This window comes from Polyangium sorediatum, assembly GCF_029946465.1.
Classification (GTDB): domain Bacteria; phylum Myxococcota_A; class Polyangia; order Polyangiales; family Polyangiaceae; genus Polyangium; species Polyangium fumosum.
Map to the genome: position 1 here is coordinate 1 of NZ_JARZHI010000039.1, position 57,671 is coordinate 57,671.

47 protein-coding genes and 1 pseudogene (1 of these 48 running past the window's edge) are annotated in these 57,671 nt (G+C 69.3%); 28 read left to right on the forward strand and 20 right to left on the reverse strand.

Annotation, left to right across the window (positions count from 1 at the left end):
* On the forward strand, positions 1 to 139 hold a 139-nt coding region (locus QHF89_RS32115; RefSeq protein ID WP_136971326.1), incomplete at its 5' end, for a transposase domain-containing protein.
* 99 nt (positions 140 to 238) lie between these two features.
* On the opposite strand, the gene QHF89_RS32120 is transcribed toward QHF89_RS32115, so the two are convergent.
* From QHF89_RS32120 to QHF89_RS32135, 4 genes are all read right to left on the reverse strand, one after another.
* On the reverse strand, positions 239 to 409 hold the full coding sequence (locus QHF89_RS32120; protein ID WP_284721183.1) for a hypothetical protein: 171 nt from the start codon (positions 407 to 409) through the stop codon (positions 239 to 241).
* A gap of 3 nt (positions 410 to 412) precedes the next feature.
* On the reverse strand, positions 413 to 580 hold the full coding sequence (locus QHF89_RS32125; RefSeq protein WP_284721184.1) for a hypothetical protein: 168 nt from the start codon (positions 578 to 580) through the stop codon (positions 413 to 415).
* Between the two features lie 184 nt (positions 581 to 764).
* A complete protein-coding gene (locus tag QHF89_RS32130; protein ID WP_136971328.1) occupies positions 765 to 7,301 on the reverse strand; it encodes an SIR2 family protein in 6,537 nt (2,178 codons plus the stop codon).
* An 84-nt stretch (positions 7,302 to 7,385) separates the two neighbouring features.
* Positions 7,386 to 7,733, reverse strand: coding sequence for a DUF6968 family protein (locus QHF89_RS32135; protein WP_136971329.1), 348 nt, complete (start codon positions 7,731 to 7,733; stop codon positions 7,386 to 7,388).
* A gap of 775 nt (positions 7,734 to 8,508) precedes the next feature.
* Here QHF89_RS32135 and QHF89_RS32140 point away from each other — a divergent pair.
* The gene (locus tag QHF89_RS32140) at positions 8,509 to 9,000 is read left to right on the forward strand and encodes a hypothetical protein (RefSeq protein ID WP_136971330.1); all 492 of its coding nucleotides are present in this window, start codon (positions 8,509 to 8,511) and stop codon (positions 8,998 to 9,000) included.
* Positions 9,001 to 9,051: 51 nt separating this feature from the next.
* Here the strand turns inward: QHF89_RS32140 and QHF89_RS32145 are convergent.
* A pseudogene (locus tag QHF89_RS32145) lies at positions 9,052 to 9,417 on the reverse strand (acetyl-CoA carboxylase biotin carboxylase subunit); the annotation flags it as partial.
* 82 nt (positions 9,418 to 9,499) lie between these two features.
* Between QHF89_RS32145 and QHF89_RS32150 the strand changes: the two are divergent.
* Positions 9,500 to 10,264: a bacteriophage T4 gp5 trimerisation domain-containing protein gene (locus QHF89_RS32150; RefSeq protein ID WP_284721185.1), complete on the forward strand. Its 765-nt coding sequence runs from the start codon at positions 9,500 to 9,502 to the stop codon at positions 10,262 to 10,264.
* A 28-nt stretch (positions 10,265 to 10,292) separates the two neighbouring features.
* Here the strand turns inward: QHF89_RS32150 and QHF89_RS32155 are convergent, their stop codons facing one another.
* Positions 10,293 to 10,784, reverse strand: a complete 492-nt coding sequence (locus QHF89_RS32155; RefSeq protein WP_136971333.1) for a hypothetical protein — start codon at positions 10,782 to 10,784, stop codon at positions 10,293 to 10,295.
* 289 nt (positions 10,785 to 11,073) lie between these two features.
* Here QHF89_RS32155 and QHF89_RS32160 point away from each other — a divergent pair, with 289 nt between their 5' ends.
* Entirely contained in the window at positions 11,074 to 11,526 is a 453-nt protein-coding gene (locus tag QHF89_RS32160) for a hypothetical protein (protein ID WP_136971334.1), read from the forward strand.
* 52 nt (positions 11,527 to 11,578) lie between these two features.
* Here the strand turns inward: QHF89_RS32160 and accC are convergent, their stop codons facing one another.
* Positions 11,579 to 13,129 (reverse strand): acetyl-CoA carboxylase biotin carboxylase subunit, encoded by a 1,551-nt coding sequence (accC, locus tag QHF89_RS32165; RefSeq protein WP_136971335.1) that lies wholly within the window; start codon positions 13,127 to 13,129, stop codon positions 11,579 to 11,581.
* Positions 13,130 to 13,509: 380 nt separating this feature from the next.
* On the opposite strand from accC, the gene xseA reads away from it, so the two are divergent.
* Genes xseA through QHF89_RS32180 form a run of 3 tightly spaced genes read left to right on the forward strand, consistent with a single transcriptional unit; the run spans position 13,510 to position 17,901 of the window.
* On the forward strand, positions 13,510 to 14,976 hold the full coding sequence (gene xseA, locus QHF89_RS32170; RefSeq protein ID WP_284721187.1) for an exodeoxyribonuclease VII large subunit: 1,467 nt from the start codon (positions 13,510 to 13,512) through the stop codon (positions 14,974 to 14,976).
* Entirely contained in the window at positions 14,969 to 15,901 is a 933-nt protein-coding gene (locus QHF89_RS32175) for a shikimate dehydrogenase family protein (protein ID WP_136971336.1), read from the forward strand. Before xseA ends, QHF89_RS32175 begins: the two co-directional genes overlap by 8 nt.
* The gene (locus QHF89_RS32180) at positions 15,898 to 17,901 is read left to right on the forward strand and encodes an amylo-alpha-1,6-glucosidase (protein WP_136971337.1); all 2,004 of its coding nucleotides are present in this window, start codon (positions 15,898 to 15,900) and stop codon (positions 17,899 to 17,901) included. Before QHF89_RS32175 ends, QHF89_RS32180 begins: the two co-directional genes overlap by 4 nt.
* On the opposite strand, the gene QHF89_RS32185 is transcribed toward QHF89_RS32180, so the two are convergent.
* On the reverse strand, positions 17,855 to 18,781 hold the full coding sequence (locus QHF89_RS32185; RefSeq protein WP_136971338.1) for a glycosyltransferase family 2 protein: 927 nt from the start codon (positions 18,779 to 18,781) through the stop codon (positions 17,855 to 17,857). The two genes, QHF89_RS32180 and QHF89_RS32185, sit on opposite strands and share 47 nt — an antisense overlap.
* A gap of 13 nt (positions 18,782 to 18,794) precedes the next feature.
* A complete protein-coding gene (locus QHF89_RS32190) occupies positions 18,795 to 19,535 on the reverse strand; it encodes a class I SAM-dependent methyltransferase (protein ID WP_284721188.1) in 741 nt (246 codons plus the stop codon).
* Positions 19,536 to 19,642: 107 nt separating this feature from the next.
* Between QHF89_RS32190 and QHF89_RS32195 the strand changes: the two genes are divergently transcribed.
* The 7 genes from QHF89_RS32195 to QHF89_RS32225 are packed head-to-tail and all read left to right on the forward strand — an operon-like array spanning position 19,643 to position 27,680.
* Positions 19,643 to 20,488 carry a class I SAM-dependent methyltransferase gene (locus QHF89_RS32195; RefSeq protein WP_136971340.1) on the forward strand — a complete coding sequence of 282 codons (846 nt, stop codon included), beginning with the start codon at positions 19,643 to 19,645 and terminating at the stop codon, positions 20,486 to 20,488.
* Positions 20,485 to 21,435 carry an NAD-dependent epimerase/dehydratase family protein gene (locus tag QHF89_RS32200; protein WP_284721189.1) on the forward strand — a complete coding sequence of 317 codons (951 nt, stop codon included), beginning with the start codon at positions 20,485 to 20,487 and terminating at the stop codon, positions 21,433 to 21,435. The genes QHF89_RS32195 and QHF89_RS32200 overlap by 4 nt, the downstream gene beginning before the upstream one ends.
* On the forward strand, positions 21,432 to 22,613 hold the full coding sequence (locus tag QHF89_RS32205; RefSeq protein ID WP_136971342.1) for a glycosyltransferase: 1,182 nt from the start codon (positions 21,432 to 21,434) through the stop codon (positions 22,611 to 22,613). The genes QHF89_RS32200 and QHF89_RS32205 overlap by 4 nt, the downstream gene beginning before the upstream one ends.
* 12 nt (positions 22,614 to 22,625) lie before the next feature.
* Positions 22,626 to 23,414: a glucose-1-phosphate cytidylyltransferase gene (gene rfbF, locus QHF89_RS32210; RefSeq protein WP_284721190.1), complete on the forward strand. Its 789-nt coding sequence runs from the start codon at positions 22,626 to 22,628 to the stop codon at positions 23,412 to 23,414.
* The gene (locus QHF89_RS32215) at positions 23,399 to 24,436 is read left to right on the forward strand and encodes a GDP-mannose 4,6-dehydratase (protein WP_284721191.1); all 1,038 of its coding nucleotides are present in this window, start codon (positions 23,399 to 23,401) and stop codon (positions 24,434 to 24,436) included. Before rfbF ends, QHF89_RS32215 begins: the two co-directional genes overlap by 16 nt.
* Complete coding sequence (locus QHF89_RS32220) at positions 24,433 to 25,965, forward strand: MOP flippase family protein (protein WP_136971343.1); 1,533 nt, start codon at positions 24,433 to 24,435, stop codon at positions 25,963 to 25,965. Before QHF89_RS32215 ends, QHF89_RS32220 begins: the two co-directional genes overlap by 4 nt.
* Positions 25,965 to 27,680 (forward strand): asparagine synthase-related protein, encoded by a 1,716-nt coding sequence (locus tag QHF89_RS32225; protein ID WP_136971344.1) that lies wholly within the window; start codon positions 25,965 to 25,967, stop codon positions 27,678 to 27,680. The genes QHF89_RS32220 and QHF89_RS32225 overlap by 1 nt, the downstream gene beginning before the upstream one ends.
* Before the next feature lie 6 nt (positions 27,681 to 27,686).
* Here the strand turns inward: QHF89_RS32225 and QHF89_RS32230 are convergent, their stop codons facing one another.
* Positions 27,687 to 28,259 (reverse strand): class I SAM-dependent methyltransferase, encoded by a 573-nt coding sequence (locus tag QHF89_RS32230; protein ID WP_136971345.1) that lies wholly within the window; start codon positions 28,257 to 28,259, stop codon positions 27,687 to 27,689.
* A 77-nt stretch (positions 28,260 to 28,336) separates the two neighbouring features.
* Here QHF89_RS32230 and QHF89_RS32235 point away from each other — a divergent pair, with 77 nt between their 5' ends.
* On the forward strand, positions 28,337 to 30,160 hold the full coding sequence (locus QHF89_RS32235; RefSeq protein ID WP_136971346.1) for an asparagine synthetase B family protein: 1,824 nt from the start codon (positions 28,337 to 28,339) through the stop codon (positions 30,158 to 30,160).
* A gap of 6 nt (positions 30,161 to 30,166) precedes the next feature.
* Here the strand turns inward: QHF89_RS32235 and QHF89_RS32240 are convergent, their stop codons facing one another.
* From QHF89_RS32240 to QHF89_RS32255, 4 genes are read right to left on the reverse strand one after another with little or no spacing between them, the layout of a single operon-like run.
* Positions 30,167 to 31,144 (reverse strand): glycosyltransferase family 2 protein, encoded by a 978-nt coding sequence (locus QHF89_RS32240; protein WP_136929289.1) that lies wholly within the window; start codon positions 31,142 to 31,144, stop codon positions 30,167 to 30,169.
* Positions 31,145 to 31,147: 3 nt separating this feature from the next.
* Positions 31,148 to 31,990, reverse strand: a complete 843-nt coding sequence (locus tag QHF89_RS32245; protein ID WP_136971347.1) for a class I SAM-dependent methyltransferase — start codon at positions 31,988 to 31,990, stop codon at positions 31,148 to 31,150.
* 52 nt (positions 31,991 to 32,042) lie between these two features.
* On the reverse strand, positions 32,043 to 33,431 hold the full coding sequence (locus tag QHF89_RS32250; protein ID WP_136971348.1) for a CCA tRNA nucleotidyltransferase: 1,389 nt from the start codon (positions 33,429 to 33,431) through the stop codon (positions 32,043 to 32,045).
* Positions 33,432 to 33,471: 40 nt separating this feature from the next.
* Positions 33,472 to 35,550: a serine/threonine-protein kinase gene (locus tag QHF89_RS32255; RefSeq protein WP_136971349.1), complete on the reverse strand. Its 2,079-nt coding sequence runs from the start codon at positions 35,548 to 35,550 to the stop codon at positions 33,472 to 33,474.
* 226 nt (positions 35,551 to 35,776) lie between these two features.
* Between QHF89_RS32255 and QHF89_RS32260 the strand changes: the two genes are divergently transcribed.
* Entirely contained in the window at positions 35,777 to 37,492 is a 1,716-nt protein-coding gene (locus QHF89_RS32260; RefSeq protein ID WP_136971350.1) for an ABC transporter permease, read from the forward strand.
* Here QHF89_RS32260 and QHF89_RS32265 read toward each other — a convergent pair.
* The 4 genes from QHF89_RS32265 to QHF89_RS32280 form a co-directional block, all read right to left on the reverse strand.
* The gene (locus QHF89_RS32265) at positions 37,483 to 40,233 is read right to left on the reverse strand and encodes a PAS domain-containing sensor histidine kinase (protein WP_284721192.1); all 2,751 of its coding nucleotides are present in this window, start codon (positions 40,231 to 40,233) and stop codon (positions 37,483 to 37,485) included. The two genes, QHF89_RS32260 and QHF89_RS32265, sit on opposite strands and share 10 nt — an antisense overlap.
* A 204-nt stretch (positions 40,234 to 40,437) precedes the next feature.
* The gene (locus QHF89_RS32270; RefSeq protein WP_136971352.1) at positions 40,438 to 42,222 is read right to left on the reverse strand and encodes a 4Fe-4S binding protein; all 1,785 of its coding nucleotides are present in this window, start codon (positions 42,220 to 42,222) and stop codon (positions 40,438 to 40,440) included.
* Positions 42,223 to 42,224: 2 nt separating this feature from the next.
* Positions 42,225 to 43,196, reverse strand: coding sequence for a DUF362 domain-containing protein (locus tag QHF89_RS32275; RefSeq protein WP_284721193.1), 972 nt, complete (start codon positions 43,194 to 43,196; stop codon positions 42,225 to 42,227).
* A 114-nt stretch (positions 43,197 to 43,310) separates the two neighbouring features.
* Positions 43,311 to 45,056 carry a serine/threonine protein kinase gene (locus QHF89_RS32280; protein WP_136971353.1) on the reverse strand — a complete coding sequence of 582 codons (1,746 nt, stop codon included), beginning with the start codon at positions 45,054 to 45,056 and terminating at the stop codon, positions 43,311 to 43,313.
* Between the two features lie 217 nt (positions 45,057 to 45,273).
* On the opposite strand from QHF89_RS32280, the gene QHF89_RS32285 reads away from it, so the two are divergent.
* The 9 genes from QHF89_RS32285 (at position 45,274) to QHF89_RS32325 (ending at position 52,321) form a co-directional block, all read left to right on the forward strand.
* Entirely contained in the window at positions 45,274 to 45,687 is a 414-nt protein-coding gene (locus QHF89_RS32285) for a universal stress protein (RefSeq protein WP_232379529.1), read from the forward strand.
* Between the two features lie 19 nt (positions 45,688 to 45,706).
* On the forward strand, positions 45,707 to 46,279 hold the full coding sequence (locus tag QHF89_RS32290; RefSeq protein WP_136971354.1) for a CDP-alcohol phosphatidyltransferase family protein: 573 nt from the start codon (positions 45,707 to 45,709) through the stop codon (positions 46,277 to 46,279).
* 83 nt (positions 46,280 to 46,362) lie between these two features.
* Complete coding sequence (locus QHF89_RS32295) at positions 46,363 to 47,301, forward strand: DUF4349 domain-containing protein (RefSeq protein WP_284721194.1); 939 nt, start codon at positions 46,363 to 46,365, stop codon at positions 47,299 to 47,301.
* Positions 47,302 to 47,312: 11 nt separating this feature from the next.
* Positions 47,313 to 47,777, forward strand: a complete 465-nt coding sequence (locus tag QHF89_RS32300) for a serine/threonine protein kinase (RefSeq protein ID WP_232379531.1) — start codon at positions 47,313 to 47,315, stop codon at positions 47,775 to 47,777.
* Positions 47,778 to 47,864: 87 nt separating this feature from the next.
* Positions 47,865 to 48,539 carry a hypothetical protein gene (locus tag QHF89_RS32305; protein WP_136971355.1) on the forward strand — a complete coding sequence of 225 codons (675 nt, stop codon included), beginning with the start codon at positions 47,865 to 47,867 and terminating at the stop codon, positions 48,537 to 48,539.
* Positions 48,539 to 49,699: a hypothetical protein gene (locus QHF89_RS32310; protein WP_136971356.1), complete on the forward strand. Its 1,161-nt coding sequence runs from the start codon at positions 48,539 to 48,541 to the stop codon at positions 49,697 to 49,699. The genes QHF89_RS32305 and QHF89_RS32310 overlap by 1 nt, the downstream gene beginning before the upstream one ends.
* Positions 49,700 to 49,741: 42 nt before the next feature.
* Positions 49,742 to 50,602, forward strand: a complete 861-nt coding sequence (locus tag QHF89_RS32315; RefSeq protein WP_136929300.1) for a hypothetical protein — start codon at positions 49,742 to 49,744, stop codon at positions 50,600 to 50,602.
* Between the two features lie 14 nt (positions 50,603 to 50,616).
* A complete protein-coding gene (locus tag QHF89_RS32320; RefSeq protein ID WP_136971357.1) occupies positions 50,617 to 51,936 on the forward strand; it encodes a M28 family peptidase in 1,320 nt (439 codons plus the stop codon).
* Between the two features lie 118 nt (positions 51,937 to 52,054).
* Complete coding sequence (locus QHF89_RS32325) at positions 52,055 to 52,321, forward strand: NifU family protein (RefSeq protein ID WP_136929302.1); 267 nt, start codon at positions 52,055 to 52,057, stop codon at positions 52,319 to 52,321.
* A gap of 120 nt (positions 52,322 to 52,441) precedes the next feature.
* On the opposite strand, the gene QHF89_RS32330 is transcribed toward QHF89_RS32325, so the two are convergent.
* Positions 52,442 to 53,278, reverse strand: a complete 837-nt coding sequence (locus QHF89_RS32330) for a hypothetical protein (protein ID WP_136971358.1) — start codon at positions 53,276 to 53,278, stop codon at positions 52,442 to 52,444.
* A 188-nt stretch (positions 53,279 to 53,466) separates the two neighbouring features.
* On the opposite strand from QHF89_RS32330, the gene QHF89_RS32335 reads away from it, so the two are divergent.
* The 3 genes from QHF89_RS32335 to QHF89_RS32345 are packed head-to-tail and all read left to right on the forward strand — an operon-like array spanning position 53,467 to position 56,420.
* Positions 53,467 to 54,060 (forward strand): cobalamin ABC transporter substrate-binding protein, encoded by a 594-nt coding sequence (locus QHF89_RS32335; RefSeq protein WP_136929304.1) that lies wholly within the window; start codon positions 53,467 to 53,469, stop codon positions 54,058 to 54,060.
* Positions 54,057 to 54,878: a type I methionyl aminopeptidase gene (gene map / locus QHF89_RS32340; protein ID WP_136971359.1), complete on the forward strand. Its 822-nt coding sequence runs from the start codon at positions 54,057 to 54,059 to the stop codon at positions 54,876 to 54,878. The genes QHF89_RS32335 and map overlap by 4 nt, the downstream gene beginning before the upstream one ends.
* A gap of 15 nt (positions 54,879 to 54,893) precedes the next feature.
* Entirely contained in the window at positions 54,894 to 56,420 is a 1,527-nt protein-coding gene (locus QHF89_RS32345) for an FAD-dependent thymidylate synthase (RefSeq protein WP_136971360.1), read from the forward strand.
* Positions 56,421 to 56,609: 189 nt separating this feature from the next.
* Here QHF89_RS32345 and recN read toward each other — a convergent pair whose 3' ends face one another.
* Positions 56,610 to 57,671, reverse strand: partial view of a DNA repair protein RecN gene (recN, locus tag QHF89_RS32350; protein WP_136971361.1) — the 3' portion only. Its footprint extends 690 nt past the window's final position; only the last 1,062 of its 1,752 coding nucleotides appear in the window; its start codon lies off the right edge, out of view; the stop codon is at positions 56,610 to 56,612.

The following is a 57,671-nucleotide window of genomic DNA, read 5'->3' on the forward strand; positions in this document are numbered from 1 at the left end:
ATGCCACATGAACGGCGTCAATCCGCTCGCCTACCTGACAGACGTCATCGAGAAGCTGCAATCAGGCTGGCCCAAGGACCGCCTCGATGAGCTGCTGCCGAACGTCTGGAAGCCAGGCCTGGCGACGCCGGAAGGCTGACGGGCGGCGAGAGCGCCGCGCGAGTGTCGACAGACCCGGCCGGGGCGCGGACAGCGCCGGTGCCGGGCGCGGCGCTGGGGGATGTAGTTGGCCGGGCGGTTACGGTGAGGCGTCCCTTGGCCACCCGAGGCGCTCGTAGATGCCAGCGTCGAGCCCATCGAGGTCGACCATATGCGTCCCTGCGACGACGACGATGTCGTTTGCGGCTTTCGCGCCCTCTTCGAGGATGTCCCAGGGGATGCTGTACTCAGGGAAGACGACGAGACGCACGCCCTAGCCGCGGCACGCCTCGAGGATGGCCTGGACCCGCCGGAGGACGAACGTTGTGTACTCGGTCCGGATGCGGCGGCGGAGGTCTTCGCGCGGCTTGAGGAGGGGTTCGGGGACGTTCGGCGGGAGAAGAGGCCTTGCGCCCCCCGGATCCTTGAGCGGCGAGCGCATGTGCATGAGGAGCGCCGGGGGGGCGCGAGCTGGACGACGGCGACGCGCGTGAAGGCGCTGGGCATGACAGACGGGGGGGTAGCGAACTACGCGTGAGACGTGGAGCCACAACGGGCTCGCACGGATGGGGCGGCCATCGGGTGCAAGCGACGTCTGCGAGCACGGCCGGCGTGGCCCCCTTGTGTCACGCGTCCGCGATGCTTCGGAGGATCGCGGGAATCTCCGAATGCTCTGCATAAGGAATCACGCGGACGTTGTACTCTCGCTCGATCCGATCCCGATCCGCATCGGAAGGCCCCTTGAGCAACACGTAGTGCCGCTGTGCCGAGGTCCGGAACGCGTCCGCGTTGCCCTTCAAGGCAAGATCGAGGTCGAGCGGATCGTTCATGCCGTAGCCCACGAAGAGCATCACGTGATCCTGGAGCAGGAAGCTCAGCACGGCCTGATAGGAGCGGTCGGCACGTGCTTGGTTGTACTCGACCTCCGACATCACGACCGTATCGTGGTGCTCCGCCGTTCCGTGGACCTTGAGGAGCACCTTCCGGCCCGCGCGCAAGTCGCCCAGCGCCCGATCGGCGTCCTTCCAGGTATATGGCTGGCGCCGCTGAGTCTCGGGCACGCCTTCGAGGAGCTGGTCGTAATTCGTCGTGAGAATGGCCCGGCTCCCGAGGCTGACGAGCGCGCGATGGGCTTCGCCAGGCGCAGCGTTTTCAGGGCGAAAGATATCGTTAAGGGCGCTCTGGTAGTCCCGACTAAGTGCGGTCCGCAAGGCCCCGAGCTCCGCGAGCATGTTCTCGAGCCGCATGCCGGGCTTGAACAGCGCCCTCTTTGCAGCGATCACGTCGCCGTCCAGCGCATCGTAACGAGCGCAGGCGTCGAGGAGGCGCTCGGGGAGCTGGGACCAGGTGGGGAAACTTCCCGCGACGTCGCGGCCGAGCGAGAGGCCGGAGCCGACGAAGAGGGCGAGTTTGCCATTGCGGTAGGCTTCGAGGAGGAGGCGGGGGAGCTTGACGGAGGACATCGGTGGACTTTGGGGAGGTAAAAAGGCGGCGAGGGCGTTGGGAGTAGCAAACGCGGTGGGAACGCAATGCCGCTGACCATCCCACGGAATGCCCTGGTCCCAGCCGCGCTTCGCGAGTTCCTGGGAGAGGCCGTTCCCAGAGATGTCGCCAACAAGAGCGGATTCGACCTTGGCAGGGTTGGAGAGGACGTCGCCCAATCCGGCCAAGGGAAGGTACAGCGCGGCACCTGAGCTGGGATGGGGGTGATGGAGCGCAAGCCCGATCCGCTCGGAATTGCCACTTGCAACGTAAAACCCTTCCGCAGTCCGGGTGAGTAGGGAGCTTGGAGAGATTTCGATGGCGGCGACCGTCTCCAGCGTTGAAGGATTTATCAGGTGAACCACGTCATTCAACGCCAGGCCCGTGAGCCATTTCCCACTCGGATGCCACGCGAGCGCGCGAATACGACAGGCGGTTACCGCCCGGCGTATCTTCGGCGCTAAGGGAGATGTGTCCCAAAGCATGACTAAGCCATTGGTATCAGTCGTTGCTAGCGATGTACCATCGGGATGCCACGCCATCGCGACCTGGTCCTCGGAGGCTCGTGCCCTACCAAGCAGACGTCCGGTTACCGCATCCCATATTCGTACATATCCCGAGGGGGTGGCTCCGGCAATTAGCTCTCCCAATGGGTGCCATACGAGGACATTCGCCGGCTCGGGGACCTCTTTCAGAGCTATGCGCTGCCCTGTCTGGAAATCCAATACGTCGATCTCGGATGGCCCCTCCCACGAGCCGCGCCGGTAGGCGCGTGCGAGCTTCTTGCAGTTCGGGCTCAGCGCCCAAGCCGGATGCCATCCGGGGAGCTCGTCCGTGGGCATCAGGGCGAACTTGCCGTCGCCATTACGACCAAGGTAAATGGTGCCCATGCGGCGGACAGTCCCCGCAACGAGGGTTTCCTCCTCGGGCCATGCGCTCAGGAGCGACTCAGATGGTCCGAACGACGGGGTACCAACGTAAAGGAGCAGAGCCCCGCTTGTGGCGTCGAAGATTCGCAGCCCGGGAATGACCTTATCTTCGTCCTCGCTGCGCACTGGAGCCGCAAATGCGGCGAGCCGTGCCCCGTCGGGGCTCCAGACCGATCCATGCGCATCCGCGATGACGAGCGCTTCTCTGCCTGTTTTCGCGTTCCAGATGCGGATTTTTTGCCTTCCGTCTTCGATGGCAAGCCAAGCACCTTGGGGATCCCACCGGATGGCTTGGGTGGTGATCGGGTCCGCAAAGGACTCGAAAAAGGAAGCCCTGGAGTCTAGGATGAGCTCATCCGGACTTTGGTGCTCGATACCCGTCGCGTTCTCCCGACGTATGTCCCGACCGTCCCAGATGGTTCGCTCCCCTTCCGTATCCACGAATAGCCGGCCATCAGGTTGCCAGGCGAGTCGTCCGGTATCCTCCCCGAGGTAGAAGTGCCAAATCTCTTTTCGCTGCTCCACATCCCAGATCTGGGCGGCGCACCCTCCCGAGTTCTCCGAGTAAGTTCCAGCCAGAAAACGGCCGTCTGGGCTCCAAAGCAAAGCGCGCCGCCACGACCTGTACTCCGCGATCTCGAACGACGCCCCGGACGCCACGTCCAGCACTTCCACGCTGTGGCCACAGTGCGCTAGGATGTGGGCACGCGGATGCCAGGCCATATCGAGGGCCCATGCTTCACGCGCGATGAGCTGCCTACCGCTTACGGCATCCCAAACCAAGAGGTGTTCGCCAGTAATAAACGAACCGGCTAGCTTGGTTCCATCTGGGCTGAACGAGAGCCTCTCGGCAGTGCCCTCGAATTGCGCCACGAGCCTCGGGACAACTCCGTCCCACGAGGCGACGAACCCTCGCTCTCCAAGGGCAGCAAGCCGCGTACCCGAAGGATCCCAGGTCATGGAACGCGTCACGGCGTCCGGTGCCATCAAGCTTGCGAGGACTCGATCTGTCGAGCAGTCTCGGATGCGAATCACGTTGTCTACTTCAGCGCTCGCCAGGTACCGGCCTTCGGGACTTTTGGCAGAGCAGATGCGCCGTCGCTCGACGAGCATCGTTGGGCTCGCAGCGTCGGCCCCGATCGTGGCGTTGCCGGACGGCGCTCCCGGGGCAATGCAAGCCGTTACGTCGGCCCCATCCAAGCAAGCCCCTTCCCACTGGCATGCTGTCCACGTCGATTGCCGTAGCACCGACCCCGACAGATCGGTCCCTTCGAGATCGGCCCCGTGCGCCTCCGCCTGGGTGAAATCTGCTTCTCGTGCGCTTGCGCGTTGGAGCACCGCTTCATCAAGACGCACGCCCCTCAGTCGTGCTCCATTCAAGGTCGCGGCGGCCAGCATGACGCCTCGGAGGTCGGCGCCCGTAAGATCGGCACCATCGAAGCGGGCACCTGTGAGCGCGATTCGTTGCATGTCTACACCCGCGAGCCGCACTCCACGCAGGTCCGCTCCCTCGGGCGCCCACCCTTCCGGCTCCTTCGCCCATCGCCCAAGTCCGAGCAACAAGAGCAGCGCATTCGCCGCCGCTCCGGCCGTGGCCGTAGGGTCGGTTCCCCTACCCTTGCGCAACCAGTCCTGAATCACCCGCACCGCTGCCGCGTCCTTCGGTTCTCCTCCTCGACGCAGCACCTCGCCTACGAAAGCTGCTACCTCGGGCGTGAGCCGCTTCGTCGTGAGGGCCTCCACCGGCTTCATCGGCAGGGTTCTGACGAGCGATCTCGCCAGAAAGTATTCCAGCAACGACTTGTGTGCAAATTGATAGTGCTCATCTCCCTCACGCACGAAGAACGCGCCGCCCTGTATCTCGAAGTAGGCTGCTTCCCGCGGCATGTCGTCAGGCAGCTCTCTGGAAAGTCGCTCCCGCACCGAGTTCCGCAGTTCCACCAACGAGCATCTCTTCTTTCCCGTGCGCCATAGCTCTTCTGCAAGCGCCTCGGCAAACGCGATCTTCTGGGCGTCGGTAAAGCACTCGGGATCCCTGGAGCGAGTCTGTTCGAGCCACCTGGCAAGGTATGCCTCGTAAACGTCCGCTGTACCGACGCGCGCATGAGGGTCGAGCCTGTCCAGCGTCGTCAGTACCATGCCAAGCAGCAGCGGGCGCCTTACCAGATCACCGAGATCATACGTCCGATCGAGCTGCGCCAACGCTGTTCGTGTCGCGATCTCCCCATCCTTGACCCTGCTGACGAGTGCATTAACTCGGTACTGATCGAAGAGCTGCAGCACGAGTCGCCGAATGACGCCCGCCGAGGACCCGAGCGCTTGCTCCGCCGTCGCGCGCAGTCCGGTTTCCGTGGGGAAGTAGTGATCGCGACACGAGAGCACCACCCGTCCGCCTCCCCGAGCAACCCCGAGCAGCCCTGCCAGTCGGCCGCTCAGCTCGGCCTCCCCGACTCGCGTCGCCATTTCATCGAAACCATCGAAGCACGGGACGAGCATCTGATAGCGCACGAGTAATGCCAAGGCAGCGCGATTCGCGGAATCGTCGGACACGCCCGCGGCGTCGAGCAAGAGCTGCTCTGCGACCATGTGCGTGTCCGCACCCGCAAGGTTAACCAGAAGGGCCCCTGGTCCTGTGGACGCGCGCCATCGCTCCTGCGCCCAGCGGGCGAGCAGGGTCGACTTGCCCGTCCCGAACTCGCCGAGCAAAAGCGCGGTTGGCCCCCCCTCGGCGAGCCACCTCTCCATCGCGGCGAGCGCAGGCTCGGGCTCGGAGCCATCGACGCACACCGCCGGCTCGACGAATTGCCCTCCCACCTCACGCAGGCGCTCTTCCACGCGGTCATCGATCCGCGTCTGCGCACCTGCGAAGCGCGGTAGGAGGGCGCGCGCTCGCTCTTTGCGATCTGCCTTCGTCAGAATTTCGATCCCTTCGAGCTCGATCCCAAACGAGCCGAGCCCCTCCGCAATCACCGTACGCTTCGTTTCCACCCACCGATCGGTCGCGCTCGTCCACGCGGTCCATCGATCGCCCCGAGGCACGAGCACAAAGAGATCGCCGGCCACGGGCGCTTCCGCCCAGATCCCTACGACCGCGAGCCCCGTCGCTCCTTCGGCGAGGGCAAGCTGGTACACCTCCTCCGCCTCGCGCAGGTACAGATCGCCAAAACCATGCTTTGGGGCCGCCTCGTGAGCGCGTGCCGCTTCTAGCAACTCGGCAGGCCTGGCGCGAAACGTGAAGACCAGCCCTCCGTGCTTCCGCACGTCGAGTGCCGTCGGGTGAATTCCCTCCAGAAGCAGCACCCGTGCGGACACGTGCGCCTGCGATTCTGCCACTCTGCCTGCGTCTCGTATTCCTGCGACAACCGACTCGATCGCAGCTCCTCCCGCATCCGTCCACGTACCGCGATCGAGCACACTCGCGGCCTTTCGCAGCCGCGCGACGTCCGGCCCCAGATCTGGATGCTCGACAAGCCACGGTTGCATGGCCTCAGCAGCGCCCTTTGCGAGGGCAGCGCACATCGTGTCGAACGGAACGATGTCTGAAGGCAGCACGACCTCGCGCGTGAGCCGTCCGATCTCGTCGACGTTCGACACCAGGCGTAGATCCCTGATGAGCCGCGACAGGCGCTCCCTGCGCGACATGGCAATGTCGTTACCGGCTGCGCTCTGTCGGACCGTGGCGCTTGCCTCCACACGCTGCTTGAGCGTTCGCAGCGTAGAGATGTCCTTCGCCGCGAGAAGCGGGGCCGTTTCCTCGATCCATGCCGCATATGCGTCGTCCTCGGGGCGCGCGCGGTAGACGAGCGTCGCCGCAGCAAACGGGCGTACAGGTCTGCGGGCGTCGTAACGCGTCGAGCCTCCCGTGCGCACGAACCCGAGGTCCACATCCGCGACGACGACGCCCTCCTCCCCGGGCTCCAAGCGGCCCACGTGCTCAGGGAATGGCCGGACGTCCGAGTGCTTCTCTTCGTCCACGAAGATCGACGTCCCACCATGCTCCGCCTGGTTCGTGTAGAGCACGGGCCTCCCGTACCGCTTCGCCTCCTCCCAAGCCTTCGCCGCGAACTCACCCACCGTGTGCTTCCCGGTCAAGCTGGGCACTGCGAGGAATCTGCATTGCGCGAGCGGCTCCGTGACCAGCGCCCGGTGCTCGGCGTTCTCGCGGTGGAGGAAGTCAAGACACACCATGACGCCCATCGGCCCTACGATGTTCTCGGGAAGACCGACGGGGGCCCACGACGTCCCGGCCTCGATCTCCTCGCCGACGGCCGTTGCGGGGTGAAACTTGGGCGAGAGCGCGAGGAGCTTGCCGCGGCAGAGCACTGGGGCGACCGCCTGCCGGGGTATCGGCAAGGCGTTGCTGGACCAACCCAGGCGCTCGTAGATGCCCGCTTCGAGCACCTCGAAGTCGACCATGTGCGTCCCCGCCACGACGACCATGTCGCGTGCTGCCTGCGCGACGTCTTCGAGGATGCCCCAGGGGATGCTGTACTCGGGGAAGACGACGAGACGCACGCCCCAGCCGCGGCACGCCTCGAGGATGGCCTGGACTCGCCGAAGCGAGAACGCCGTGTACGCGGTCCGGATGCGGAGACGAAGATCGTCGAACGGCTTGACGAGCGTCGCGGGGACGTCGGACGGCAGAAGAGGCTTGACGCCACCAGGATCCTCGAGCGGCGAGCGCATCTGCAGGAGGATCGCCGGGTGGTACGCGAGTTGGACGACGGCGATGCGCGTGAAAGCGCTGAGCATGGCAGGTGGGAGGGTAGCGAACTACGAGCAGCCCTGCGAGTTCATCGCGGAGCGTGCTACGCGTCTTGAGGATTTACGGCGGCCTCATTCCTTCGCGGATGCGGGGGGCTTGAAAGCCTCATGCGGCTCCATGTAGAAGCCGAGATCGGCGCTCCCCTCGAATTCCAGCCGCCCGCCCGTGTCGTTCGTGAGGGTCCGAAGAAGGACCGGGACGAGCCATATGGCCCCGATGACCGCCTGCATGGAGTCAACACCGGACGCCCGACTCCGGAAGACCTGGCCGACCTTGGGCCCAAGGATCTCGATGGGCGCGCGCCAGTTCTCGCCCGTCTCGTCGAGCTCGGCCTTCCCGATGCGGACGATGACCTTCTTCGGCCGTCGGCCTCGCGGCGAATAGAAGTCCAGTTGCCTTTCAGCGATTACTTCTTGCATCCGTTCTTCGACCTATCCGGACACTTGGCCATGCAGTTTGCCAGCCGCCGCATGGCCTCGTTAAAGCAGGCCTGACGACTGTTTTTGGGCAATCGTCGACAATCTGCCTCGTCTCGATCGTATTGCTCGATGCATCGGTCTTCGCATCGCCCCGCTACGCTCGACGGTGGGCAGTCGTTGCCTCCATTTGCGGCCGCCTCCGGCGACGGGAAAAAGACTGTTATAAAAAATACGACGATTCCAAGACTCGTGATCCGTTGCATGACCCCTCCCCTTGGGGGAGTTTACTTGCGCCGATCACGTCGGTCCACGTTGGAGCCCCTCGCCTTCGCTGCCGAGGTGTGCTCGCCCTGGCCCTCGTCTGTCCCTGGCCTTGTCTCTGCACTCATGACGTCGTGTCCTGACGCCGCATCCTCACCGTTCCAAACGGCACGCCTCCGTCCACCCCAGCAACGAGGTCGCATCCCGTCGACAACGCCCTCGTCCCCCTCCCCAGATTCGCCCGTCCGTCGCCCCAACGACCCCGCCTCCCCTCCCCATCGCTTCCAACCCCCGCCGCCCCGACCTCCTCCTTTCCCGCCACACGTCCTCGTGTCTCCGAAGACTCGGCCCCGCCCCGTCACCCTTTCGCCGTCATCCCCCCGCGCCCCCGTCCCCGTCGTTTTCTTGCTCGGCCCCTAATCTTGAAGACACGACCTCATCCAACACGCGCGCTGCAATCATGCAGCCTGACAGTACATCCCTATGCCCCCCGCATTCGGGGAGGAGTCCTTCCATGTCCGATCCCAAGCATCCCAAGCCGAACGATCAGGTCTTTGATCTCTCGGACCTCATCCTCGTCGACATCACGCCCGACCACATCAGCCGTCTGAGCAAGCTCCGCGACGGGTATCACGTGGCTGTCGAGACCATCGTCACCGCCTCGTCCCTCGCTCTCCAGCGCGCGGCGCTCCATCCGGGCGAGGTCCAGGCCCTCGCCGCGAGCTGGGCCGACGTCCAGCGCATCGACGAGGTCGTCCCCGCCGTGGAGAAGCTCCTCGAGCTCCTCCACGAGACCCGCCTCGTGCGGGGCCACGAGATCGCCATGCGCCTCGGCGAGATGGTGCAGCAGATCCGCCGCCGCGCGGATCGCTCCCCCGACGGCGCCGAGATCCTGGCGCCCTTCGAGAAGCTGCTCGCCTACCAGTCCGCGCCCGCGCTCAAGGCCGTCGCGACCAGGGAGAAGGCGCGCGCCAACGAGGAAGCGCCGAGCGAGCCGACTGGCTGATCCACGCTCGCCCGCCGCTCTCCCGCAAGGGAGAGCGGCCGGGCGATGCGCCTACCGCAACACCCGCTCCCGGTGCTGCTCCACCCACGAGGACAGCCGCCCGCGATCCTCCAGCGCCTGCCCCGCCGTCCGCTGCGCCTTCCGCTCCGCTCTGGCCGCGGCCACCGCAATCGCTGCGGCCAGCGTCGCCTCGTCCTCCTCGCGCACGTCCGAATAGCCGAGCAGCGCTTCCTTGTTCTCTTCAATGAAGCCCGTCGTGTAGCGACCTTCCACGAAGGCTGGGTGCGCGAGCAGCTTCTCGTGGAAGACGATGTTCGTCTTGATGCCCGTCACCACGTATTCCGACAGCGCGCGGCGCATGCGCTGAATGGCCGTCTTCCGGTCCGGGCTCCATACGCTCACCTTCGAGACGAGCGGGTCGTTATAGCGGGCAGAACCTTCCGCCTGCGGACGCGAAGGGCGCGGCCAGCGTCGGCACGATCAAATCCCGGGCGGCGGGGTGAAGAACGAGATCGCCTTCGACGACACGAAGGAACGCGAGCGGATGAGCCTCCACGCGGGGCGGGACATGGCGACGCACGCAGGCAACGACCGCTTCGAGACGGTGACGACCAGCGCGAACTCACGCGTTGGCGTCGAGGAGCGAACCACCTGGTTCGCGTGGGACCCCTCCTGGCCTCTTCATGATTGTTTCCCGCGCCGGAGAGTCGTAGGATTCGTCAGGTATTCGACGGGAGCACGACCAAGCCGACTTGGGAGGCAGAGACGACACATGAGAGTGCGCACCATCGGGCTCATGCTGATCCTCTGCAGTGTGTTCGTATCAGCCTGCATCGATGATGATTGCAAGAATCCCAAGAGGATCGAGGGCTTTCACAAGCGTTCGAACAGTTTCCGTGTCGGCGTTGCAGTTCAGTGCAATGGGGTTCTCATTTGTCCTCGGCAATTACAAGGCGACGTGCCACTTCCCCTGGGACGGGATGATCCGACGATCATCGACCAGGAGGGCGACGCGTGGAATCGTGCCCGCTGCACAGAGATCATCCGTGCGAATCATCTCGATCCAGCCTGCAAGTTGCAGGTCTCGCCCAGCATCATTTGCTTGGATGTCGACGGTGGTTTAAGCGGACCGGGCGAAAGCCCGACAGGTGGCACCATCGTCACGGTCGGTGGCGCTGCGAGCGGCGATTTCAAGTTCGCGCCCCACGACGGTGCGGGTGGTATTCGTGAGGAGCCAGGGGGGTATGGCGGCGACCTCCCGTGACCGTGCGTCCGCTTGCTGCGTCGTGCGGCTACTGCTTCTTATCCATTGCAGCCCGGAACCGCTCCCACCAATTTGTGCCGGCGAGCGCTGGGCAGCTCCTTGCGACTTCTGCTAGGTAGCACGCGTGGTAGGCTCCGTCTGCTTGCTTGTCCACGCCGGATCGAGGGATGCCGAACTTGTAGTCACAACGGATCTCGGCTTGATCCGTGATGTTCCAGAAGGGCCCGCCGTGCATATCGTTGCAGGGGGCGCACCAAATGGGATTGCGCTCGGTGCACGTCACCTGATCGGCGCACAACCCCAGTACGCATCCCGCCTCGCACGCATCCGCGAACTCGTCCGGCACGCCCCAGCACTCCCCGTTCTTCACGCCGGTGGAGCACATCGCGAACACATCGTCCATGTCCGCGCAGGAACTCCATGCGGATGCCTCGGAACCCGCGCGCTGCGGCAGCAGAGCGACGCCGATGATGACGGTGACGGCAACGGCGATGGCAATGAACGGTCCGCGACGCTTCATGGGAGACTCCCCTGCGGCCTGGGCGGCTGAAGGTACACGATTTCACACGTGGATGGCGCGAATTTGGGGATCGTTCAGCGGACGTCTGATGCCGTGCGTAGCGCGCGAAGGCGTCGTGTACACGAGCCTCGACGGGCAAGTCGGCGAGACAGAGCGCGTCGTGGGTTCGTCGGCGCAGCGCAGCTCCGGCGCAACGGCGATGCATGCTTGAAGACACGTCCTCGTGCCTACGGAGGCTCGGCCCCGCCCCGTCCCCCCCTCGCCGTCATCCCCCCGCCCCGTCGTCTTCTTGCACCTCTCGGATCTGCAGCTCGTCGACATCACGCCCGAGCACATCAGCCGCTTGACCAAGCTCCGCGAGGGGCACCCCGTCGCCATCGACAACGTCATCTCGGCGTCGCCGGTCGCGCTCAAGCGCGCGTGCATCCATCCCGACGAGCCCCAGATCGTCGCCGCGCTCTGGGCCGACGTTCAGCGCCTCGACGAGGTCCTGCCCGCCGTCGAGAAGCTCCTCGAGCTCCTCCACGAGACCCGCCTCATGCGGGGTCACGAAATCGCCATGCGCCTCGGCGAGATGGTGCAGCAGATCCGCCGCCGCGCCGATCGTTCCCCCGACGGCGCCGAGATCCTCGCTCCCTTCGAGAAGCTGCTCGCCTACCAGTCCGCGCCCGCGCTCAAGGCCGTCGCGACCAAGGAGAAGGCGCGCGCCAACGAGGAGGCGCCGAGCGAGTCCGCCGGCTGATCAACCCTCTCCCGCCCCTCTCCCGCAAGGGAGAGGGGCCGGGCGACGCTGCCTACCGCAACACCCGCCCCCGGTGCTGCTCCACCCACGGGGCCAGCCGCCCGCGATCCTCCAGCGCCTGCCCCTCCGTCCGCTGCGCCTTCCGCTCCGCCCGCGCCGCCGCCACCGCAATCGCCGCGGCCAGCGTCGCCTCGTCCTCTTCGCGCACGTCCGAATAGCCGAGCAGCGCTTCCTTGTTCTCTTCAATGAAGCCCGTCGTGTAATGGCCTTCCACGAACGCCGGATGCGCGAGCAGTTTTTCGTGGAAAACGATGTTCGTCTTGATGCCCGTCACCACGTACTCCGAGAGCGCGCGGCGCATGCGCTGGATCGCCGTCTTCCGGTCCGGCCCCCATACGCTCACCTTCGACACCAAGGGGTCGTAATGGCTCGGCACCGTCGCGCCCTCGTAAAAGCCGCCGTCGTCGCGCACCCACGGGCCCGCGGGCACGCGGAGCGCTTCAATCTTGCCGGGGCTCGGCAGGAAGCCAATCGGATCCTCCGCGTAAATACGGCATTCGATCGACGCCCCGCGACGCACGATCTCCTCCTGCTGCCAGGACAGACGCTCGCCCGCCGCCACGCGCACCATCTCGGCCACGAGGTCCGTCCCCGTGATCCATTCCGTGACCGGGTGCTCGACCTGCAGGCGCGTGTTCATTTCGAGGAAGTAAAAACTCCCATCCTCGCCGAGCAAAAACTCGAATGTGCCGGCCGAGAAGTAACCGACCGAGAGCGCGCCCTTCACCGCGACCTCGCCCATGCGCCGGACGAGCTCGGGCGTCGCCACGGGGCAGGGCGTCTCCTCGACGACCTTCTGGTGCCGGCGCTGGATCGAGCAGTCGCGCTCGAAGAGGTGGACCATGTTGCCATGGCGATCGCCGATCACCTGGATCTCCACGTGCCGCGGCCGGAGGATCGCCTTCTCGATGTAGACCGTCGGGTCGCCGAACGCGCGCGCGGCCTCGCTCTGGGCGCGCTCGAACGCGCTCGGCATCTCGTCCGCGTTGTGCACGAGACGCATGCCCTTGCCGCCGCCGCCCATCGCAGCCTTGATCAACACCGGGTAGCCGACGCGCTCAGCCGTCGCGCGCGCTTCCTCGACCGTGGACGCGTCGCCGCCCGGCGTGATCGGCACGCCAGCCGCGGCCATCTTGGCGCGCGCGGCAGTCTTCGAGCCCATCGCGGCCATCGCGCGGGACGGGGGGCCGATGAACACGATGCCAGCGCGCTCGCAGGCCTCCGCAAACTCGCTCTTTTCCGAGAGGAAGCCGTAACCGGGGTGGATCGCGTCGGCGCCGGATTTGCGCGCAGCATCGAGCACACGCTCGATCGAGAGGTAACTCTCACGCGCAGGCGCCGGCCCGATGCAGTAAGCCTCGTCGGCGAGCCTCACATGCAGGGATTTACGGTCAGCTTCGCTGTAGATGGCCACAGCGGCGATGCCCATCTCATGCAGCGTGCGGATGATGCGGACGGCGATCTCGCCGCGGTTGGCGATAAGGACCTTGCGGATCACGGACGCCCACGTAGCACGGCTCGGGCCGGGAGGGTGGCTGAGCATGCGCACCGGCGCTGCGCACCGGGGCTCCGCCCCGGACCCCGCGAGGGGCTGTCCGCCCCCTCGACCCCGGACCAGCCAGGGGCTGGACCCAAGCTCGATGAACTGCGCGATGCGCAGTTCATCGAACAGGCCCGGGTCAAGACCAGCAACGACGTTGCCCACCAAGACAGCCGCGTGGCGGGTTCGGCTGGCAAGCCGGCTTCTTCGTCGGCCTGTTTGAAAAACTGCGCGGAGCGCAGTTTTTCAACCCCGGGTCCAGCCCCTGGCTGGTCCGGGGTGCAGGGGGCGGACAGCCCCCTGCTGGGGCCTGGGGCGACGCCCCAGCTCCGTGCAACGAATCCCTTTCCCTCGGGGCCGTTACGAGCTACCCATCGCCCCCCGTGCAGCGACGCGAATCGGGCCCCGGGCTCTCCTTCCACGAGGCAGGAGGCTCCGATGAGATGGCGGCCTACCAGCCTCGGGGGAGCTCCTTTCCTACCCGCAGCGCCGAGGAGGAGCCTGAGGTCCTCTCCGTGGCTGCGCTCGATCAGCGGCTCCGCCGTGTCGTCGAGACCGCGACGCAGGACGTGCGGGTCCTCGGCGAGGTCGGTGGCTTCCGGCTGCATTCGAGCGGGCATGCGTACTTCACGCTGAAGGATGAGCGCGAGGACGCGCTCATCAACTGCGTCATGTACAAGACGGCCGCGCCGCGGGCGCGGAAGCTGCTCGCGGACGGGGCGCGTGTGGTGCTGACCGGGCGCGCGACGGTGTACGCGCCGCGGGGACATCTCCAGTTCTCCGTGTCGGATGTGCGACCGGCCGGGCGCGGCGCGTTGCTCGAAGCGCTCGAGCGGCTCAAGCAGAAGCTCGCCGGGGAGGGGGTCTTCGCGCCCGAGAGGAAACGCGCGTTGCCCGCGGATCCGGCCGTGATCGGGGTCGTGACGAGCGGCAACGGCGCGGCCATCCACGACATCGTGACCGTGTCGTTCCGGCGCGGCGCGCCGCGGATCCTGCTCGCGCGGGCGACGGTGCAAGGGCCGGGGGCCGCGCAGTCGATGGCCCGCGCGCTCGATCAGCTCGCGCGTGTGCCCGACGTCGAGGTCGTGATCCTCGGGCGTGGCGGCGGATCGGCCGAGGATCTTTCCGCTTTCAACGACGAGGCGCTCGTCCGGAAGGTGGCGAGTTTCCCTGTGCCGGTCGTGAGCGCCGTCGGGCACGAGGTCGACGTGACGCTCACGGACCTCGCGGCCGATGCGCGCGCGGCCACGCCCTCGCAGGCCGCGGAGATGCTCGTCGCGGATCGGGTGGAGCGGCGCAAGCAGCTCCGGCACCTGGTCACGCGCATGTGGCGCGCCACGCGGCAGGCGATCGAGCGGCGGCGTGTGGTCGTCGATAGGCTCACGCGCTCGATCGGCTCGCCCGGGGATCTGCTCGCCGAGCGGCAGCAGCGGCTCGACGAGGCGACGATGCGGCTCGAACGTGCGATGGAGCGGTCGACGTCGCGGCGCAAGGAAGAGCTCGGGCAGATCGAGCGGCGGCTCGCGGCGCGGCACCCGCGGGCGGTGATCGCCGGGGCGCGCGCGGCGACGGGGACGCTCGAAGTGCGGCTCGTGGCGGCCGAGCGCCGACGGGTCGAGCGGCTGCGGACGACGCTCGGGCGGCACGCGGCGCGGCTCGACGCGCTCTCGCCGCTCGGCGTGCTCGCCCGTGGGTACGCCATCGCGACGACGACGTCGGGGCAAGCGGTGCGGGCCGCGAAGGAGGTCGCCGTGGGCGAGTCCATCACGGTGCGGGTGCACGAGGGCGCGCTGCGCGCCGAGGTGACGGCGGTGATCGATCCGGCGGAAGGCGATGGGAGTGATGGCTGAGGGAAGGGTCTTCGCCGTCCTCGGGCATCCGATCGCGCACTCGCTCTCGCCGGTGATCCACACGGTCGCGTACGCGTCGCTGGGGCTGCCGCACGTGTACCGGGCGATCGACGTGCCGACCGCGGCCGAGCTCGTCGCCGTCCTCGACGAGCTGCGCTCGGGCGCGCTCGGCGGGGTGAACGTGACCTTGCCGCATAAACGCGCGGTGCTCGATCACGCCGACGAGGTCGATTCGAGCGCGATCGAGCCGGGCGCGGCGAACGTGCTTTGCCGCGGCGAGGACGGCCGGCTCCGCGCCTACAACACGGACGCGGACGCCCTCGCGGACGACATCGCCGCGCTCGCGCCCGACGCGTCGCGCAAGCGGGCGATGGTCATCGGCGGGGGCGGGGCGGGGGTCGCGGCCGTCGCCGCCTGCAAGCGGTTGGGGTTCAAATTGATCGCGGTGACGTCGCGCTCGTGGGCGCGGTCGGAGAACGTCGAGACCTCGCCGTCGGCCGAGCAGGTGCGGCGGATGGGGGCGTTGCCCTTGCCCTGGCCCGGGCCGGGCGAGCCCGCGCCCGATAGCTTCGCCTCGCAGGCCCTCCGGCTCCAGTGGTGGGATCTCGCGCGGGGCGCCTCGCTCGTCGTGCAGGCCACGAGCGCGGGCATGCTCGGCAAGGACCCGGGCGAGTCGGTCCGGGATGTCGTTCCTTGGGACGATCTCGGAAGCGACGCGTTCGCGTACGACGTCGTGTATACCCCAAGAATGACCCCGTTCCTGCACGCCGCCGCCTCCCGGGGCATCCAGGCCGAAGGCGGACTCGGGATGCTCGTGCGACAAGCTGCCCGCTCGATCGTGTTGTGGACCGGGCAAGAGCCGCCGCTCGACGTGATGCGGCGGGCCGCCGAGGGCGCGCTCGATCGGGGAGGGCACACGGTATGAGCGGCAGCGACGCTCCGGGCGCGTCGATCTGGCCGCACGTCGATGTGCGGCGGGATCTCGGCCGCGCGCTCTTCCGTGAGTGGGTCGCGAGCAACGGCGCCGGCGCGTACGCGAGCTCGACGATCGCGAACATGCACACGCGGCGCTACCACGGCCTGCTCGTCGCCGCGCTGGAGCCGCCGCGCGCGCGGCACGTCGTCCTCTCGCACGTCGACGTGGCGGTGAAGTCGCTCGCGCCGCGCGGGGTGTGGGATCTCGCGACGCACCAGTTCCCGGGGGTCAACCCGGAGCGCGGGCCGTTTTACCTCGACCGCTTCGATCAGGATCCGGTGCCGCGCTGGACCTACAGCGTCGCGGGCGGCGAGCTCGAAGTGCTGCTCTCGCTCGTGCGCGGCGAGAACGCCGTGGTGCTGCGTTACACGTGGCGCGGGCCGCATCCGGTCATGATCACGTTGCGGCCGCTGCTCGCGATGCGCCACATGCACGCGCTCATGCGCGAGCACGGGGCGATGGAGCAACGCGTGGAGCTGCGCGCCGGCGAGATGCGCGTGCGCCCGATGCGTGCGCTGCCGAAGCTCTGCTTCCGCTACGACGAAGGCACGTTCGTGGGCTCGCCCGATTGGTGGCGGCGCTTCGAGTACCTGCTCGAACGGGATCGAGGGCTCGAGTTCCAGGAGGATCTCTGGACGCCGGGCGTGTTCGAGATCCGCGCGGATGGATCGGGCACGCCGAGCTTCCTCGTCGTCGGCGTGGAGAAGCTGCCCGAGGGCAAACCCGAGGAGCTCATCGCCGCCACGACGGCGGCGCTCGAAGCCGAGGACCCGGGCCTCTCGGTGCCCGCGCTCGAACGCAAGCTCACGGTCGCGGCGGAGCTCTACCGCGCGGATCTCGCGCCGGAGCCGGCGATCGTCGCGGGGTATCCGTGGGCCGAGGGCTGGGGGCGCGACAGCTTGATCGCGCTGCCGGGGCTCTACCTCGCGACGGGCAAGATCGAAGAAGCAAAGCGCGTGGCGCGCGGGATCGTGGCCAGCATGCAAGGCGGGCTCGTGCCGAGCCGGAGGGCCGATGAAGACGGCCGCGCGGACACGGCGTCCGCCGACGCGACGCTCTGGCTCTTCGAGGCGGCGCGGTGTTTTGCCGATGTGCTCGGCGCGTCGGATCCCTTCCTGCAAACCGAGCTCGTGCCCGGGATGACGGCGTCGTTCGAGGCGATCCTGCGCGGCGACGCGCCGAACGGGATCCGCGTGACGGCGGATGGGCTGCTCGCCGCGGGCAAGCCGGGCGACGCGCCGACGTGGATGAACGCGCGCGCGTTCGGCGTCCCGGTGACGCCACGCGTGGGCTGCGCGATCGAGCTCTCGGCGTTGTGGGCGCGCGGCTGCCACACGCTCGCGCGGCTCGCGCACGCGGCGGGCGCAGGCTCGCTCGCCGATCGGGCCGACATCGCCTGCAGGCGGGCGCGCGCGGCGTTCCACGCGCGGTTCTGGTGCGAGCAGACGTCGTACCCGTTCGACGTGATCTCCGAGACGCTGACGGGCGAGACCGCCTTCGTGGACGCGTCGATCCGGCCGAACGCGATCCTGGCGCTCGCGATCGATCCGGCCTGCTTCTCGCCGGAGCAGGCGCGCGCGACGATCGCGCGGGCGCGGGCCGAGCTCGTGACGCCCGCGGGGCTGCGGACGCTCGCGCCTTCGGACGCGTCGTACCGCGGGTATTACGGCGGCAACGTGTTCGAGCGCGACGCCTCGTACCACCAGGGGACGGCCTGGCCGTGGTTGCTCGGGTTTTACGCGCGCGCCGTGCGGAGCGTGCTGCCGGCGGAGGATCCGCTCGTGGTGGAGCTGCCGGACTTGATCGCGGCGGCGGCCGATCGGGACATCGCCGTGGGGCAGGTGCCCGAGCTCGCGAGCGGCGTGATGCCGTTCTCGCCGAACGGCGGGCCGGCGCAGGCCTTCAGCGTGGCGGAGCTGCTCCGCGCCTGGAAGAACGTGCTCGGCTGAGCTCGGCGAGGCCCGCCTTCGCGAGGGTCTTCCACGGGCGCGTATCGAAGCGGAGGCCGAGGTCGATGGCCTTCCGCGCGAGCTCGCGCGCCCTTCCTGGATCGACGGCGAGGTTCGCCTCGGCCGCGCGCAGGTAGGCGAGGGCGAGGAAACGATCCCGCCGCGCGGGATCCGCGAAGAAGCGCGGGTGCCGCTTCACCATGATCTCGTGCGTCTCGTGGTAGACGCGGTCGTAGCTCTTCGAGACCTTCGCGGCGTTGCCGACGCGGTAGCGGTAGAGGATCTCGCCGCAGTGGTAGCCACGTCGGCCGGCCTCGGCGGCGCCGATGAGGAAGTCGTAGTCGCCGTTGCCGCGCGCGAGTTCGTCCGTGTATCCGCCGAGTTCGATCCAGAGATCCTTGCGGTAGGCGCAGGGGCCGGGCGTGGGTTGTCCCGTGATGAAGTCGTCCCACGTGACCTCGCGCCGGTGCTTGTGCACGAGCGAGTAAGCGCCGAAGCGCTCGTTGTCGCCGTAGACGAAGGCCGCGTCGGGGTGCCGCGCAAAGGTGTCGAGGACGAGCGCGACGCTGCTCGGCACGAGCTGATCGTCGCCGTCGACGTAGAAGTGGAACGGCGTCTCGGTCAGCTCGAAGGCTTTGTTGCGCGTCGGGTACGGGCCCATGTTCGTGGGCATCGCGTACTTGACGAGGCGCGGGTGCTCGAGCGCGTGGAAGATCTCGCGGGTCCGCGCGTGCTCGGTTCCATCCATCACGAGCACGGCGCACCAGCGGGGATCGGTCTGCGCGAGGACGCTGTTCCAGCAGTCGAGCAGCCAGTCGCCCTCGGCGTAACAGGTGATGCCGATCGTGAGGAGCGGCGCGCTCGAAGCAGGTGCGTTCATGCGGAGAGGGGGCTCAGGCGCGCACGTGCGCGAAGGTCGCCTCGATGTTGAACCAGCCGATCGCCTGAAGCACCTCGGCGGCGAAGAGCCCGACGCGGGGCAGGGGGACGATACGCTCGGCGACGTCACGCCGGAGGTAGTCCCGCTTGAAATACCGGGGACGGCGGCCGCCGAGGTACCCTTCGAACTCCGCGTACGTGAGCTTCTTGTAGTTCGGCGTCCCCGGATCCTCGCGGCGGGTCATGAGGTCGTAGAAGAGCAAGGCGCCCCCGGGGCGGAGGAGCGACAAGCACTTCTCCATGATCTTTTGCTTCGTCTCGGCGTTCGTGACCGAGGTGAGCACCGCGAAGAGCAGCACCACGTCGAAGGGTCCGCCTACGTCGGTTTCGAGGATGTTGCCCGCGAGGAAACGGACGCCTGCGCAGCGCTGCCGTGCCTGCTCGATCCGCTCGGGCACGAGGTCCACGCCGACGAGCCCGGTGGGATCTGCGCCCATCTCGACGAGCCAGGCGAGGTTCGAGCCGCCGCCGCAGCCGACCTCCAGCACCCGGAGCGCGCGGAGATCCTCGAAGGAGGCGACGCCGATCTCCTGCAAGGACTGGCGGATGCGGCGCTGGCGTTGGCGCTGGCACAGGTACGCGTGCGGCAGGATCGGCCACCACGCGTTCTGCGGCAGGAAACGCTCGCGGTAGAAGCGGCGTATCTCCTCCGCTTCGTCGCCTTCGCCCGCCGCGCGGGCCTCGTCACGCGCCACGGGGGCCCGAGTGCCACGCGCGCTCCGATGCGTCAAGTCACGAGGGCCCCTCGGCGCCGCGCGCGGTTGCATCGATCGGCGAGGGGCCCTATACCCGGGCATCGCTTATGTCCGCTGCCCGCGATTTCCTGCGCGCCGAGCTCGAACGTGAATACAGCGCGTGGTTCGGCCTGCCGCCGCGCTCGTTCCTCGACGGCGTGGTCGAAGCGTGGATGGCCGACGATACGAACTCGAAGCATCGCTTCGACACGATCGAGGCCGCGCTGCCCTCGGCGAAGCGGATCCTCGACATGGCCTCGGGCTGCGGGAGCGCCGTGTTCTACGGGCTGCTCCACGGCTACGACATGGTCGGGATCGATCCCGAGGGGTGGAAACACACCTTCAACGGGATGAAGGCGAAGGAGCGCGGGTACCCTGCCGCGTGGATGAGCCGCTTCCACGACGGCGTGGGCGAAGCGCTCCCGTTTCCCGACGACGATTTCGACTGCGTGACGAGCTACCAGACGATCGAGCACGTGCAGGACGTCGACCGCGTGCTCGCGGAGCTCGTGCGCGTGACGCGGGCGGGCGGCGGGATCCACCTGCGCTGCCCGGACTACCGCGGGACCTTCGAGGGGCATTACCGGCTGCCCTGGCTGCCGCTCTTCCCGCGGCCGCTCGCGCGCGCCTACCTGCGGGCGGTCGGCAAGCCGACGGCGGGTCTCGACACGATCCAGTACATCACGAAGGGCCGCGTCGTGCGGATCCTGCGGGCGCTTTCGTCGCGCAGGCCGGGGCTCCGGCTGCGGATCGTGGACCTGGATCGGGAGGCGTTCGCCGCGGGGCGGCAGCGGCTCCCGGGTGAGTTTTCGTGGTGGAAGGCGAAGCGGTATGCGCGGGGGCTCTTCCGCGAGGAGACGAGCGTGAACCTCTTCGTGTACGTCGAGGCGAAGGGAACGAAGGGCCGGCCGTGAGCCGCCTCCGCGTGCTGATCACGGGCGCGACGGGGTTCCTCGGCGCGCACGTGACACGAGCGCTGCTCGACCAGGAAGCGCGCCTGACGCTCCTCGCGCGGCCGAGCTCGGAGCTCGGGCGGCTCTTTCGCGTGGCCGGGACGCGGCTCGATCGCACGGAGCTTCGCAGGGTCGATCTCGGCGCGGCGGAGGCGGTCCGCGCGGAGATGTCGCGGGCGCAACCCGAGGTCGTGATCCACCTGGCGGCCGACGCGCGCGCCCGTGCTCCCGAGGACGAGGTCGAGGCGATGCGCGCGCTCCACGTGGGCGTGACGCGTGGGCTCGCGGAGGCTTCGATCGAGCTGGGCGCGCGGCTCGTCGTGGTGTCGACGAGCGACGTATACGGCAAGCTTCCTTCGCCGCATGACGCGGAAGGTGAGGTCGCGCCGCGGACGCCATATGCGCGCACGAAGGCCGAGGCGGACGCGATGGTGCTCGGGCCGCTGCGTGACCAGGGCCTCTCGGCCGTCGTGTTGCGGCCGTACCTCGTGTACGGGCCGGGCGCGCAGCCGCGGCAGCTCTTGCCTGCGCTCATCGCCGCTTGCCTCGCAGGTCGAGATTTCCCGATGACCGACGGCCTCCAGCGGCGCGATTTCGTGTACGTGGGCGACGTGGCCCGCGCAGTGGCCCTCGCCGCGACGGCGCCCGACGCCGTGGGGCGCGTGATCGACCTCTGCACGGGCGTGCCGCGGCAAGTCGCCGACGTGGTGCGCCTCGTCGTCGATCGCATCCAGCCGGCGCAGGGCGGGCCCGTGCTCGGCGCGACGGCGCGCCCCGCGGACGAGCCCGAAGCGCACTACGGGGATCCCGCGCCCGCGGAGGCGCGGCTCGGGTGGAAGGCCGAGGTCTCGCTGGAGGAGGGCATCGATCGCACGATCGACGCAGCCCGGGAGGAGCGTTCCAAGTGAGCGGCCCCGCGCCCGCGCGCCCCGCCGTCGCGTTCCTCCTCGGGACGGCGTTTTCGTTCACCGAGACGTTCCTCTTCAACCAGATGCGCTCCCTCACGCGGTACCAGGCGATCACGCTCTGCAACCGCGTCGCCAACGAGGAGCGATTCCCCTGGACCGAGCCGCGGATCCTCGGGCGAAGGCAGCCTTCGAAGATCGGCCAGGCGCTCCGCCCGCTGCACGGGAGGCTCACGCTCGATCCGGCGTGGATGCAGGCGCTGCAGGAGACGCGCGCGACGGTGCTGCATGGTCAGTTCGGCACGAATGGGCTCATCGCCGCGGTGTACGGCAAGAAGCTCGGGTTGCCCGTGGTGACCTCGTTTTACGGCGGTGACGTCGGCATCCTCCTCGAACCGCGGAAGCACCTGCGGCGCTACTGGCACTACATCCTCGGCAAGCGCGCGCTCTTCGAGGGCAGTGATCTCGTGCTCGTGCTCTCGACCGCGATGCGCGACGATCTCGAGCGGCTCGGCTGCCCCGCGTCGAAGCTGCGCATCCACCCGAATGGCGTGGACCTCGAGCGCTTCCGCCCAGCGCCGCGCGCTGATCGCACAGGGCCGCTCTCGGTCGTGATGTGTGGCCGCGAGATCGAGAAGAAGGGATTTGCCCATGGCTTCCGCGCCGTGTTTCGGGCGCGGGCCGCGGGCGCGGATCTGCGCGTGCGTTGGCTCCCGGCGCCTGGGCCGCTCGGCGCGCCCTTGCGCGCGCTCATCGAGGAGCTCGGGCTCGGGCCCCACGTCGAGATCCTCGATCCGAAGACCGATCCCGCCGTCGTGATGCGCGAGAGTGATCTCATGCTCTGCCCCTCGGTGACGGCGGCGGACGGCGACAAGGAAGGTGTGCCCACGGTGCTCGTGGAGGCCGCCGGGACGGGCTTGCCCGCAGTCGCGAGCCGTCACGCGGGGATCCCGGAGATCGTGGTCGATGGTGAGAGCGGTTTGCTCTACGCCGAACGTGACGAGGAGGGCCTCGCCGCGGGCCTCGTGCGCCTCGCGAAGGACGTATCGCTCCGCGCGCGTATGGGCGAGGCGGCGCGGCAGAAGGCGCTCGCGACCTACGACGCGCGCAAGCTCGCCGTCACGCTGGAGGCGCACTACGACGCGTTAGCCGCGCTTGCTCTGCGTCGGTCTCTCGATTAAACGCTTTTGGCCGTGTCGCGTGAAAAGGTCGTCATCCTCGCGGGTGGCCAGGGGATGCGTCTCCGGGAGGAGACCGAGTTTCGGCCGAAGCCGATGATCACCATCGGGGATCGTCCGATCCTCTGGCACATCATGAAGAGCTACGCGCACCACGGGCTGCGCGACTTCATCGTGTGCCTCGGCTACCGGGGCGAGGTCATCAAGCAGTACTTCCTCGACTACCGCGCGATGAGCCGCGACTTCACGCTGGATCTCGGCAAGGGCGGCGCGATCACGCTGCACGAGTCGCCGGCCGCCGAGGAAGAAGATTTCCGGGTGACGCTCGCCGAGACCGGCCAGCGCGCGATGACCGGGGCGCGCATCAAGCGCATCGAGAAGTACGTCGATACGGACACGTTTTGCGTGACCTACGGCGACGGCGTGTCGAACGTGGACATCGGGCGGTTGATCGCGTTCCACCGCGAGCACGGGCGCATCGGCACGGTGACCGGCGTCTTCCCGCAGTCGCGTTTCGGCGAGCTGCTCCGCGACGGGTCGCGTGTCGTCGAGTTCAACGAAAAACCGCTCATGCACGACGGCTGCATCAACGGCGGGTTTTTCGTCTTCAGCCGCAAGTTCTTCGACTACCTCGAGGACGACGACGGCTGCGTGCTCGAAGGAAAACCCCTCGCGCGGCTGGCGAAGGACGGCGAGCTGATGGTCTACGAGCACCGCGGCTTCTGGCAGTGCATGGACACGATGCGTGATCTGGAGATGCTCCGGAGCCTCTGGACAGGAGGAGCGCCGTGGAAGGTCTGGTGAGGGACGAGGCGGCGGATCGCGCGTTCTTCCGCGATCGGAACGTCCTCGTCACGGGCGCGACGGGGCTGCTCGGATCGTGGCTCAGCGAGCGGCTGGTTTCGCTCGGCGCGAACGTCGTGGGCCTCGTGCGGGATTTCGTGCCCACGTCGAGGCTCTTCGTTGCAGGGTCGAAGGGGACGACGATCGCCGAGGGCATGACGCTCGTGAGCGGCGACATCCGCGACCGCGAGCTGCTCGAACGCGTGATGGGCGAGCACGAGATCGACTCGGTCTTCCACCTCGCCGCGCAGACCATCGTGGGCATCGCGAACGCGAACCCGGTGAGCACGTTCGAGAGCAACGTCGCCGGCGCGTGGAACGTGTTCGAGGCGGCGCGCAGGTCGCCGAAGGTGCGCCGCGTGCTGCTCGCGTCGAGCGACAAGGCCTACGGCTCGCACGAGACGTTGCCCTACACCGAGGCGATGGCGCTGCGGGGCGAGCACCCGTACGACGTCTCGAAGTCGTGCGCGGACCTCATCGCCCGGACGTACTGGGTGACCTACCGGCTGCCCATCACGATCACCCGCTGCGCGAACCTCTACGGCGGCGGGGATCTCAACTGGAACCGCATCGTGCCCGGCGTGATCCGCGACATCGTCGCAGGCCGCAGGCCCGTCATCCGCAGCGACGGCACGCTCATCCGCGACTACCTCTACGTGGAGGATGCGGTCGACGCGTACCTCGACCTCGCCCGCGCGATGGAAGATCCCGCCGTCCACGGCGAGGCCTTCAACATCTCGGCGGGCAACCAGCTCACGGTGCTGGAGATGACCCGCGCGATTCTGGAGCGCATGGGGTCGACGCTGGAGCCGGATGTGCGCGGGCAAGCGACGCACGAGATCGCGCACCAGTACCTCGACGCCGAAAAGGCGCGGCGCGTGCTTGGCATCAAGCCCCGGTACGGCCTCGTCGCCGGCCTCGATCGCACGACCGCCTGGTACCGCGATTTCCTCGCGCGTGAAGGCCGCCGCGCCGCCGGATGAGCCTTCTACGGAGCGCGGCGCGCGGCGGGGTCGCGCTCGGGGCGAGCCAGACCTTCGCCACGGCCCTCGGCTGGGTGCGGACGCTCGTCCTGGCGCGGCTGCTCGTGCCCGAGGACTTTGGCCTCGTCGGGCTCTGCACGGTGCTGCTCGGCTTCCTCGGCGCGCTGAGCGACATGGGCCTCACGGCCGCGACGATCCAGCGCAAGGAGCTCTCGGACGGCCACCGCGACGCCGCCTTCTGGATGAGCATCTCGATGGGCGCCGTGCTCTTCGTCGCGAGCGTCGCCGCGGCCCCGGCCCTCGCGGCCTTTTACGGCGAGCCGCGCGTGGTGTCGCTCGTCGTGGTCTCCGCGCTTCCGCTGCTCATCGGCCCCTTCGCCTCGACGCACGCCGCGCTCTTGCGGCGTGATCTTCGCTTCGGGCGTGTCGCCGCCATCGAGGCCGGGCGCAACGTCGCGGCGAGCGCGGCGACGCTCGGGCTCGCGGCGTTCGGCGCCGGGTACTGGTCGCTCGTGTTCGGCCCGCTCGCGAGCCATGTCGTGTCCGTCGTCGCGTACACGCTGTCGAGCCCGTTCCGGCCGCGCTTCCGCGCGACGTGGACACACGCGCGTGAGCTCTTCTCGTTCAGCGCGTACGTCGCGGGGGCGAGCGCCATCAACTACCTGTCGGCGAACATGGACTACATGATCGTCGGCAAGCGGCTCGGGACCGCGGCGCTCGGCACGTACACGTTCGCGTACGAGACGATGACGTTCCCGCTGACGCGTATCGCCTCGCTCTTCAGCCAGGTGATGTTCCCGGCGTTCGCGACGATCCAGGACAAGCTCGACGAGATGCGCGAGACGTACCTGAAGATCTCGCGCGCCGTGGCGATCGTGAGCTTTCCGATCCTCGCGTGGGTCGCGGTCGTCGCGCCCGAGCTCGTGGCGTTGCTCTACGGGCCGCGGTGGCTGCCGGCCGTGGGGCCGCTGCGCGCGCTCAGCGTGGCGGGCGCGCTGAAGGCCGTGGGCACGCTCGTGGGGATCATCTTCAAGTCCCGCGGCAAACCCGCGGTGGAGCTCTACTGGAACATCGCGTGGCTCGTGGGGCTCACGGTGGCGCTGATCATCGGCGTGAACTGGGGGGCCTTCGGCGTCGCCGTGAGCATCTCGATCCTCTGCGTGCCCGGTACGCTCTTCACGGAGTGGCTCGCGTGCCGTTACATCGAGATGAAGCTCTCGCGGCTGCTCGGCGTGCTCGTCGTGCCGACCGTGGCCGTCGCGGTCGCGACGGCGGCCGGGGCGATCGCGCGGCTCGAGCTCGCGACGCTCCTGCCCCCGGGCGTCGTCGGGGACGTCGCGCGGCTCGTGGGGCTCACGTTGATCATGCTGCTCGTGTACGTCGCGACGCTGCGCGTGATCTACCCGCCGATCACCGCCGAGGTGCGCGCGTTCCTCGGGTTCTTCAAGCGCGACAAGAAGGCGCCCGCGAAGGCCCCGACGGAGGCCGAAACGCCTGCCGAGGAAGTGGCCCCGAAGGAGGCGCACTGATGCCGACGCTCGTCGGCGTGTACACGCCCGCGGGGGCCGAGCGCGAAGGCGCCGCGCTTTTTCGCGAGCTCACGCGTGATCTTGGGAGCGCGGCTTCGTCGCTGCACGAAGGTCCTCTCCGTGCGGCCCTTTTCCCCCAGCATGCCGGCGAGCGCATCGTTTGCCCCGGCGCGCCCGGCGCCGCGGGGCATGCGATTGGCTTCGGCGGCGATGATCTGAAGAGCCCTGCCGCGCGCCTCGTCCCGCCGTGGCTCCTCTGCCGCTGGGATGCCGCGCGGGGCGTGGCCGTCGTCGAGGTCGATCGTCACGGCTTCGCGCTCGTCTACGTCCGCACCGTGGGCGCGTGTGTCGTGTTCTCCACGTCCGCGGCGCGCCTCGGGCAGCTCGCGCCGCGCTCTTCGCTCGATCGCCACGCGCTCGCCGAGCTGCTCGCCTTCGACCACCTGCTCGGCGAGCGCACGTTGCGCCGCGAGGTCACCGCCCTGCCACAAGGCGCGGCCCTCGAGATCGGCCCCGCGGGCCCGAGCTTTCCGCGGCGCTTCCGTTACGCCGAGCTTCCGATCGATCGCGGCACGTCGCCGGCTGCGGCCGTCTCCGCGTTGATCCCGCTCTGGCGCGAGGGGCTCGCGGGCGCGCTCGCGACCCGCGGGGATCAGCCGCTCGTCGTTCCCCTGAGCGGTGGCCTCGACTCGCGGCTCTTGCTCGCGACGGCCACCTCCGCGGGCGCGTCTGCCTCGGCCTTCACGTTCTCCGGCACCGGCGAGCGTACGCCCGACATCGGCATCGCCGAAGAGGTCTGCCGCGTGCTCGGCGTCCCGTGGCGCGCGCTTGGCCTCGACGACGACTGGCTCGTTGATCACGCCGTCCGCGCATCCGTGCTGACGGACGGTCAGCTCAATTTGCTGCACGCCTACGGCATCAGCCTGACGGGCTCGTTCCCCGAGGGGATGCTGCGGCTCGACGGGTTTGCCGGCGACGTCGTGCTCGGCGCGAGCTTCCTTCGCCGCGAGCACTTCACCGCGCGGAGCCCCGAGGCGCGCCACCGCTTGCTCTGGGCTTCCCGGGCTCGCCTCGAACGCCCGGCCTGGCGAGAGCTGCTCGTGCCCGAGGCCCGCGGCGAGATGCTCGATCTCGCCCGCGCCTCCCTCACGAAGAGCCTCGAAGCCGATCCGCTCGACGATCCCCGCTGGTCCGACTTCTGGATCCTGCGGCACCGCATCCGGCGCTTCACGGTGAACGGGCCGCTGCTCTGGCGCGGCGTGGCGCGCTCGGCGTTCCCGTTCTTCGCGCCGGGCTTCATCGATCGGCTGCTCGCCGTGGCGCCCGAGGCGCGCCTCGACGCCGCGCTCCAGGCCTCCTTCTTCTGGGAGGGATTTCCTCACATGGCGGCGATCCCCTGGCAGCGCATCGGCTGGCCCGTGCCGCGCGGGGGCGTCGTGGAGACGCTCGTCCGCCGCCTGCGCAAGCCGCCGTATCCGCCCGCCGCTGCCTTCTTCGATCACGACGCGGTCTTCCGCAGATCGGCGCGGCTTCGTGGGTTTCTCCGCGACCTGCTCCTCGATCCGCGGACCGGCGTCGATCGCTTCGGCTGCTTCGATCGGGCCTCCGTCGCGCGGCTCCTCGCGGGCGTCGAGGCGGGCTCGCGCCGTGGCATGCCGCAGATCGCTTTGCTCGCGAGCCTCGTATTGTCCGAGCGCGTGTGGTCGCCGCGCTGAGTCGCTTTACGCAGGCTTTCGCGCGAGCACACACGCGATCTGCCACGGGGAGAAGATCCGCCGCAGCGCGCGCTTGAAGCCTTGGTAATGCTCGGGCGCGCGGATGGTCAGGACCTCCTGGCGCAGCACCTCGGGCCAGCCGAGCAGCGCCGCGAGCTCGGCCGCCGTCGGGCGGTAGCCCGTGTCGATCGGATCGCGGTGGATCGGGTACCGCCGCGGCACCGTGAGCACGAGCAGCCCGCCGGGCGCGACGACCCGCGCCACGTGGCGGAGCGTCGCCTCGCGATCGGTCACGTGCTCCAGGAGGTTCGTGCAGAGCACGAGGTCGAAGGTGCGATCGACGCCCTTCAGGTTCGTCACGTCGGCGACGATGTCGACGCCCGGCTCCGGCCGCGCGTCGAGGTGCAGCACCTTCAGGCCTCGCGCGCGGAGCGGCGCGAACACGTTCCGATCGAGGTGCGGCTGCACGACGGTGCGGAAGTGGAGCGTGGAGGAGCCGATGTCGAGCACCGTCGCGCCCTTTTCGAGCGGCGTTGCTTCGAGCACGTCGCGGATCCACTCCGACTCGTCGACGAACACCCGAACCCCTTGTCACACGAGGCCGCCTCCGCGCAAGCACGAGCCTCGGGATCGGGTATACAGGCCCCGGCGCGCCGATGTCCTCGTGTTACCTCGCCCTCCGCCTGAAGAACCCCGAAGGCCTACCCGAGGGCCTCTCCGCGCGCCTCGATCGCGCCTTGCCGTTCGTACCGGAGGCGCGGTTCTCGGCTGCGCGCGGCGGCATCCAGCTCTGGGCCTTCCTCCGCGACGAGGGGCTCTGGCCCGAGCCGCGCTGGCACGAGGATACGAGCGGGGCCGCGGTGATCACGGGGTACGGCGTGGCCGACGATCGCCGCCTCCTCGGCGCGGCGGACGTGCTGCGGGAGCCCGACGCCCCGGCCCTGCGCCGCCGGTTTCACGGCGAGTGGTCGATGTGCAAGCTCACGGACGAGGGGCTCTTCGTGGCCTGTGATCCGGTCGGCACCGAGCACGTGTACATGACGGAGCAGCCGGGGTTTTTCGCGGTTTCGAACCGCGCGCGCCTGCTCTGGGAGCTCATGAAGGCGCTCGGCCCGCGCCCCGCGCCCGATTTCGAGGCGCTCGGCGGGCTCATCTCGCCCGGCTACCTCGTCTGCACCGAAGGTACGGCCGTGCGGGGCGTGCGGCTCGTCGACGCCCACACGGCCGTCGTCGTGCCCCGCGACGCGGGCCCCGTCGAGATCCGCGCGCTCGGCGGCGGCGAGCCCGCGATTCCGGGCGCGGCGCCCGATTGGGACACGCTCGCGGAGCACCTGCGCGGAAACTTCGCGTGGATCGCGGGGACGAACAAACCGATCCTCGCCGCGCTGACCGGAGGCAAGGACAGCCGGCTCGTCCTCGCGGCCTTGAAGAGCGCGGGCCTGGAGAAACGCGCGAGCCTCTACATCAGCGTGCCGCCCGAGCACGCCGATCACCTCGCGGCGCGGCGCATCGCCGATCGGTTCGGCCTGAACCTCGAACGGAAGAGCCCGCCGCCGCGCACCCGCATCCTCGAAGACATGCGCCGCCACGTGGCGCTGACCGAGGGCGCGCTCAACGCGTGGGACATGACGGGCGCGGTCACGTACCACGCGCGCCTCGGCCTGCACGGGCTCTTCGGCGAGCTCTACCGCAGCCGCGGTGCAGCCTCGCCCGATCCCGAGGCCGCCGCGCGCTTCTGGTTTTCCTCGCCGAACCTCGGCGGCGTGCTCCGCCCGGAGGCGCTCGCGCCGCAGATCACGCGGACGGCGCGCTGGATGAAGGGCGAGCTCGATCGCGGCACGGCGCCCGAGCTCCTGCACGAGGCCTACTACGCGCGGCAGTACGTGCCGCGCTGGATCGGCCAGGCGCGGCTCGGCGACGGCATCACCGCGCTCGTTCTGAACCTGCTCTACCACCCCGCGATCCAGCGCGCGTTCGGGGGGCTGCCGCTCGCGGACCGCACGAGTGATCGCGTGCACTTCGAGCTCATGTCGCGGCTCTGGCCCGAGCTCGTGGAGCTGCCCTTCGCGAACGCGTCGTGGAAGGTCGACATGGTCGCGCGGAGCACGAACGCGCGCGCGGCGATCACGACCGAGCCCGTGCGGCACGCGCGTCCGATCCTGGGCTCGGGCTGGCAAGAGCCCGCGCTCGTGGGGCAGTGGCGTGTGATCCGCGAGCGCCTCGAAGACGCGAGCTCGTTGCTGGAACCCCTCGTGGTCCCGGCGCGCCTGCGGACGTTCCTCGACGTGGCCGCGGTCGTGCTCGGCGTGCCCCAGCCCGTGTCCTCGCGGGCGCGCACGGCCCTGCGCTCGCCGCTTTTGCTCCTGCACGCGCGGTCGCACAAGGCGCGCATCCTGCGCATCGTGCTTGGTCTGCTCACGGTCGTGGAGCTCGAAGGCGAGCTGCGTGAGGCCGAGTCCGCGATCGTGCGCGTGACCTGAGGGTCGTCAGCGGCGCTTCACGCGGTCGAAGATCGGCATGCGCGCGATCATCGATTGCGCCGCGCGCATGCCGGCGAGGACGACTTCTTCGGTCGGCGTGCGCTTCCGGACGGGCTTTTTCCGCGCGTCGAAGGTCGCCATGTACGCGTCGAACGCGGGCTCGATGCCCGTGATGTTCTTGCGCACGTCCTTGTACCGGCGCGACTTCCAGATGAACTCCCGCGCCGAGCGGCAGTAGTCGTGCCGCATGATCATGCCCGGCGCGTAGACCGAGCGCAGCGCGGGGAAGGCGTGTTTCATGCGGTAGGCGAGGTAGAGCCCTTCGCCGCCGTAGAGATCGTCGCGGAAGCCGCCGATGGCGAGGTAGACGGCGCGGCGGATCAGCATGTTGCCCTCGGTGGAGACGTTGTCCTCGTCCCACAGATCGTCGCCGCGGTCGTAGTGGCCAGCCCACACGTTGTACCAGGGGTGCTTGTGCGGGACGATGCGGCCACGCGCGGCGCCGATGGTCTCGTCGCGGAAGAGGTTCACGCCGTACTCGACCCAGTCGGGCACGACGAGGCCGTCGTCGTCGATGTAGGCCACGAGCTCGCCGCGCGCCCAGCCCATCGCCGCGTTGCGCGCCACGTTGAGCGGCAGCCCGTCGCGCAGGCGGAGCTCGACGTCGACGAGGTTGCCGTACCGATCCCGCAGGTGGTCGAGGCCGCCGCTGTCCGCGAGGAGGATCTCGTAAGGCAGATCGAGCGCGACGGTTTGCCCGCGGAGGTGGCGCAGGCAGTCGAGCAGGTAGTCGGCGGCGCGGTAGGAGATGACGACGAGCGTGACCGCGGGATCTTTGACCTCGCGGCGCACGACGAGCTCGCGGAACTCGGAGGCGTAGCGGGCGCGAAACGCCTCGCCGAGGCGCTTTTCCTCGTCACCGATCCCCGCGCGATCCGGCAGCGTCGGAAGTCTCTCCTCGGAGGGCTCGTGGGTCGTCTGCATGGGTCAAGCGGCGCCCGCGGAGGGCTTTTTGCACACGAGGAACTTGCGCGGGTGGATGCCGTAGCGCGCCCGCGTGGCTTCGTCGAACGTGCGTTCCACGTCGACGATCTCGACCTCGAAGCCGATCTTGCGCAGCCGATCCGGGAGATCATGCCCGTAGCGGCGGCGGTGCATCGCCTCCTCGGGCCGCGCCTTGCCGTACTCCTCGGTGGGCGCGTTCCAGTTCATCGCGTTGTCGAGCAGGCCGACGCCGCCCGGCGCGAGGATGCGGTAGAGCTCGCGCATCGCGCGGTCGTCGTCCTCGATGAGGTCGAGCACGTGGAAGCAGACCCAGAGGTCGAAGGTCGCGTCGGCGAACGGCGCGGCGACGAGGTCCCCGCGCACCATCGCGTGCGGCGCGTAGAGGTCGAACGAGACGTAGTCGACGTCGTCCGGGAAGAAGCGGCGCGAGTTCGAGAGGGGCCCGATGTCGAGCACGCGGCGGCGCTTCTCGTGGAAGAAAGGGGCGAGCGTGTCGCGACAGAAGAGCGGCAGGAGGCGGACGCGATCGGTCGAGCCGCACGCGTAGCAGAGCGTGTCCTCGCGGTAGCTGTCGACGTAGTAGATCGGGCCGAAGCGCTCGCCGCTCCAGCCGCAGAGCGTGCAGTCCCGATCGCCCCCGTGGCCCCGAAGGGCGCCGCCGATCTCGCGGCCGAGCGCGCGGAAGGCGCGGACACCGTTGTCGACGCCGTCCTTGCGGCCGAGCTTGGCGAAGCGGGCCATCGCGACGCCGATCGCTGCGGCGCGGCCGAGGTAGGCGCGCGCGCGCACGAGCGGGCCCGGAGCGGGAAGAGACGTGCGAGTCACGGAGGGCCGTCTACCCAATCGGGCGCCGCGCGTCGACGCGTTTTCTCGCGCCTCAGCCGTCGCTCTTCCGCCGCTCGTCGTAGAGCCGCCGCGCCGCCACGAGCAGGCGGCCGCGCTCGTTCTCGGCTGGATCGTCGGTCACGACCTCCACGAGGGCCGCGAGGATCTCGCCGACCACGGGCCCCGGCGGGATGGCGAGCTCTTTCATGAGCTCGTTGCCCCGGATCTTCAGGTCCTTCGTCCCGAGGGGCGCGCCCGCGGCGAGCAGGTCCGTCGCGCGCTCGCGCAGCCGCTCGATCGCTTGGACCTCGTCCGCCGGGTCCCGCCCCTTGCCGCGCACGTCCGAGAGCGCCAGCGCGTACAGATCCGGCGCGAGATCCGGCGTGACGCGGCGGATCCAGCGCCGCACGGCCGCGTCGGTCCAGCCCTCGTCGTAACAGAGGAGGTGATGCCGGACGAGCGCGGCGATCCGGTCGCGCTCGTCGTTCGAGAAGCGCAGCCGGCCGAGGATGTCCGTCGCCATCTCCGCGCCGATTTTTTCGTGATCGTAGAACGTGTAGTCCCCGGTCTTCTCGGAGAACGCGCGCGTCCGTGGCTTCGCGATGTCGTGCAGGAGCGCAGCCACGCGGAGGAGCGGCGCGGGCTCGCTCGCGTCGAGGGAGGCCATCACGTGGCCCCAGACGTCGAAGGCGTGCCACTTGTTCTGCGTGCAGCCGACCGCTTCGAGGAGCTCCGGGCAGGTGATCTCGAGGACGCCCGTGCGGCGCATGGCCTCGAACGCCACGCTCGGCCGCGGCGCGCGCATGCTCTTCAGCCACTCGTCGCGCACCCGCTCGGCGCTCACGCGGCGGAACGTGACGAGCGAGCGCGGCTCGCCCATCGCGCGCTCGGTGTCGGGATCGATCGCGAACCCGAGCGTCGCCGAGAAGCGCGCGGCCCGCAGGATCCGGAGGCCGTCCTCGCCGAAGCGCTCGCGCGGATCCCCCACGGCGCGCACGACGCGTGCGTCGAGATCCCGCTCGCCGCCGAAGGGATCGATCACGTGGCCGTCCACGGGATCGAGGGCGATCGCGTTCACGGTGAAGTCACGCCGCGCGAGGTCCGCGCTGATGTCGTCGACGAACTCCACCGAGTCGGGGCGGCGCCCGTCGCTGTAGGCGCCTTCTCCGCGCAGCGTCGTGATCTCGTAGTGCACGCCGCGCAGGAGCACCGTGACCGTGCCGTGCTGCAGGCCCGTGGGGATGACCTTGCGGAACATCCGCATGACCTCCTCCGGCCGCGCGTCGGTCGCGACGTCCCAGTCCTTCGCGGGCTGGCCGCGCAGGAGATCACGCACGCAGCCGCCCACGATCCAGCCCCGCTTGCCGTTCTCGCGCAGGCGGCGGCAGATCCCGAGCACGTCTTCGGGGACCTTTTCGATGAGGTGAGCGACGCCTTCCACGGCGCTCGGCTTTACCACGCTTCGGGCGCGGAGACGCCTGTCACGGCTTGTTGGAGCCGCCGTGGTAGATGTCCACGATATCCCCGCCGCTGCTCGCCGCGTTGTTGCCCTTCTTCGTCGTGGGCAAGGGGCCCACGTGCACGCCGCCGGCCTTCGTCGTCGGCGGGCGTGCGGTCCCGGCGTCGGTCGTGGCCGGCGTCGTCCCTGCGATCGCGACGAGCTTGAGGGTCTGCTTCTCCTGCGAGCCGTCGATCGTGATCGTCTGCGTGGTGTAGCCCGTGGCCTTCACTTCGAGCGTCACGGGTTTGCCCGGCTCGACCTCGAAGTTCGCGGGGAACGTGAGCTGCTTGCCCGCGTAGGTCGTCGACGCGTTCGCGTCCCGCGGATCCACGTCGACGAGCACGATCTTCTTCGCGACGCTCGTGGCCGTGGGCGCGGGCGGCGCCGTGGCGGATTGCGACGTGACCGCGCCGGGATCGGCTTTCGGGCCTGGACCGCTCAGCAGGATGAGCACCGTGCCGAGCGTCGCGCCCATGACGACCGCGCCAACGGCGACGAAGCGGAGCCAGGGCGATTTCTTCGGTCTGTCCGCGACCCCGTCGGGCACGGAGGCCGAAAGCCCGTCGGGCCGCGAGGCCATCTCGGCGACGGCGTCGGGCACGTGGCCCTGCTGGAAGCGCTGCAGATCGGCCGCGAGCGCGGCCATGTCGGGGTAACGATCCTCGGGCGCCTTCGACAGGCACTTGAAGATGATCGCTTCGAGATCGACCGGGCACGGGGGTTCGAGGCCGAGCTTCGCCAGCGGCGTGGCCGGCTGGTACATGTGCTGGCTCAGGATGCCCATGAAGTTGTCTGCGACGAAGGGGAGCTGGTTGCTCACCATCTCGTAGAGCATGATCCCGAGCGAGTAGATGTCGGTGCGGTGATCGAGCGGCGCGCCCGCGGCTTGCTCGGGCGACATGTAGTGCGGCGTGCCGAACACCGCGCCCGCGCGCGTGAGCTTGTTGTCGCCGCTCGTCGCGACCTTCGCGATGCCGAAGTCGAGGATCTTGACGAACTCTTTGTCGATCCCGCGCTGGATGATGAAGATGTTCTCGGGCTTGAGATCGCGGTGGATGATGCCGCGCTCGTGCGCCGCCGCGAGGCCGTTCGCCATCTGGATCGCGACCTTCGCGATGAGCTCGGGCTCGAGCCGCTTGGCCTTGTCCTCGTTGAGCTGGATCAGGCTCTTGCCGTCGAGGAACTCCATCACGAAGTACGTCGAGCCGTCCGGCAGATCCCCGAAGTCGGAGATGTCGATGATGTGCGGGTTGCCGATGCTCGACGCGGCGCGCGCCTCCTGCAGGAAGCGCTCGAGGATCTCGCGGTCGCGCGCCATGTCGGAGCGCAGGACCTTCACCGCGACCTTCTTGTCGATGACCTTGTGGCGGGCGAGGTAGACGAACCCCATGCCGCCTTCGCCGAGGAGCTTTTCGATCTTGTAGCGATGATCGAAGGTCGTGCCGATGTACGGATCCTTCGAGCCCGGCGCGCGGTCCGCGTCGACGTGCGCGGGCGGCGGGATGTCCGGGTCCTGTTCGCCGCGGCGCGACGCGGGCAGGAGGTCCTCGTACGAGCGCCGCGACGTCGGCTGCGGTTCGTCCGGGTTCGAGCTGAGCCTGCGGCGCGGGGGATCGCCGTCGGGCGTGGAGATGCGGCTGCGCCGCGCGCCCGTGTCGATCTCGATCTGCGACCTCGCCAGCATCGCGAGATCCGCGTCGAGCGGCTCCTCTTCGATCTGAATCACCGGCGGCGGCGCAGGAATCGAAGGTTTTTTCGGCATCGCCGGCGGCGGCACGCTCGCGGGGTTCGTCGCGGCCGCGGCGGACACGGACGGCACGAGCGGCGGCTTCTTCAGCGAGGGCAGCGTCGCCGGGCGCGGGATGCCAGGCGAGGAAGCGCGCGCCGCTCCCGCGGGGATCGGCGGCACCGGAGGCGGCGGCTTCGTCGCGGCAGAAGGCGCGGGCGGCGGCTTCGTCGCGGGTTTCCCGCCCCCAGGATGGGGCGAGCTCCCCGCTGCGACTTTGGGAACCGCAGGCGGCTTGGGCAGGGCAGGGGGCTCGTTGTCGGGGGGCGACATGCAGGAGATCGCAGATAGTTCGGGAAGCTAGGGGCCATCGTAGCAGGACGCGGCGAGCCCGAGAAGAGCGTGGAGGACGTCTGTCCGGTCCAGGCTCGATTGGCCGTCAGGGACGCGATCGGGCATCCCCCGAGGGGCCCCGCGCCGTCGCCCCGACGGGCCTCCCATGCCCGCCCCGAAGCTCCCACGTGCTGCGGAGCGGCCCTTCTGCTAGAGGCTCCGCCAGATGGGCTACCCTCTCGAGGTTGCGCTCCGGTACCTGGGGAGCAAGAAGCGCGCGTTCATTTCGGTTGGCACGGCCTTCGCGATCCTGGGCGTCACGCTCGGCGTGGCCGCGCTCGCCACCGTGATGAGCGTCACGGGCGGCTTCCAGGCGCAGTTCCGCGAGAAGGTCCTCGGCGTGAACGCCCACGTGCTCGTGCTGAAGTACTCCACGGATTTCCGGGAGTACCGCTCGATCATGGAGCAGGTCGCCAAGGTGCCCGGCGTCAGCGCCGTGGCGCCGTTCAGCATCAACCCGATGATGCTGACCCACGGCGACGCGACGGCCACGGGCGTGCTTCTCAAGGGCGTCGATCCCGCGACGAGCCTCGGCGTGGGCATGCCGGAGGGTTCGCCGTACGTCCTGGATCTGCCGAAGCAGGTGAAGTTCGGTTCCCTGAGCGGCCTGCGCCTGCCCGGCGCGAAGCCGCCCGAGCGGCGGAGCGGGGGGCCGGAGCTGCCGCCCGTGCCGGTGCTCCCGGACAAACGTTCGCTCGATGCGGACGCGGGCGCCGACGGAGGCGGGGGCACGCAGGGCTTGCTGCGCGCGATCGAGGAGGATCTGCGCAGGGCCGAGAAGGCGGCGCCCGCGCCCGACAAGGAGAAGCTCGAACCGAGCGGCGGGGGCATCGAGGAGATCCTCGCGATCGAGGCCGGCAAGCTCGGCGGCCCGGACAAGAACGAGGCCGACAAACCGAGCGTGGCGGACGACAAGGTCGCCGCGGCGGACGACGTCGCGGACGCGGGCGTCGCGGACGGCGCGCCCGTCGGCTCGGTCGAGCCGGAGGGCGGCTACGCGAGCAAGCTTCCGGACGACGACGACGTGCCGAAGGAGATCGATCCCGACCTCTGCGCGGATCCCGCCGTGGTCGCGAAATTGCCCGGCATCGTGGTCGGCGTCTCGCTCTCGAAGACCTTGAAGCTCGGCCTCGGCGATTGCGTCACGGTCACGTCGCCGACGATCGGCTACTCGTACTCGGGCGGGTCGCTCAAGCCCCCCGTGGCCAAGCGGTTCCGCGTCATCGCGCTCTTCGAGGCCGGCTTCGATCAGTACGACTCGAAGCTCGTCTACACCGACCTCTATGAGGCGCAGGCCTTCTACGACCAGGGCGACACGGTCACCGGCGTGGAGATGAAGGTCGACGACATCGACGAGGCCAAGCCGATCGCCAAGCAGATCAGCCAGAACCTCGCCAGCGGCCTCTACCACACGATGGACTGGGAGGAGCTGAACCACGGCCTGTTCACGGCGCTGCTCATCCAGCAGATCCTCATGAGCGGCGTGCTCGCGCTGATCATCGTCGTCGCTGCGTTCACCGTCGTGGCCACGCTGATCATGGTCGTGCTCGACAAGACGAAGGAGATCTCGGTCCTCAAGGCGATGGGCGCGACGGACGGGGAGATCCTGCGCATCTTCCTCTACCAGGGCGGGATCATCGGGCTGCTCGGCACGACGTTCGGGCTCCTGCTCGGCGTGCTCGTCTGCAAGGGCCTGCTCGTCTACGGCTTCCCGCTCGATCCGAAGGTCTACTTCATCTCGGAGCTGCCCGTGCAGGTGCGGCCGCTCGAGTTCGTCATCACAGGCGCCATCGCCATCGTGATCTGCCTCGTCGCCACGATCGTCCCGAGCCTCTACGCCGCCCGCCTCCGCCCCGCCGAGGGCTTCCGCGCTCAGTCGTGATCGGATGATCCGTCGTCGTCGATCGGCAGCGTGAACGAGAACGTCGTCGTCTTGCCGGGCTCGCTCTCGACCCTCATCCGGCCGCCGTGCGCCTCCACGAGGCCGCGGCAGATGTAGAGGCCGAGCCCGAGCCCCTTCATCCGCGTCGCCCCCGCGAGCCCCCGCTGAAACCGCGAAAAGAGCCGCGGCATGAGCTCGGGATCGATTCCCGGCCCCTCGTTGCACACCCCCAGCACGATCTCCCCCGGCACGATCTGCAGCCGGAGCGCGATCGGCGTGCCGGGTTTGCCGTACTTCACCGCGTTCGAGACCAGGTTCTCCACCACCTGCTGGATGCGCGCCGCGTCGACGTGCACGAGCGGCGCGTCCCGATCGATCGAGAGCCAGACGCGCGCGCGTGCCTCGTCGTCGGCCATGTCCTCGACGATCTGGCGCAAGAGCGCCGGCAGGTTCGTCGGGGCCCGGACGAGCTCGAGCTTGTGCGTGTCGAGGCGCGAGAGGTCCGAGAGATCGTCGGTCATGCGGATGAGCCGCTCGGCGCTCGCCCGGATCCGCTCGACCTTGCACTTGACGTTCGGCTCGACGACGTAGCGGACCAAGTGCGCCGCGGTCGCGAGGATCGTGGTCACGGGCTGCCGCAGGTCGTGCGCGACGATGCTCGTCCACTCCTCTCGTAGCCGCGCGAGCTCCTTGATGGCAGTGATGTCGCTGAAGAGGACCACCGCCCCGTGGATGAAGCCGCTCTCGTCCCGCACGGGCGAGGCGTTGACGAGCGTGTGCATCCTCGTCCCGTCCGATTGCTTTCGGATGAGTTCGCGCCCGATGACCACCTCGCCGCGCAGCGCGCGCTCGATGCTCAGATCGCCGGGCTCGACCGGCGTGCCGTCCGGGTACGTGACGACGCTGCGCAGGGCGTCGAGGTTCGGCGTGGCGTCGACGAGGTTGCCGATGAGCAGGTCCGCCATGCGGTTCTGCGTGATCCGCGGCGACGCGACGTCCTGCCAGAGCTGGATGCCGACCGGCGAGCTCTCGATGACGGCCCGCAGCCAGCGGCGCTCGTCCGCGAGGGCCCGCCGCCCCGCCTCCCGCTCGCGCTCCGCGCGGCGGAGGTCGGTGATGTCTTGCACGACCCCGAGCACGTTGCGCGGCCGCCCCGCCTCGTCCCGCGTGAGCATGGCCTCGACGCGGACGATCCGGAGCTCGCCGTCCGGCCGGAGGACCCGGTGCTCACACGAAAAAGGCTCGCCTTTCTCGAGGAGCGAGCGGAAGCCGAGGAGGACCCGCATCCGATCCTCGGGGTGGAGCACGCTTGCGAGCGTCTGGTGCGGCTCAGGGCCCGCGCGCGGCGGCAGGCCGAAGATGCGGTAGACCTCCTCCGACCAGCACGACTCCCCCGTCGCCGCGTCCCACTCCCAGTGGCCCACGTGCGCGACGGCCTGCGCCCGCGAGAGGCTCTCGCGGCTCCTCCGGAGCGCCTGCTCGGCGCGGCGCTGCTCGGTCACGTCCTGGAGCGTGCCGACGATCCGCACGGCCTTGCCCGCGGCGTCGCACTCGATGTCGGCCTCCTGGTGGAGGAGCCGCTCCTCGCCGTCCGGGCGGCGGATGTGGAGGTCGACCGAGAAGCTCCGGCCGGTCTCGAGCGCCGCTTCGTAGGCCGCGCGCAAGCGCGCCTGCTCTTCGGGGCTCATCCGCGCGCTCAGGATCGCGTTCGCGTCCCTGAGCGTGCGCGGGGTGGGGGAGGGTTCGAGGCCGAGCAGGCGGTAGCACTCCTCCGACCAGCGGACCTCGTTCCCGCGGATGTCCCAGTCGATGCTGCCCACGCGCGCGACCCGCTGCGCCCGCGAGAGGCTCTCGTGGTCGCGCCGGATCCGCGTTGCGGCGCGGTTCTGCGCTGTCACGTCGGAAAACCCGGCCACGTGGCAGCCGGGGACGACGTTCGCGCGCGCGTGATACGCGACGTCGATCGTGCTGCCGTCGCCCCGGACGAACGTGAAATGGCCGGATTGAATTCCTTCGACCAAAAACTGCCGCCAGAGCTCCTCGAACCGGGCATTGCCGTGGGCCGGCGTGATTTCGTGGATCGAGAGGTTCAGCATCTCCTCGCGGCTCCGGCCGAGCAGGCGGCAGGCCGCGGCATTCGCCTCGACGAAGCGGCCCTCGTCGTTCGCGACGAGCAGGCTGCCCATCGCGGCGTCGAAGAATCGTTGAAACGTGAATTGCCAGGCCTCGGCTTTGGCTTCGGCCTCGGCTTGCGCCTGCTTCTCCGCGAGCACGCTCGCCGCGAGGCCGGCCAGCGCTTCGAGCGTGTCGCGGGTCTTGGGGTGGTTCGGTCGAGCGACGCCCGCGACGAGCGCGCCGACCCGTCCGCCGGGGAGGTCGACGGGCGCGGCGATGAAATGGCGTACGCCGCTCGCCGCATGGGCCATGCGGACGTCCTCGGGCGCGATGGGCGCTCGGGCGTCGACGGCCTCGGTCGTGCCGTCGCGGACGACGCGCGCGAAGAGGCTCGACGCGGTCATGGGGATGCGGTGGAGCGGCTCGGGCCATTCCGGCGGGCCGCCGCGATGTGCGACGAGCTCGAGCGCGCGCCGCTCGTTCGGCAGGTAAAGCAGGAGAACATCGGCTTCGAGCGCGTGGAGCGCCGCCGTGTACAGGCGCTCGAAGGGCTTCGCCACGGATTCGCGTGTCCAGTCACGCGCGGCAGAGCCCTCCATGGCATCCGGCCCGGGGCCGGTGCCCATGCCCATCCATGCTGGCCAGGTTGTTCCCCTCCACTTGCTCACGTGAGCGCCGCTGGTTTGCTGAACGAACCATGAAGCTAACACAAGCAGAATCGATCGAGAGTGGCTCGTCGAGCCTGCGCGTGCCTCCGGTTTGCGCGGGGATGCGTCCGAACGCGGGCGTGCCACGTGCCGCGGACGGCGGCTCGGCAGGGCGGCGGCGCTTCAGCCGGGTCGGTTGTAATTCGTGTCTTCGAGGAGGATGACGTTCGTCTTCGAGCGGGTCTCGCCGACGTTCGTCACGTAGACGGCGGGCTTGTCCTGAACGGGACAGACCTTTTCGCAAGCGCCGCAGCCGATGCAGAGCGAGGGGTCGACGTGCGGGCGCTGCACGTGCACGGTGGTCATCCCGGGCTCCTTGCCGTCCTCGCCCGCCATGGGCAGGCGCTTCGGGATGTCGACCTCCTCGACCCAGATGGCCTTGGGCGAGGTGGGGCAGAACTCTTCACAAACGATGCACGGCGTGGCCATGGCCCAGGGCAGGCAGCGGCCCTGATCGTAGAACGCGGTGCCAATCGAGATCGGCTTCTGGTGGATGCCGAGCTTCTGGTCCTCGGTAATTTTCTGGATCGCGCCGGTCGGACAAACCTGGCCGCAGAGCACGCAGGAGTGCTCGCAATACCCGATGCGGGGGATGAGGATCGGCGTCCAGATGCCCTCGACACCGGCCTCGAAGAACGCCGGGTGCAGGGCGTTGTTCGGGCAAACCTTCATGCATTCGGCGCAGCGGATGCAGCGCTCGAGGAACTCGCGCTCCTCGACCGAGCCGGGCGGCCGGATGACGCGGTGGTCGTAGTTCGCGTCGATGACGTCGGCGATGCGCATCGCCGGGATGACGACGGCGCCCGCCGCGGCCGAGGCAAGGGCGGTGCGGCGGCCCGTGTCCGGCTTCGAGATCGTGCTCTTGCGGGTCGGGAGGAAGCGGAACTTGATCACGTCCTCCGGGCAGGCGTTCTCGCAGTTCAGGCACATGTGGCACTCGTCCTGGCGCCACTTCACGCCCCCCTGCGGCGAATCCGCGCCCTGGCAATGCACGATGCACAGGTTGCAATCGGTGCACTTCGCGTGGTCCTTCTCCATGCCGAAGAGCGCGAAGCGGGCGAAGACGCCGAGGAATGCGCCGAGCGGGCAGAGGACGCGGCACCAGAACCGCGGGATCACGCGGTTCATGAACAGGATCGCGACGAGCAGGATCCCGATGAACCAGGTCTGGTGGAAATAAAACTGCTTCGATTGCCAGACGGTCTGCGCCAGGAAATCCTGCGCGGCGTCGGTCGCGCCCTGGACGGGGCGCACGCTGGCCTGGCCCGCCGCGACGCTCGCGACGCCCATGATGTACTGGAGGGCCGGGATGACGCCGAGCCCGATCGCGCGGACGGCGACGCAGATCGGATCGAAGAGACCACCAATGGCGCTTCCTGCGACGCTCGCCGCGAGGAAGGCGTAGAGCAGGTAATACTTCACCTGCTGCCGCGGCGCGGTCTTGTTCGATTCGACGCGCTTGTTCCCGCGCAAATAACGGGAGGGGAAGATCCAGCCGAAGAAATGGTGCAGCGTGCCGAACGGGCAGATCCACCCGCAAAAGACACGGCCGAAGACGAGCGTGACCGCGAGCAGGCCGACGGACCACGCGAGCCCGCGGTAGACCGTGTGCGTCGAGAGGAGCGTCATCGCCGCGACGAACGGGTCGGCGAGCAGATACGCCTCGACGGGCAGGGGCAAGCGCACCGCGGTCTCGGCGGACGCGAACGAGCCGCGGAACGCGGTCTGGAAGAGGAAATAAAGAAACAGCGCGAGAAAGCCGGCCTGCGAGACGCGGCGCACCCAGACGAGGATGCGGATCGACAAACGCGCCTCGATGCCCGAGCCGGGGCGCCCTTTCACCTTGGCGGGCTTGGCAGGCTTCGCAGGCGGGGCCTTGGTCGTTCCGACGACAGCGGGAGCGGCCATCGTCAGACCTCCACCCAGCGCAGGTCTTTCCAGTGCATCGTGCCGAGCCCGCGTTCGTGGGCCATGCGCAGGTACGGGATCTCCTCGGGCGTACGGCCGATGAGCTGGCAGCCGTACGCGTCGACGGCGACCTGATCGACCGACGCGAGCAGCATGCGCATCTCCTTCGCGTCGGCGATGTTGCCGCCCTGGGGGCCGTTGCGCACGAGGACACGCCAGGCGTCGACGATCGTGAGCGTCGGTTGCATGAACGTCGCGAGATCCGCGATGGAGACGTCGATGTTCTGGTGGAGCCGGTTGCGGCGCCCGCCGAGCGAGCCGTACCAGTTCTTCATCGCCGCCGTGTACTTCGAGAGGTTGTGGTGCTTGGCGATGGGGACGTTGATGACCTTGTCCGCGTTGATGAGCGGCGTGTAGACGGGCCACTCGTCGAGGACCTCGCCCTTGAGGCGCATGCCGCGGAAGCGGTGCGCCGCAGGGAGCACGACCTCGGCGCCGACGTCGTACGCAGCCTTCCAGATGCCGGAGCGCTGAAAACAGCGGTTCGGCTCGTTGCACGAGGCGTCCGTGACCACGACGCGCTTCGCGCCCGCGTCGTAGGCGAGCTTGACCACCTCGGCGACGACCCGCGGGTTCGTGTTCGCCGCGTGGATCGGGGTGCGATCCCAGCCGATGTTCGGCTTCACGACGACGATGTCGCCGCGCGAGATGAAGCGGCTCATGCCGCCGAGCGCGGTGAGCGCCTTGCGCACGAGCGCCTCGGGCTCGGCCTCGTTCTTCGCGATGACGAGCTTGGGCAGCTCCGCGGGCGCTTCCTTGAGCCGATAATCCCGCGTCTGCGGTCGATCCTTCGAGGGTCCCTCCGCGATCGAGCCGCGATCGAAGCGCATCTTCGCGAGGGCCCCGGCCCCGCCGAGCACGAGCCCCACGGCGGCGAGGCGCTCGATCATCTCACGGCGCGAAATGTTACGCATCGGAAGCTTTCCTACGGATAGCAAGGCCGCGCCGGTGGAACAAGCGGGCCGCGCTCCGGAGAAGCTAGTGGGCAGGGGAGGGGTCGTCGACGAGGATCGACCGCGGAAACGGGGCTACGGGGTCGGCGGCGCGGGTGGTGTGGGTGGAGGCAGTGGAGGCGGCGGAGGCGGCGGAGGTGGTGGAGGCGGTGGGGGCGGGCCCACGGAGGCGAGCGACGTGAGGGCGGGCGGAGGCGAGACGGACGCGGAGGCCGCGGGGATCATCGCGCCCGACCCGGAGGGCTTCATCTCGGCGCGGAGTTTGTCCCGCTCGTCGGCGCACGTCTTCTGCTCGGCGACTCCGCGATCCCGCTCCTCGGTGAGCTTCTTCAGCTCCTCGGCCTTCTTTTCGGCGAGGGCTTTCTGCTCGTCGCGCTCGTTTCCCAGGGCGACGCGCTGTTTGTCCCACTCGGCCTCGCGGCCCTTCCACTCGGCCTCGGCCTTCTCGGCGGTCTCCTCGCACGTTTGCAGGCGCGCCGCGCCCTGGTCGCGGAGCCTCTTGATCTCGATGGCGCAATCGAGCTCGCTGCCCGACTCGCAGAGCTTCATCTGCGCGTCGAGCTGCTCTTCGCAGAGTTTCTTGTCCTTGCCCCAGGACGCCTTGCACTTGCCGACGTCCGTCATCGCCGTCTTGTAGGAGGCGTTGCAGATCTCGATCTGATCGAACTGCCGCGCGCCTTCGGCCCGCGCGCGTTCGAGCTCGGTCGCGAGCTTGAAGGTTTCTCGTTTGGAGAAGGCGACGACGGCGCCCGCGGCGGCGAGGAGCAAAAGCGCGCCCGCCGACACGCGGAAGGCCTGGAGCGCGGCGCGTTGTTTTTGCCGTTGCCGCTCCTCGGCGCGGGTGATCGCGCGCTCCGGTTCGAGCAGGACGTCGAGCTCCTCGGCGAGCTCGCTCATCGCCGGCCGCTCGCGCGGATCGTGCGAGAGCCACCGCGCGAGCGCCTGATCGATCATGCCGCGCGCCTCGCCCCGCACGTCGGGGAGCGCGCCCGCGGGCAGGGGGTGTTTCGCGCGGACGTCGAGCGCCCGTTCGAGGTCGTCCATCGTGTTCGCCGAGGCGCCCGGGAAGTGGTCCTCGCCGACGAGCGAGACGAGCAGCGTCGCGGCGAGGCAATAGGTGTCCATCTTCTCGCTGATGGGCAGATCCCCGGGGTTGCCCTTCATCGCGGCGAGCTGCTCCGGCGAGGCGTAGAGCGCCGTGCCCGCGACGAACGTGCCCTCGCGCTCCGCCGCGACGCCGAGGTCGAGCAAGATCGGGTGCACGCGCCCGCCGAACGTGGCCAGGAAGATGTTGTCCGGCTTGATGTCCTGATGCCGGAGGCCCGCCGCGTGGAGCGCTTCGAGGCCGCGGGCGATCGCGAGGACGACGTCGTGGGCCTCGCGCAGGCCGAGGGGCCCGCGTTCGAGCCGCTCGGCGAGGGTCTCGCCGCGGTAGACGGGCATCGTCAGCCACACGTACTCGGGCGTCGTGCCGTGGTCCTTCATCTGGACGACGTTCGGGTGGCCGACCGTCGCCAGCATGACGAGCTCGCGCTCGACGTTGCGGCCGGCGAAGTGCGATCGCGGCAGGATCTTCAGCGCGACCTGGTGCTCGGGGACGTCCTCGCGCTGGGCGACGTAGACCTTGCCGAACATGCCGGCGCCGAGCAGGCGCTTCAGGCGGTAGACGCCGCCCACGACGTCGTCGATGGTCGGCATGATGACCACCGAGGGCGGGCTCGCGCTCTCGTGCGGGAGGGCCCCGGCGCGCTGGGAGTCGTCCACGACGGTCACGGCGTAGGCGTGCACGGTGACGGTGGCGCGGAGGTTCGAGCTCTTCACGGCGAGAACGAGCGTACCGCGATGCCTCCCCGCGCCGCGAGAAAGCAGCAGTGTGCCCCGCGCTGGCTCGGCGCGTGCAAGCCCCTCGGGCAGGCCCTGGCAGCCGAGCAAGGACGTGCCGCTCGGGGCAAGATCTCCCCGTTGCGTGGTTCGGGGTGAGCTTGCAACCTGCGCTCCCTAGGGAAAAGGAGCATCCTCCATGACGACGGGAGCGAACGTGAAACTGCTGGTCCCCATCGACTTCGAAGCCGCATCGGCCAAGGCGCTCGCGCTGGCGAAGGATCTCGCCGCGCGCCTCGGCGGCCAGGTCGTGCTGGTGCACGCCTACCAGCTCCCGGTCTACACGTACCCGGGCCTCGAACCGACGCTTCTCCCCGGCTTCCACACGGAGGTGGCCGCGGCGGCGCAACGCGCGGTGGAGCAACTCGCGCAGCAGGAAGGCGTGTCCGCGGTGCTGCGCCAGGGCGATCCCGCGACGGAGGTGCTCGCGGCAGCGGAGGAGCTCGGCGCGACGATGATCGTCATGGGCACGCACGGGCGCACCGGCGTCGCACACCTGATCCTCGGCAGCGTGGCGGAGAAGATCGTGCGGAAGAGCCCGGTCCCCGTGGTGACGGTGCGGGAGGACTGAACGACCCGGGGGGGTTCGGATGTCGCAGTACCGTCTCGCTGATCTCGGCCTTCTGCCGAACGTCCTCAGCGCGTTGCGCCTGCCGCTCGCGGCGGTCTTCCCGTTCGTCGTCGACGACGTGCGGGCCGCGCTCGCGGTGCTGTTCGCGGCTGCGCTGACGGACGTGCTCGACGGGTGGCTCGCGCGGCGGCGGGGGCAGCTCACGGCCGTGGGGGCGGTTGTGGATCCGATCGCGGACAAGGTCTTCGCGGTGACCGTGGTGGTGACGCTGCTCTACACCCGGCGCATGCCCGCGTGGGCGCCCCTGGCCTTGCTTTCGCGTGAGATCCTGGAGGCGCCGCTGCTCGCGTGGGTGCTCATGAGCCCGAGGTTTCGCGGGGCGCGGCGGGCGGGGGCGCAGGCGAACGTGCCGGGAAAGCTCGCGACGTGCGTGCAGTTCGTCGCGGTGGTCACGGCGATCACGGCGCCCCATCTCGTGGAGGGCGCGCTCGTCGCGTCGGCGTGCGTGGGGACCTTGGCGGGCGTGTCGTACTGGACGCGCGAGATCGAGCGGGCGCGGAGGCTCGCGGGCGGGTCGCCGCGCGGGACCTGAGGCACACGAGCCCCTTCGCGCGCGACGCGGGCCCATGTAACGTGGCCGTCGCGATCCGAAGGCCTCCTCGACCAGGACGAACGATGCGACCGAAAGCGATCTTCGCGCTCTCCAGCGTGATCCTCGGGCTCTTGCCGGCTTGTTCCGCGGGCGCGCAAGCGCGCTCCTACGCGGCGCCCGCGCGATCGATGGGCGATGTGAGCACGCCCGCGGAGATCGTGGCCGTCGGCGGAGAGGAATCGCGCGAGGAAGCGCTTACGGCGAGCGGCGGCGATGAAGATGGGATCTCGCTCGCGAGCACGCCGGGGAGCCTCGCGCTGGGCCTGCGGCAGGCGGAAGGAAATGCGGCCCCCGCGCCTCCGCCGCCGCCGGCGGGGTCGAAGAAGGACCAGGCACCCCCGAAGGAGGCGCCCGGCGCGCAGGCGGCGCCGAGCAGCGAGGCGACGGGCAAGAAGCTCGAAGGCGACGGCACGGTGGCCGTGATGCGCGCGCCGATGCTCGTCTACACGGCCCGCGTGAACATGGCCGTCTACGAGGTGAAGAGCTCGCTCGGCGAGGTCGAGTCGCTCGCGCGGAGCCTTGGCGGCTTCCTCGCGCGGAGGAACGATCAGTCGATCACGATCCGCGTTCCGGCCGGCCGCTTCGACGAGGCGATCCGGCGCATCGAGAAGCTCGGCGACATGCTCTCGCGCGACGTACAGGTCGAGGACGTGACCGAGGAGTACCACGACACCGAGATCCGCCTGAAGAACGCGCGCGCCGTGCGCGAGCGGCTGGAGCAGCTCCTCGCGAAGGCGACGAAGGTCGAGGAGTCGATCCAGATCGAGAAGGAGCTCGAGCGCGTCGCCGAGACCATCGACCGGCTCGAAGGGCGCATGAAGTTCCTGCGCGATCGCGCGGCGTTCTCGACCATCACGGTGACGTTCCAGCCGCGGAGCTCGGCCGAGCTCGGCAAGCGTCGCTTCAACCTGCCCGTGCCCTGGATCTACGAACTCGGCCTCGGCCGGCTGCTCAGCCTGTGACGGAGGGTTTCGTGCGATTCCGACTTGGATCCATCGCTCTGTTCGCCCTGCTGCTCGTCTCGGCCTGCCGCCCCTTCGAGCCGGCCACGCCGCCCGGCTTCGTCGAGCTCGAAGACCGGTACGGCCGCTCCGAGTACCGCGCCACGACAGCCGACGGCGTGGTGATCGGCATCCGCGCGTTCGACAACGATCCCAAGGGCGAGCGCGCGTTCTGGGTGCGCGCCCTCGAGAACCGCACGCGTGACATGGGCGGCTATGCGCTGCTCGAAAAACGCGAGGTCAAGGATCGCGCCGGTCTCACGGGGACGCAGCTCCGCTTCGGTCACGATGAGGGCGACGAGCCGTACCTCTACTACCTGACGGTCTTCGTGACCGACGATCGCGTATTCATCCTCGAAGCGGGCGGGGCGCGGGCGCAGATGCAGCGGCTCGCCGAGCAGATCGACTGGTCGGTGAAGAATTTCCTCCATCGCTGACGCCATAGCTCGGCCCGTCCGCGCGGAGCCCCCGCGCGCTCGCGACGCGTCTTGCTTGCGCTCGGCCCCTTTGCTACCCCGCGTCTGGTGCGTCACCTCCTCCCGTTCGACCTTCGGCTCCATCGCCCGCGGCCAAGGTCGCTCGCCGGCGTCGCGTTCCTCTTGCCCGCGCTCCTCGCTGCGCCGGCGTTCGCGCACGGCGGGGGCGTGGCGAGCCCTCCGATCGAGGTCCCGCCGCCGCCGCCCGGCGACGGCGCGACGGCGGTCGGCGTCCTGAAAGACGTCGAAGCCAAGGCCCAGGATCCACGCTCGAAGAAGGCCGTCGCGGACGCGATTACGCGCTCGAAGAAGGCCCTCGAACGGGCGCACGGCGCGCGCGCGTCGGGGGACGTCCCGCATGCCCGGATCCTCGACGGGGTCGCGCTCGAATGGGCGGAGACGGCGCGGGATCTGCTTCGCGCGTCGGAAGCCGAGCAGGCGGCCGCGGCCGTCGCCGAGAAGGCGAAGGAGGCCTCGACGCAAGCCGAGCGCGCGCGCGCGTTGCTCGAAGAGACGCAGGCGCGGAGAGGCCGCGCCGAGGCCGAGCTCGAGCGCGCGACGGCCGAGGAAAAAGGGGCCCGCGAAGCCGCGGCGAAGGCCGAGGAGGCGCGCATCGCCGGGGGCAAGGGCAAGGACAAACCGGCCAAGAAGGACGACGCCAAGGCCCCGAAGAAGGCCGGCGGCGGCGCGCCCGCGGTCCCGAAGAAGGGGAAGGGGAAGTGATGAAGCGAATGCTCCTCGTGGCGCTCGTCGCGCTCGCCTCGGCGTGCGCCCCGGTGCCGCGCCCGCCGATCCTCTCCGAGGTCGACGCCGTCGATCAGGGCGCCGCGGCGAAGGAGGCGCGTGATCTCGCGCCGCTCGCCTATGCGCGCGCCGAAAAACACCGGAAGGAGGCGCATGCCGCGTTCGAGGCCGGCGACGTCGCGGGCGCGCAGCTCCACGCCGAGTGGGCGCTCGCCGCGTACGCCCACGCCCACACGCTCGCCCGCGTCGCGCGCGCCGAGGCCGACGCGAAGAGCACCGAGGCCGAGCTCGCTGCGCGACAAGCCGAGCTCTCGTCGCTCGACGGCGAGCAGACCCGCGCGGCCGCCGAGGTCGCCGCGCTCGAAGCGCGCATCAAGGTCGCCCGCGACGCGCAGCCCGTCGCGCCGTCCGGCCCCGCAGACGCCGCGCGCGAGAAGGCCCGCGTGGCCGCGGCGCGCTCGCTCGCCCTCGAAGCGCGCATGCTCTGCACGGCGGCGCGCCTGCTCTTGCCCGAGGTCCCGGCGCCGAAGGCGGACGTGCCCGCGCCCGTCGGCGCGCCGACCCGCGAGACGCTCGTCACCGAGCTCGACGAGGCCCAGCTCATCGTGAAGAAACTCGACGAGTCGCTCGCGCAGACGGGCCCTGCGCCGATCGATCTCGCGACGCGCGCCCGTTCGAGTTGCCTCACCGCGCTGACGGGCATGCGCCGCGCGATGACGCCGGTCACGCGCGCGCCGGGCGCGGGGGACGCGCTCCTCGGCGAGATCTCCGCCACGCGGGCGTTTTCGCCGTCGCGCGACGATCGCGGCATCGTGGTCACGCTGCGCAACCTCTTCGCCGGCGACAAGCTCACGCCGGCCGCGACCGAGCAGATCACGCGGCTCGGCAAGCTCGCGGCGCAGAACCCGCGGTTCCCGCTCGCGGTCGTCGTGCACCAGGACAAGGAGCCCGCGGCGAAGGAACAGGCGGCCGTGAAGGCGCGCGCGGACGCCGTCGCGGCGGCGCTCCGGGGGGCGAACGCGCCGCGGGTCGACGTCGTCCTCGCGGGCGCGGCCGCGCCCGTCGTCGATCCTGCGGGCAGCGATCGGGCGCGCAACGCGCGCGTCGAGATCGTCTTCGTCACCCCCGAGACATTCTAGTAGCATGCCCCCGCGCGCGTCGTTTTTGCGCATGAGGTCCCGATGCGTTCGAGCTGGCTCGCTTCTCTGATCGTCCCTGCCGCCCTCGTGGCGACGCTGCCTGCGTGTGAGGACAACACGAAGGAACAGGAGCAGGCCGCGGGCTACGTGCTCGACAAGCTCGTGCCCGTCGCGAACGAGGACGCCGGGCAGGTGCGCCGCGGTCTGCCCGAAGGCGCGAAGAAGCTCGGCGAGGTCGTCGACGCCGATCCCGGGGCGAACCTCGTCGCCCTGCAGAAGGCCGTCCGCGGGGCGCGCGCGTCGGTGAAGGATCTCGACATCGCGAAGAGCACCTTCTTCACCTTCGTCGACACCACGGGCATCGCGCTGCGCAGCGAGGCCGATCCGGATCTGCTCGCGCAGAAGTCGGTCCTCTCGTCGTTCCCCACGCTGAAGAAGGGCCTCGAACCGAGCGCGGGCCTCGTCGAGGCGTGGGGCGAGATGCAGGAGATGCGCGGCGTGCGCACGGGGCCCGACACGCAGTGGGTCGTGGCGCATCCCGTGAAGGACAAGGAAGGCCAGGTGAAGGGCATGTTCGTCACCGGCTGGTCCTTCCGGCGCTTCGCGCTTCGCCTCGAAGAGATGGCGAAGCGCGAGCTGCTCGACCGCGCCGAGCGTGAGAAGCAGAAGAACGTCCCGATCGTCTATGTCTTCCTCGTCCGCGAAGGGAAGGCCTACGGCGCGCCCGTCACGCCCGACGTCAACGCGCAGGCCGTCGAGGGCATGGATCTCGTGAACAAGACGCAGAGCGGCCCCTACCGCGGCTCCCTCGAAATCACGAACCGCCCCTACGGTGTCGCGGCCCAGCGCGTGCCCGATCTCGGAGAGGGCACGATCCTCACCGTGATCGCCTCCGCGATCTGAAGGCATGAACTCTCGTGGCGAGCGAGCCCCCGTCCGCGCCTCCGGCCCGTGATCCCGCGGCGAACACGCGAAGCAAGCCTCGCTCGCGCCGCCGCCGGATCGCCACCCTCGTCGTCCTCGCGCTCGCGCTCCTCCTCCTCCTCGATCAGATCGGCGTGCGTGAGCTCTCGGGCCGCGATTTCCCGCAGACCGACCCGCTCTCGCCCGCGCTGCGCGTGCATGTCGAGGCGCTCGCCGCGCCCGCGTGGGCCGGCCGTGTCCCCGGCAGCGAGGGCAACGCCGCAGCAGCGCGTTACCTCGCCGACGCGCTCGCTGCGGCCGGCGTAAAACCCTTCCCGTCGCTCGGCGGTTACCTCGCGCCGCTCGCCGAGCCGACCTCGCCGCTCGGGCACAACGTGCTCGGATGGATCCCGCCCGAAGGCCCGGGCGAGCCGCGCGGCACCGTCGTCCTCGGCGCGCACTTCGATCACCTCGGCAAGACCGACGAGGGCCTCCTCCTCGGCGCCGACGACAACGCCGCGGCCGTCGCCGTCCTCCTCGGCGCGATCCCTTCGCTCCTCGCGCAGCATCCGCGCCCGTACGGCATCGCCGTCGCCTTCTTCAACACCGAAGAGTCGCCCTACTTCGGCACGCCCCGCCAGGGCTCGCAGCGCTTCGTCGCTGCGCTCCCCACGGAGATCGGCGGCCTCACCTCGATCCGCCTCGCCGTCGTCCTCGACCTCATCGGCGGCGTCGTCTGGCGCCGCACCGCGGAGACCATCTTCGCGTGTGGCGCCGAGAAGACCCTCGGCCTCCCGGCGATCGTCGACGGCGTCCACGAGCCTGGCCTCGACGTTCGCCGCCTCGGCATCCACGCGGTCGAGAACATCCCTGGGTATGCGCCGCAGCCCTTCTCCGACTACGACGTCTTCCGGGATCACGGCGTCCCGTTTCTCTTCCTCTCCAGCGGCCGCACGCCGCGGTACCACCGCGCCTCGGACCTCCCGGACACGCTCTTTTACGACCGCATGGCGCGCACCTCGCGCTGGATCGCCTCCCTTGTCCCAGCGCTCGCCGCCGCGCCGCCTGCGCTCTCCTTCGACCCGCGCGGCGAGGACCTCGCGGCCGAGCGCGACACGCTTCGGTTCGCCTTCGACGCGGCCGCCAAGCCCTGGAGCTCGATCCCAGGAACAAGCCCGATCACCGCGGCGCGGATCCTCGGCGATCGCAGCCGCCTCGAAGCCATGGCCGAGCCGGGCCACGTGTGGACCCCCGAGGATGCCAGGTCGATCGAGCGCGCGAGCTTCCGCCTCCAGTGCCTGCTTTATCGCTACCCGGTCTGCTTCACGCTTTGACGCTGCGGTTTTGCGTTGTTGCGGAGCCAACGCAAAGCCCCGCCGAACGAACGTGCAGAACGACCTCTGCGCGTGCTCATCGCTTCATGCTACGTTCGCTCCCGGAGATTGCTCGAGAATGCCTGCGAACATCGACCAGATGCTCAAGGTTTGCCGTGAGGTGATCGCTCCGCTCGTGCGCGCGGATCAAGGCGAGCTTTACCTCGTCGCGGTGGAGCCCGACCAGATCACGCTCCACCTCGCTGGGATGTGCGCGGGTTGCCCCGGCGCGAACCTCACCGCGAAGGGCGTCATCGAGCCGGCCGTGCACGCGGTCGCGCCCTCGGCGCGGGTCGTCGTGACGAGCGGCATCCGCATCCCCGAAGGCGCGTCGCTCGTCACCTGAGCCCACGCGGGGCCGCGAAGGCGACGCACTCGCGTGTCGGCCTTGGTTTGTCCTGGAGAGAGGGAGGGCGTTTCGCCCTGAAACGCGAAGGGCCCCGCGGTTTGCGGGGCCCTCGTCGGTTCACTTCTTCTTCTTGTCGGCGGGCGGAGGCGGCGGCTCGGGGGCCTTCTCCTCGCCGCGGATCGCGGCGGCCACGGCAGGATCGATGGCGTCTTCCTGCTTCGGCTTGTTCGGGCGCAGCGAGTCGATGTTTTGCAGCGTCGCGTTGTCCTCGTAGGCGATCGCGATCGCCGGGTCACCGCGCTCGATCAAGCGCACGTGCGTCGTCGCGTCCTTCCAGTCGACGACGGTCGCGTACATCCCGAGGTCCGGGTTCGGCGGGATGATCCGGCCCGGCGCGCCGTACGCCGTGGAGAGCTTGACCGCGGCCTCCTGGAAGTTCGCGCCGAGCGACGCGCCCTTGGAGAGCTTGATCTCGTCGATGATCTTCCAGAGCTTGTCCTGGATGAAGAAGAAGTACCGGGTCTTGCCGTCCCGGTTCATCGACAACATCCACTCTTTGTTGAGGTAGCTGTACTCGCCGCGGAGCGGCGTGGAGTCCGTGGCGACCGGCAGCTTGCCGAACTCGATCTTGCTGCGGCGGAAGGCGTTTTTCTCTTCCGCGAGCGCCGCGTCGAGTTCCCGCATTTTCACGCCGGGCGAGACCTTCTGGTAGAGCGGCTTGTACGTCTCGTCGAGTTGCGCGTCGATCGCCTCGCCGACCTGCTTCGTCGTCATGCCCCACTTGAGCGACGCCGGCTCGAGGGCGATGGGCTTCTTGACGACCGCCGGGCCCATCGGGGCGGGCGCGGCTGCCGCTTTCTTCTTGGCCTGCGCCTCGACCACCATCGGGGTCACCGTGGCCGTGAGGCCAAACGTCGTCGCCAGGAGCGCCGCCCAAAGCTTGTTCACCTTCATCTCCACTCCTCCGCCCCGCCGGCCCGCGGCCGGCAAACGGGATCTACCAGATTCTGCGGGAAAAGGGGCCCGCCGAGGTCTTCGGGGTGTTGGACGAAGCCCGCGTCCGATCGATGGAAAGGGATCCGATCGAGGCAGGAGGCTGCCAGCACTGACAGATCGGAGGGGACGTGCTAGTTGCAGGCCCGATGGCGCAGCTCTTGACGCGGACGGCCAGGCGGGCCAGGGCGGTCGCGCTCGGCGCGGCCCTCGGGGCGCTCGTGTCCGGGTGCGGGGCTGCGGGCGTTCAGGGGGACCCGAACGTCGTCGCGCATCCCCGTTGGCTCGGGCATGACCGGGAGCTCTTTGACGACGTCGTTGATGCAGGCGCCCTCGGCCTCGGCGCGGACGTCTCGAATGCGCAGAAGGATCCGCTCTTGAAAGAGCGGGCGCGCGGCTCGGAGCTCGTCTCGCGGGTGCGGGTGAGCACGGTGACGGTCGAGTCGCTCGACCAGGTCCGCACCTACCGCCTCGTCCTCCAGGTCATCCCGCCGGCTTTTGGAACGCCGGCGTTCGAACAGACGGCCTTCGAGCTCGTCATTGGGCCTGCCGCCCCGTCCTACGGGGTCGCGCAGGCGTTCGACATGCGCCTTCGTGGCGCGTCGTTCATCGGCTTTCTCCATCGCTTTGCGGGCGAGGGAGACGAGCCGAGCAGGCTTCACTGGCATCTGTCGCCGGACACCGCCGAGGTGGCGGCTGCCGTGACGGATGCCCTCGCCCTCGCGGAGCTGTCCGGATCGTGAGCAACGTCGGCATCAAAACGTTGAAGGAAGTCGAAGGGATGCGGGCCGCGTGCCAGATGGCCGCGGAGACGCTACTCGACGTCGGGGAGATGATCCGCCCGGGGATCTCCACCGAGGACATCAACCGCTTCGTCCACGACGATACGGTTCGGCGGGGCGGTTGGCCCGCGCCGCTGAACTACCACGGCTTCCCGAAGAGCGTGTGCACGTCGGTGAACGAGGTCGTCTGCCATGGCATCCCGGGGCCGCGGGTCCTCGAGCCGGGCGACATCATCAACGTCGACGTGACCACGATCTACAACGGGTTTTACGGCGACACGTCGGCGACCTTCTACGTGGGCAAACCCTCGTCCGCGGCCAAGCACGTGACCGAGGTCTCGCGGCGCTCGCTCGATCTCGCGATCGCGCAGGTGCGCGATGGCGCGCGGCTCGGGGACATCGGCGCGGCGATCCAGGAGTTCGCCGAGGGCGAGGGCTGCTCGGTGGTGCGCGCGTTCGTCGGGCACGGTATCGGCCGGGTGTTCCACGAGGCGCCGCAGGTCTCGCACGTCGGCAAACGCGGGACGGGGATGCGCTTGCGTGCTGGGATGTGCTTCACGATCGAGCCGATGATCAACCTCGGCCACCACGACGTGGAGGTCCTCGCGGACAAGTGGACGGCTGTCACCGCGGATGGCTCGCTCTCCGCGCAGTTCGAGCACACGCTGGTCGTGACGAAGAACGGCTGCGAGGTGTTGACGCGCCGGAGCAGGAAGCTCTCGAACAGCGAGATCTTCGGGGATGTGTTTTCGGTCGCCGCCGCGGCCACGACGCGCTAACGGACCACGGGTCCTATGCCCCTCGACGAAGCTGCGCGCGGCCGGATCGCGCCGTACGTCTCCAGTCTGAGCGACGACGTCTTCGCCCTCTCGGGTTTGCCCGAGGAGGTAATCGCCGTCCTCTTCGCCTATTATTCGCGCAGCCGCGACGATCTGCGGACGAACCTGGCGCGCTTGCTCACCGACCAGGAGCTCGACGTCGGGGAAGGCGTGACGACGCGCCCCTCGTTCGGGCTCGCGACGGAGAAGGCGCGCGCATTCCACGAAAAATGGGTCGTCGGTTACGGGCACGCGTCGGTCGCGGAGCACGCGGTCGTACACCTCGCGATCGAGAACGTGAGCATCGTGGCCTCGAAGGTGATCGAGGACCTCCGGCTCGGCTCGTACACCGAGAAGAGCACGCGTTACGTCGTCTTTGATCGGAACAGCTTCGTCGACCTGCCCGAGCTCGAAGGGCCGCTCGGACAGACGTACCGGGCCAGCGCGGAGAGGCTCTTCACGACGTACGTCGACCTCATGGCGCGCGTGATGGATGCGCTTCGCGTGCGTGTGCTCCGGCCGCCGGGCGCGTCGGAGGCGGCGCATGCGGCGGCGATCCGCGCGCATGCTTGTGATCTTCTGCGCGGGCTTTTGCCGGCCGGCACGCGGACGAACCTCGGCCTCACCGCGAACGCGCGCGCGCTCGAGGCGCTGCTCACGAAGATGCTCTCGCATCCGCTCGCGGAGGTCCGCAACGTCGCGACATCCATGCACGCGGCTGCGCGCACCGTCACGCCGACCCTGGTCAAGTACGCGGGGCGGAGCGAGCATCGGTCTGCCCAGCGCAGCGACGTGGGGGACAAGCTGCGGTCGATCTACGATCCTGGCCCCTGGGACGCGAGCGCGACGAACGTCGTTGGGCAGCCGGTGCGGCTCGTGCGTCACGACAAGGACGCGCTGGAGCGGATCGTGCTCGCGCTCGCGTACGAGAGCAGCGAGCCGAATGTGCATGCGCGGGGGCTCACGGAGGCGATGCGGCATGCGACGTCGCGCGAGCTCGAAGACGTCGTGCGTGCGTCGGTCGCGCGGCGTGGCGCGCACGATCCCGTGCCGCGTGGCTTCGAGGCGACGACGATGACGTTCGAGTTGATGCTCGATTACGGCGCCTACCGCGATCTGCAGCGGCACCGCATGCTCCTGCCGGCGACGCAGCGGCTCACGTGCCGGCTCGGCTTCGAGACGCCCGCGGAGCTCGCGGAGCTCGAGCTCGATCGGGCTTACACCGACGCGATGGTCGCGGCGTGCGACGCGTGGGAGGCGCTCGAGAGCAAACACCCGCAGGAAGCGCAGTACGCGGTGCCGCTCGGCTTCCGCATCCGCACGCTCTGGACGCTCAACCTGCGCGAGCTTTTCCACGTGGTTGAGCTGCGGTCGGCGCGGCAGGGGCATGCGAGCTACCGGCGCATCGCGCAGGGGCTCTTCCGCACGGCGATCGCGGTGCACCCCTGGCTCGAAGGCCTCGTCCGCGTCGATCTCGGCGACTACTCGCTATCCCGCGCCTGAACGCGGTTCCACGGCGCGAACCGATGCTCCTTTGCATCGACTGCATCGCGGTCGATGCACCAGAGGTCCAGGGCTGGCCCTGGTCCGGGTCGAGGGGTGGATAACCCGGGGTTTGGGGCGTAGCTCGGCTTGCCGAGCGTAGCCCCATCGTGGACCAGACGGGTCCGGGGTGAAACCCCGGCACAACGCTCAGGAAGCGCGCCCCTTCGCGCCGCGCTTTGGGCTCGCGGCGACGGCCGCTGAGCGTGCCTTCGCCTCGTCCAGCATCTCGGAGGCTGCCTTCAGCGCGCTCGGGCCGACCTTCGCGCCTGCCAGCATGCGCGCGACTTCGGCGACTCGATCCTTGCCCTCGACGCGCTTGACCGTGCTCTTCGTGATCGGCCCGTCGACCTGCTTCGACACCACGAAATGTGCGTCTGCGAAGGCTGCGATCGTGGCGAGGTGCGTGATGCAGAGGACCTGGTGGTGGCGCGCTACGTCTGCGATTGCGCGGCCGATCTTGTCCGCGACCACGCCACCGACGCCGGCGTCGACCTCGTCGAACACGTAGAGCCCTGCCGGCCCTGACTCTGCGAGCGTACGCTTGAGCGCGAGCAGCGCGCGGGAGAGCTCGCCGCCCGAGGCGATCTTGCGCAGCGGACGCGGCTCGATGCCTTTGTTGGGCGCGATGAGGAACTCGACGCGGTCGATACCGTCGCGGCCGAGCCGTGCGCCGTCGACGACGAGCTCGGACCTCTCGCCCGAGAGCGGTGCGACGTCTACGATCACGCGCGCGCCGCCCATGCCGAGATCGGCGAGCTCTCCGCCGATCGACGCGCCGAGCTTCTCGCCGGCTTCGCGGCGTTTTTGTGAGAGCTGCCGCGCGCGCTCTCCTGCCACGCGCAGCAGCCGATCGCGTTCGTGCTCCAGCGCTTCGAGCTTCGTCTCCACGTTGCCGAGCCCTTCGAGCTCCGTCGCGATGCGCGATCGCGCCGCGATCACGTCGTCGATCGTGGGACCGTGTTGCCGCAGGAGACCTTCGAGCCGGTACATGCGGTCCTCGATCTCCGAGAGCCGCGACGGGTTTGCCTCGGCGCGCTCGGCGTATCGATCGACCTCGCGGGCGATCTCTCGCAGCTCGGAGAACAAACCATCGAGCGTGTTCGCCGTGGCTTCGAGGGAGGGATCGAGATCTGCGGCGGCGCGTAGATCCTTCGAGAGCTTCGCGAGCTCGTCGCAGATTGCGTGCTCGCCTTGATCGAGCCGCGCGGC

Excerpts from the sequence above, each read along its gene's own strand:
- QHF89_RS32125 (WP_284721184.1), bottom strand. The coding sequence starts at position 580 with ATGCGCTCGCCGCTCAAGGATCCGGGGGGCGCAAGGCCTCTTCTCCCG.
- QHF89_RS32130 (WP_136971328.1), bottom strand. The coding sequence starts at position 7,301 with ATGCTCAGCGCTTTCACGCGCATCGCCGTCGTCCAACTCGCGTACCAC.
- QHF89_RS32135 (WP_136971329.1), bottom strand. The coding sequence starts at position 7,733 with ATGCAAGAAGTAATCGCTGAAAGGCAACTGGACTTCTATTCGCCGCGA.
- QHF89_RS32140 (WP_136971330.1), top strand. The coding sequence starts at position 8,509 with ATGTCCGATCCCAAGCATCCCAAGCCGAACGATCAGGTCTTTGATCTC.
- QHF89_RS32155 (WP_136971333.1), bottom strand. The coding sequence starts at position 10,784 with ATGAAGCGTCGCGGACCGTTCATTGCCATCGCCGTTGCCGTCACCGTC.
- accC (WP_136971335.1), bottom strand. The coding sequence starts at position 13,129 with ATGCTCAGCCACCCTCCCGGCCCGAGCCGTGCTACGTGGGCGTCCGTG.
- QHF89_RS32175 (WP_136971336.1), top strand. The coding sequence starts at position 14,969 with ATGGCTGAGGGAAGGGTCTTCGCCGTCCTCGGGCATCCGATCGCGCAC.
- QHF89_RS32180 (WP_136971337.1), top strand. The coding sequence starts at position 15,898 with ATGAGCGGCAGCGACGCTCCGGGCGCGTCGATCTGGCCGCACGTCGAT.
- QHF89_RS32185 (WP_136971338.1), bottom strand. The coding sequence starts at position 18,781 with ATGAACGCACCTGCTTCGAGCGCGCCGCTCCTCACGATCGGCATCACC.
- QHF89_RS32195 (WP_136971340.1), top strand. The coding sequence starts at position 19,643 with ATGTCCGCTGCCCGCGATTTCCTGCGCGCCGAGCTCGAACGTGAATAC.
- QHF89_RS32220 (WP_136971343.1), top strand. The coding sequence starts at position 24,433 with ATGAGCCTTCTACGGAGCGCGGCGCGCGGCGGGGTCGCGCTCGGGGCG.
- QHF89_RS32225 (WP_136971344.1), top strand. The coding sequence starts at position 25,965 with ATGCCGACGCTCGTCGGCGTGTACACGCCCGCGGGGGCCGAGCGCGAA.
- QHF89_RS32235 (WP_136971346.1), top strand. The coding sequence starts at position 28,337 with ATGTCCTCGTGTTACCTCGCCCTCCGCCTGAAGAACCCCGAAGGCCTA.
- QHF89_RS32240 (WP_136929289.1), bottom strand. The coding sequence starts at position 31,144 with ATGCAGACGACCCACGAGCCCTCCGAGGAGAGACTTCCGACGCTGCCG.
- QHF89_RS32255 (WP_136971349.1), bottom strand. The coding sequence starts at position 35,550 with ATGTCGCCCCCCGACAACGAGCCCCCTGCCCTGCCCAAGCCGCCTGCG.
- QHF89_RS32260 (WP_136971350.1), top strand. The coding sequence starts at position 35,777 with ATGGGCTACCCTCTCGAGGTTGCGCTCCGGTACCTGGGGAGCAAGAAG.
- QHF89_RS32265 (WP_284721192.1), bottom strand. The coding sequence starts at position 40,233 with ATGGGCACCGGCCCCGGGCCGGATGCCATGGAGGGCTCTGCCGCGCGT.
- QHF89_RS32270 (WP_136971352.1), bottom strand. The coding sequence starts at position 42,222 with ATGGCCGCTCCCGCTGTCGTCGGAACGACCAAGGCCCCGCCTGCGAAG.
- QHF89_RS32275 (WP_284721193.1), bottom strand. The coding sequence starts at position 43,196 with ATGCGTAACATTTCGCGCCGTGAGATGATCGAGCGCCTCGCCGCCGTG.
- QHF89_RS32290 (WP_136971354.1), top strand. The coding sequence starts at position 45,707 with ATGTCGCAGTACCGTCTCGCTGATCTCGGCCTTCTGCCGAACGTCCTC.
- QHF89_RS32295 (WP_284721194.1), top strand. The coding sequence starts at position 46,363 with ATGCGACCGAAAGCGATCTTCGCGCTCTCCAGCGTGATCCTCGGGCTC.
- QHF89_RS32310 (WP_136971356.1), top strand. The coding sequence starts at position 48,539 with ATGAAGCGAATGCTCCTCGTGGCGCTCGTCGCGCTCGCCTCGGCGTGC.
- QHF89_RS32315 (WP_136929300.1), top strand. The coding sequence starts at position 49,742 with ATGCGTTCGAGCTGGCTCGCTTCTCTGATCGTCCCTGCCGCCCTCGTG.
- QHF89_RS32325 (WP_136929302.1), top strand. The coding sequence starts at position 52,055 with ATGCCTGCGAACATCGACCAGATGCTCAAGGTTTGCCGTGAGGTGATC.
- QHF89_RS32330 (WP_136971358.1), bottom strand. The coding sequence starts at position 53,278 with ATGAAGGTGAACAAGCTTTGGGCGGCGCTCCTGGCGACGACGTTTGGC.
- QHF89_RS32335 (WP_136929304.1), top strand. The coding sequence starts at position 53,467 with ATGGCGCAGCTCTTGACGCGGACGGCCAGGCGGGCCAGGGCGGTCGCG.
- QHF89_RS32345 (WP_136971360.1), top strand. The coding sequence starts at position 54,894 with ATGCCCCTCGACGAAGCTGCGCGCGGCCGGATCGCGCCGTACGTCTCC.